This is a genomic window from Streptomyces sp. NBC_00354, from assembly GCF_036106915.1.
Classification (GTDB): Bacteria; Actinomycetota; Actinomycetes; order Streptomycetales; family Streptomycetaceae; genus Streptomyces.
The window spans coordinates 4,708,612-4,763,386 of sequence record NZ_CP107983.1 but is presented as its reverse complement, the minus strand read 5'-3'; the positions used below and the strand labels follow the sequence as shown (position 1 = coordinate 4,763,386).

General features: G+C 72.0%; 57 protein-coding genes, 1 tRNA gene and 1 riboswitch (2 of these 59 running past the window's edge). Of the genes, 25 read left to right on the top strand and 33 right to left on the bottom strand.

Annotated features, from left to right (window positions below):
- Positions 1-778, bottom strand: the 5' portion of a protein-coding gene (gene thrC, locus OHT74_RS21785; protein ID WP_266666028.1) for a threonine synthase. Its footprint begins 497 nt before the window's first position; 778 of the gene's 1,275 nt are visible here — the first part of the coding sequence; its start codon is at positions 776-778; its stop codon lies beyond the left edge, outside the window.
- Positions 779-795: 17 nt separating this feature from the next.
- Positions 796-945: riboswitch (SAM riboswitch) on the bottom strand.
- 197 nt (positions 946-1,142) lie between these two features.
- Here thrC and OHT74_RS21780 point away from each other — a divergent pair.
- Together OHT74_RS21780 and OHT74_RS21775 are read left to right on the top strand one after the other, a co-directional pair.
- Complete coding sequence (locus OHT74_RS21780) at positions 1,143-2,093, top strand: glucosyl-3-phosphoglycerate synthase (RefSeq protein ID WP_266672925.1); 951 nt, start codon at positions 1,143-1,145, stop codon at positions 2,091-2,093.
- A gap of 45 nt (positions 2,094-2,138) precedes the next feature.
- Positions 2,139-3,599 (top strand): alpha,alpha-trehalose-phosphate synthase (UDP-forming), encoded by a 1,461-nt coding sequence (locus tag OHT74_RS21775; protein WP_266666027.1) that lies wholly within the window; start codon positions 2,139-2,141, stop codon positions 3,597-3,599.
- A gap of 48 nt (positions 3,600-3,647) precedes the next feature.
- Here the strand turns inward: OHT74_RS21775 and otsB are convergent, their stop codons facing one another.
- The 3 genes from otsB to OHT74_RS21760 all read right to left on the bottom strand — a co-directional run bounded on the left by otsB (position 3,648) and on the right by OHT74_RS21760 (position 6,249).
- A complete protein-coding gene (gene otsB, locus OHT74_RS21770) occupies positions 3,648-4,511 on the bottom strand; it encodes a trehalose-phosphatase (protein ID WP_266666026.1) in 864 nt (287 codons plus the stop codon).
- A gap of 68 nt (positions 4,512-4,579) precedes the next feature.
- On the bottom strand, positions 4,580-4,864 hold the full coding sequence (locus tag OHT74_RS21765) for a DUF3263 domain-containing protein (RefSeq protein ID WP_266995405.1): 285 nt from the start codon (positions 4,862-4,864) through the stop codon (positions 4,580-4,582).
- Between the two features lie 83 nt (positions 4,865-4,947).
- A complete protein-coding gene (locus OHT74_RS21760) occupies positions 4,948-6,249 on the bottom strand; it encodes an extracellular solute-binding protein (protein ID WP_266666024.1) in 1,302 nt (433 codons plus the stop codon).
- Positions 6,250-6,460: 211 nt separating this feature from the next.
- On the opposite strand from OHT74_RS21760, the gene OHT74_RS21755 reads away from it, so the two are divergent.
- The 3 genes from OHT74_RS21755 (at position 6,461) to OHT74_RS21745 (ending at position 9,616) form a co-directional block, all read left to right on the top strand.
- Positions 6,461-7,393: an ROK family protein gene (locus tag OHT74_RS21755; protein ID WP_328623363.1), complete on the top strand. Its 933-nt coding sequence runs from the start codon at positions 6,461-6,463 to the stop codon at positions 7,391-7,393.
- Positions 7,393-8,544 (top strand): N-acetylglucosamine-6-phosphate deacetylase, encoded by a 1,152-nt coding sequence (gene nagA, locus OHT74_RS21750; RefSeq protein ID WP_328621109.1) that lies wholly within the window; start codon positions 7,393-7,395, stop codon positions 8,542-8,544. Before OHT74_RS21755 ends, nagA begins: the two co-directional genes overlap by 1 nt.
- Positions 8,545-8,638: 94 nt before the next feature.
- On the top strand, positions 8,639-9,616 hold the full coding sequence (locus tag OHT74_RS21745) for a 1-phosphofructokinase family hexose kinase (RefSeq protein WP_328621108.1): 978 nt from the start codon (positions 8,639-8,641) through the stop codon (positions 9,614-9,616).
- Here OHT74_RS21745 and OHT74_RS21740 read toward each other — a convergent pair.
- Together OHT74_RS21740 and cdgB are read right to left on the bottom strand one after the other, a co-directional pair.
- Positions 9,582-10,604 carry a CBM35 domain-containing protein gene (locus OHT74_RS21740; RefSeq protein ID WP_328621107.1) on the bottom strand — a complete coding sequence of 341 codons (1,023 nt, stop codon included), beginning with the start codon at positions 10,602-10,604 and terminating at the stop codon, positions 9,582-9,584. The genes OHT74_RS21745 and OHT74_RS21740 overlap by 35 nt on opposite strands.
- A gap of 68 nt (positions 10,605-10,672) precedes the next feature.
- Complete coding sequence (cdgB, locus tag OHT74_RS21735) at positions 10,673-12,403, bottom strand: diguanylate cyclase CdgB (protein ID WP_328621106.1); 1,731 nt, start codon at positions 12,401-12,403, stop codon at positions 10,673-10,675.
- A gap of 418 nt (positions 12,404-12,821) precedes the next feature.
- Here cdgB and OHT74_RS21730 point away from each other — a divergent pair, with 418 nt between their 5' ends.
- The gene (locus OHT74_RS21730; RefSeq protein WP_328623362.1) at positions 12,822-13,367 is read left to right on the top strand and encodes a flavin reductase family protein; all 546 of its coding nucleotides are present in this window, start codon (positions 12,822-12,824) and stop codon (positions 13,365-13,367) included.
- A gap of 12 nt (positions 13,368-13,379) precedes the next feature.
- Here OHT74_RS21730 and arfB read toward each other — a convergent pair whose 3' ends face one another.
- Complete coding sequence (arfB, locus tag OHT74_RS21725) at positions 13,380-13,805, bottom strand: alternative ribosome rescue aminoacyl-tRNA hydrolase ArfB (protein WP_030156996.1); 426 nt, start codon at positions 13,803-13,805, stop codon at positions 13,380-13,382.
- Positions 13,806-13,985: 180 nt separating this feature from the next.
- Here arfB and OHT74_RS21720 point away from each other — a divergent pair, with 180 nt between their 5' ends.
- Positions 13,986-14,561 carry a TerD family protein gene (locus tag OHT74_RS21720; RefSeq protein ID WP_266995416.1) on the top strand — a complete coding sequence of 192 codons (576 nt, stop codon included), beginning with the start codon at positions 13,986-13,988 and terminating at the stop codon, positions 14,559-14,561.
- Between the two features lie 107 nt (positions 14,562-14,668).
- Here the strand turns inward: OHT74_RS21720 and OHT74_RS21715 are convergent, their stop codons facing one another.
- Both OHT74_RS21715 and OHT74_RS21710 read right to left on the bottom strand, forming a co-directional pair.
- Positions 14,669-16,087 (bottom strand): M1 family metallopeptidase, encoded by a 1,419-nt coding sequence (locus tag OHT74_RS21715; protein ID WP_328621105.1) that lies wholly within the window; start codon positions 16,085-16,087, stop codon positions 14,669-14,671.
- Positions 16,088-16,197: 110 nt separating this feature from the next.
- Entirely contained in the window at positions 16,198-16,755 is a 558-nt protein-coding gene (locus OHT74_RS21710; RefSeq protein WP_266666017.1) for a GlcG/HbpS family heme-binding protein, read from the bottom strand.
- A gap of 238 nt (positions 16,756-16,993) precedes the next feature.
- Between OHT74_RS21710 and OHT74_RS21705 the strand changes: the two genes are divergently transcribed.
- The 4 genes from OHT74_RS21705 to OHT74_RS21690 all read left to right on the top strand — a co-directional run bounded on the left by OHT74_RS21705 (position 16,994) and on the right by OHT74_RS21690 (position 20,737).
- On the top strand, positions 16,994-18,253 hold the full coding sequence (locus OHT74_RS21705; RefSeq protein WP_443047456.1) for a sensor histidine kinase: 1,260 nt from the start codon (positions 16,994-16,996) through the stop codon (positions 18,251-18,253).
- Positions 18,250-18,891, top strand: coding sequence for a response regulator transcription factor (locus OHT74_RS21700; protein ID WP_328621104.1), 642 nt, complete (start codon positions 18,250-18,252; stop codon positions 18,889-18,891). The genes OHT74_RS21705 and OHT74_RS21700 overlap by 4 nt, the downstream gene beginning before the upstream one ends.
- 183 nt (positions 18,892-19,074) lie before the next feature.
- Positions 19,075-20,160 (top strand): M4 family metallopeptidase, encoded by a 1,086-nt coding sequence (locus tag OHT74_RS21695; RefSeq protein WP_443047455.1) that lies wholly within the window; start codon positions 19,075-19,077, stop codon positions 20,158-20,160.
- Between the two features lie 73 nt (positions 20,161-20,233).
- A complete protein-coding gene (locus OHT74_RS21690) occupies positions 20,234-20,737 on the top strand; it encodes a hypothetical protein (protein WP_266666016.1) in 504 nt (167 codons plus the stop codon).
- A gap of 25 nt (positions 20,738-20,762) precedes the next feature.
- Here the strand turns inward: OHT74_RS21690 and OHT74_RS21685 are convergent, their stop codons facing one another.
- Complete coding sequence (locus OHT74_RS21685; protein WP_266666015.1) at positions 20,763-21,437, bottom strand: pentapeptide repeat-containing protein; 675 nt, start codon at positions 21,435-21,437, stop codon at positions 20,763-20,765.
- Positions 21,438-21,552: 115 nt separating this feature from the next.
- Between OHT74_RS21685 and OHT74_RS21680 the strand changes: the two genes are divergently transcribed.
- Complete coding sequence (locus OHT74_RS21680; RefSeq protein ID WP_328623361.1) at positions 21,553-22,545, top strand: zinc-binding dehydrogenase; 993 nt, start codon at positions 21,553-21,555, stop codon at positions 22,543-22,545.
- Positions 22,546-22,613: 68 nt separating this feature from the next.
- A complete protein-coding gene (locus tag OHT74_RS21675; protein ID WP_266666014.1) occupies positions 22,614-23,117 on the top strand; it encodes an FBP domain-containing protein in 504 nt (167 codons plus the stop codon).
- 29 nt (positions 23,118-23,146) lie between these two features.
- On the opposite strand, the gene OHT74_RS21670 is transcribed toward OHT74_RS21675, so the two are convergent.
- A complete protein-coding gene (locus tag OHT74_RS21670) occupies positions 23,147-23,626 on the bottom strand; it encodes a GNAT family N-acetyltransferase (protein WP_266666013.1) in 480 nt (159 codons plus the stop codon).
- A 66-nt stretch (positions 23,627-23,692) separates the two neighbouring features.
- The gene (locus tag OHT74_RS21665) at positions 23,693-24,607 is read right to left on the bottom strand and encodes an aminoglycoside phosphotransferase family protein (RefSeq protein ID WP_328621103.1); all 915 of its coding nucleotides are present in this window, start codon (positions 24,605-24,607) and stop codon (positions 23,693-23,695) included.
- Positions 24,608-24,796: 189 nt separating this feature from the next.
- Between OHT74_RS21665 and OHT74_RS21660 the strand changes: the two genes are divergently transcribed.
- On the top strand, positions 24,797-26,176 hold the full coding sequence (locus OHT74_RS21660) for an NAD(P)/FAD-dependent oxidoreductase (protein ID WP_328621102.1): 1,380 nt from the start codon (positions 24,797-24,799) through the stop codon (positions 26,174-26,176).
- Positions 26,177-26,274: 98 nt separating this feature from the next.
- On the opposite strand, the gene OHT74_RS21655 is transcribed toward OHT74_RS21660, so the two are convergent.
- Both OHT74_RS21655 and OHT74_RS21650 read right to left on the bottom strand, forming a co-directional pair.
- A tRNA-Thr gene (locus tag OHT74_RS21655) sits at positions 26,275-26,349 on the bottom strand.
- Positions 26,350-26,391: 42 nt separating this feature from the next.
- On the bottom strand, positions 26,392-27,087 hold the full coding sequence (locus OHT74_RS21650) for a hypothetical protein (RefSeq protein WP_328621101.1): 696 nt from the start codon (positions 27,085-27,087) through the stop codon (positions 26,392-26,394).
- A gap of 166 nt (positions 27,088-27,253) precedes the next feature.
- On the opposite strand from OHT74_RS21650, the gene OHT74_RS21645 reads away from it, so the two are divergent.
- From OHT74_RS21645 to OHT74_RS21635, 3 genes are all read left to right on the top strand, one after another.
- The gene (locus tag OHT74_RS21645) at positions 27,254-28,342 is read left to right on the top strand and encodes an ABC transporter ATP-binding protein (protein WP_266666009.1); all 1,089 of its coding nucleotides are present in this window, start codon (positions 27,254-27,256) and stop codon (positions 28,340-28,342) included.
- Positions 28,343-28,542: 200 nt separating this feature from the next.
- The gene (locus OHT74_RS21640; protein ID WP_266666008.1) at positions 28,543-28,956 is read left to right on the top strand and encodes a hypothetical protein; all 414 of its coding nucleotides are present in this window, start codon (positions 28,543-28,545) and stop codon (positions 28,954-28,956) included.
- Positions 28,957-29,003: 47 nt separating this feature from the next.
- The gene (locus tag OHT74_RS21635; protein WP_266666007.1) at positions 29,004-29,783 is read left to right on the top strand and encodes a nucleotidyltransferase family protein; all 780 of its coding nucleotides are present in this window, start codon (positions 29,004-29,006) and stop codon (positions 29,781-29,783) included.
- Positions 29,784-29,864: 81 nt separating this feature from the next.
- Here OHT74_RS21635 and OHT74_RS21630 read toward each other — a convergent pair whose 3' ends face one another.
- The 6 genes from OHT74_RS21630 to OHT74_RS21605 form a co-directional block, all read right to left on the bottom strand.
- On the bottom strand, positions 29,865-31,433 hold the full coding sequence (locus tag OHT74_RS21630) for a DoxX family protein (protein ID WP_328621100.1): 1,569 nt from the start codon (positions 31,431-31,433) through the stop codon (positions 29,865-29,867).
- Positions 31,434-31,591: 158 nt separating this feature from the next.
- Positions 31,592-32,563, bottom strand: a complete 972-nt coding sequence (gene rlmB, locus OHT74_RS21625) for a 23S rRNA (guanosine(2251)-2'-O)-methyltransferase RlmB (RefSeq protein WP_266666005.1) — start codon at positions 32,561-32,563, stop codon at positions 31,592-31,594.
- Positions 32,564-32,675: 112 nt separating this feature from the next.
- Positions 32,676-34,076, bottom strand: a complete 1,401-nt coding sequence (gene cysS / locus OHT74_RS21620; RefSeq protein WP_328621099.1) for a cysteine--tRNA ligase — start codon at positions 34,074-34,076, stop codon at positions 32,676-32,678.
- A gap of 112 nt (positions 34,077-34,188) precedes the next feature.
- Positions 34,189-34,725: a 2-C-methyl-D-erythritol 2,4-cyclodiphosphate synthase gene (gene ispF / locus OHT74_RS21615; protein ID WP_328621098.1), complete on the bottom strand. Its 537-nt coding sequence runs from the start codon at positions 34,723-34,725 to the stop codon at positions 34,189-34,191.
- The gene (gene ispD / locus OHT74_RS21610; protein ID WP_328621097.1) at positions 34,715-35,461 is read right to left on the bottom strand and encodes a 2-C-methyl-D-erythritol 4-phosphate cytidylyltransferase; all 747 of its coding nucleotides are present in this window, start codon (positions 35,459-35,461) and stop codon (positions 34,715-34,717) included. Before ispD ends, ispF begins: the two co-directional genes overlap by 11 nt.
- Before the next feature lie 267 nt (positions 35,462-35,728).
- Positions 35,729-36,211, bottom strand: a complete 483-nt coding sequence (locus OHT74_RS21605) for a CarD family transcriptional regulator (protein ID WP_003953493.1) — start codon at positions 36,209-36,211, stop codon at positions 35,729-35,731.
- Positions 36,212-36,872: 661 nt separating this feature from the next.
- Here OHT74_RS21605 and OHT74_RS21600 point away from each other — a divergent pair.
- A complete protein-coding gene (locus OHT74_RS21600) occupies positions 36,873-37,556 on the top strand; it encodes a DUF461 domain-containing protein (RefSeq protein WP_328621096.1) in 684 nt (227 codons plus the stop codon).
- A gap of 127 nt (positions 37,557-37,683) precedes the next feature.
- On the opposite strand, the gene OHT74_RS21595 is transcribed toward OHT74_RS21600, so the two are convergent.
- A complete protein-coding gene (locus OHT74_RS21595) occupies positions 37,684-38,364 on the bottom strand; it encodes a response regulator transcription factor (protein ID WP_007265514.1) in 681 nt (226 codons plus the stop codon).
- Positions 38,365-38,416: 52 nt separating this feature from the next.
- Positions 38,417-39,643 (bottom strand): sensor histidine kinase, encoded by a 1,227-nt coding sequence (locus OHT74_RS21590; RefSeq protein ID WP_266666000.1) that lies wholly within the window; start codon positions 39,641-39,643, stop codon positions 38,417-38,419.
- Between the two features lie 214 nt (positions 39,644-39,857).
- On the opposite strand from OHT74_RS21590, the gene phoU reads away from it, so the two are divergent.
- From phoU to OHT74_RS21575, 3 genes are all read left to right on the top strand, one after another.
- Positions 39,858-40,535 carry a phosphate signaling complex protein PhoU gene (phoU, locus tag OHT74_RS21585; RefSeq protein ID WP_266628059.1) on the top strand — a complete coding sequence of 226 codons (678 nt, stop codon included), beginning with the start codon at positions 39,858-39,860 and terminating at the stop codon, positions 40,533-40,535.
- Positions 40,536-40,653: 118 nt separating this feature from the next.
- Positions 40,654-40,803 carry a hypothetical protein gene (locus tag OHT74_RS21580; RefSeq protein WP_266665998.1) on the top strand — a complete coding sequence of 50 codons (150 nt, stop codon included), beginning with the start codon at positions 40,654-40,656 and terminating at the stop codon, positions 40,801-40,803.
- Between the two features lie 204 nt (positions 40,804-41,007).
- Entirely contained in the window at positions 41,008-42,549 is a 1,542-nt protein-coding gene (locus OHT74_RS21575; protein WP_328621095.1) for a hypothetical protein, read from the top strand.
- A gap of 57 nt (positions 42,550-42,606) precedes the next feature.
- Here the strand turns inward: OHT74_RS21575 and OHT74_RS21570 are convergent, their stop codons facing one another.
- Entirely contained in the window at positions 42,607-43,368 is a 762-nt protein-coding gene (locus OHT74_RS21570; RefSeq protein WP_266665996.1) for a phosphoglyceromutase, read from the bottom strand.
- Between the two features lie 152 nt (positions 43,369-43,520).
- On the opposite strand from OHT74_RS21570, the gene OHT74_RS21565 reads away from it, so the two are divergent.
- Complete coding sequence (locus tag OHT74_RS21565; protein WP_328621094.1) at positions 43,521-44,789, top strand: MDR family MFS transporter; 1,269 nt, start codon at positions 43,521-43,523, stop codon at positions 44,787-44,789.
- A gap of 69 nt (positions 44,790-44,858) precedes the next feature.
- Here OHT74_RS21565 and OHT74_RS21560 read toward each other — a convergent pair whose 3' ends face one another.
- Positions 44,859-45,362, bottom strand: a complete 504-nt coding sequence (locus tag OHT74_RS21560; RefSeq protein ID WP_266665994.1) for a YbjN domain-containing protein — start codon at positions 45,360-45,362, stop codon at positions 44,859-44,861.
- Complete coding sequence (gene mshA, locus OHT74_RS21555; RefSeq protein ID WP_443047453.1) at positions 45,355-46,737, bottom strand: D-inositol-3-phosphate glycosyltransferase; 1,383 nt, start codon at positions 46,735-46,737, stop codon at positions 45,355-45,357. Before mshA ends, OHT74_RS21560 begins: the two co-directional genes overlap by 8 nt.
- A gap of 209 nt (positions 46,738-46,946) precedes the next feature.
- On the opposite strand from mshA, the gene OHT74_RS21550 reads away from it, so the two are divergent.
- The 3 genes from OHT74_RS21550 to OHT74_RS21540 all read left to right on the top strand — a co-directional run bounded on the left by OHT74_RS21550 (position 46,947) and on the right by OHT74_RS21540 (position 50,618).
- The gene (locus OHT74_RS21550; protein WP_266665993.1) at positions 46,947-47,756 is read left to right on the top strand and encodes a class I SAM-dependent methyltransferase; all 810 of its coding nucleotides are present in this window, start codon (positions 46,947-46,949) and stop codon (positions 47,754-47,756) included.
- 225 nt (positions 47,757-47,981) lie between these two features.
- Positions 47,982-49,043, top strand: a complete 1,062-nt coding sequence (locus OHT74_RS21545; RefSeq protein ID WP_328621093.1) for a C40 family peptidase — start codon at positions 47,982-47,984, stop codon at positions 49,041-49,043.
- Between the two features lie 285 nt (positions 49,044-49,328).
- Positions 49,329-50,618, top strand: coding sequence for a PP2C family protein-serine/threonine phosphatase (locus OHT74_RS21540; RefSeq protein WP_266665991.1), 1,290 nt, complete (start codon positions 49,329-49,331; stop codon positions 50,616-50,618).
- Between the two features lie 27 nt (positions 50,619-50,645).
- On the opposite strand, the gene OHT74_RS21535 is transcribed toward OHT74_RS21540, so the two are convergent.
- The 8 genes from OHT74_RS21535 to OHT74_RS21500 all read right to left on the bottom strand — a co-directional run.
- Positions 50,646-50,993, bottom strand: a complete 348-nt coding sequence (locus tag OHT74_RS21535; protein ID WP_328621092.1) for a DUF2516 family protein — start codon at positions 50,991-50,993, stop codon at positions 50,646-50,648.
- 153 nt (positions 50,994-51,146) lie between these two features.
- A complete protein-coding gene (locus tag OHT74_RS21530) occupies positions 51,147-51,722 on the bottom strand; it encodes a hypothetical protein (protein WP_266665989.1) in 576 nt (191 codons plus the stop codon).
- 26 nt (positions 51,723-51,748) lie between these two features.
- Positions 51,749-52,147: a helix-turn-helix domain-containing protein gene (locus OHT74_RS21525; RefSeq protein WP_266665988.1), complete on the bottom strand. Its 399-nt coding sequence runs from the start codon at positions 52,145-52,147 to the stop codon at positions 51,749-51,751.
- A 51-nt stretch (positions 52,148-52,198) separates the two neighbouring features.
- Positions 52,199-52,618, bottom strand: coding sequence for a VOC family protein (locus tag OHT74_RS21520; protein ID WP_328621091.1), 420 nt, complete (start codon positions 52,616-52,618; stop codon positions 52,199-52,201).
- A gap of 10 nt (positions 52,619-52,628) precedes the next feature.
- Positions 52,629-53,072 (bottom strand): helix-turn-helix transcriptional regulator, encoded by a 444-nt coding sequence (locus tag OHT74_RS21515; protein ID WP_328621090.1) that lies wholly within the window; start codon positions 53,070-53,072, stop codon positions 52,629-52,631.
- On the bottom strand, positions 53,069-53,590 hold the full coding sequence (locus tag OHT74_RS21510) for a hypothetical protein (RefSeq protein ID WP_328621089.1): 522 nt from the start codon (positions 53,588-53,590) through the stop codon (positions 53,069-53,071). The genes OHT74_RS21515 and OHT74_RS21510 overlap by 4 nt, the downstream gene beginning before the upstream one ends.
- 106 nt (positions 53,591-53,696) lie before the next feature.
- The gene (locus tag OHT74_RS21505) at positions 53,697-54,473 is read right to left on the bottom strand and encodes a putative protein N(5)-glutamine methyltransferase (RefSeq protein WP_328623360.1); all 777 of its coding nucleotides are present in this window, start codon (positions 54,471-54,473) and stop codon (positions 53,697-53,699) included.
- 62 nt (positions 54,474-54,535) lie between these two features.
- Positions 54,536-54,775: the end of a GNAT family N-acetyltransferase gene (locus OHT74_RS21500; RefSeq protein WP_328621088.1), read on the bottom strand. It continues 1,005 nt past the right edge of the window; 240 of the gene's 1,245 nt are visible here — the last part of the coding sequence; its start codon lies off the right edge, out of view — the gene reads right to left on this strand; its stop codon occupies positions 54,536-54,538.

The following is a 54,775-nucleotide window of genomic DNA, read 5'->3' as shown; positions in this document are numbered from 1 at the left end:
TCGTCAGCTGCGAGCCGGACGCGATCGGGATCACGATCTGGTCGGGCAGCTGCCAGCCGAGCTGCTCGCAGATCTCGTACGCGAGCGTCTTGGAACCCTCGCCGTAGTACGGGCGCAGGTTGACGTTGACGAAGCCCCAGCCCTCGCCCAGCGGGTCGCCGATGAGCTCGGAGCAGAAACGGTTGACGTCGTCGTAGTTGCCCTCGATGCCGACCAGGTCGCCGCCGTACACACCGGCCATGACGACCTTGCCCTGCTCGAGGTCGTGCGGGATGAACACGCAGGAGCGGAAGCCGGCCCGGGCGGCCGCGGCGCCGACGGCGCCGGCCAGGTTGCCGGTGGAGGAGCAGGACAGGGTGGTGAAGCCGAAGGCGCGGGCGGCCTCGACGGCGATGGCCACGACGCGGTCCTTGAAGGAGTGCGTCGGGTTGCCGGAGTCGTCCTTGACGTACAGCTTGCCGGTGACGCCGAGCTCCTTGGCCAGGTTGGCCGCGTCCACGAGCTTGGTGAAGCCCGGGTTCAGGCTGGGCTTGGAGGCCACGTCCGCGGGGACGGGCAGCAGCGGGGCGTAGCGCCAGATGTTGTTCGGGCCGGCCTCGATCGCGGCGCGCAGGGCTTCCGGGTCCCCGGTGGGAAGGTCGTAGGCGACTTCCAGAGGTCCGAAGCATTCGACGCAGGCGAAGATGGGTCCGAGCTCGAAGCGGGTACCGCACTCACGACACGAGAGGCCGGTGGCAGGTCCGAGATCGACAGAGGTGGCAACAGTCTGTGCAGCCATGATGGCGAGGCCCTTTCTCCTCATCTTCCCCATGGCGCACTTCGCCATGAGACGGAATTGGCACCTTCCCTAGCCGGGGACCTCGCTGCTGCAAGCTGGCGCGAGAACCGACTGGAGGGTTGCCGGGGCTTCAACGGGCCGTGTCCCTCTGCCCCTCTGGATGAGCGGTATGGCACCGGGTCGCGCACTCCATGGCGCGTCCGGGCGTTTGTACGCGGGGACCCCCGGCATGCGGTGGTCCTTCGCGTTGTTCAAGACTGTAACGGAAGGTCCGGGTGGTTGAGACAGCCGTCCGAACCGCGAGATGGATCACTTTTCGGCTGAAACCCGCCGAGGACGAATGAGGAAACAGGGAGTGCCGAACGTGCTGGAAGAGGTGGAGCGCTGGTTTGCGGACCGCTCCTGGTCCGCGGCCGACCGACCGCTCGACCAGCTGCTTTCCGCCAAGCGGGCGGCAGGCACCACGGTCAGCGTCGTCCTGCCCGCGCTCGACGAGGAGGAGACGGTCGGCGCCATCGTCGAGGTGATCCGTCGCGATCTGATCGACGGGCTGCCGGTGCCGCTGGTCGACGAACTGGTGGTGGTCGACTCAGGCTCCACCGACCGGACGGCCGAGGTGGCCGCGAAGGCGGGTGCCCGTGTGGTGCACCGCGACGACATCCTGCCGCGGATCCCGGCCGTGCACGGCAAGGGTGAGGTGCTGTGGCGCTCGCTGCTGGTGACCACCGGCGACATCGTCTGCTTCGTGGACGCCGACCTGCGGGACTTCTCCTCCGCCTTCGTGTCCGGGATCGTCGGCCCGCTGCTGACTGAGCCGGACGTGCAGTTCGTCAAGGCGATGTACGACCGCCCTCTGGGGGGCTCCCCCGGTCAGGGGGGCCGGGTCACCGAGCTCGTCGCCCGGCCGCTCCTCAATCTCCACTGGCCGCAGCTGGCCGGCTTCGTCCAGCCGCTGGGCGGCGAGTACGCCGTGCGCCGCTCCCTGCTGGAACGTTTGCCCTTCCCCGTCGGGTACGGCGTCGAGCTGGGCCTGCTGGTGGACGCGCTGCACACCGTCGGGCTGGACGCGCTGGCCCAGGTGGACGTCGGCGTACGGCTCCACCGCCATCAGGACGGCCAGGCACTGGGCCGGATGGCCGCGGCGATCTACCGCACGGCGCAGCTGCGGCTCTCGCGCGGGCATCTCGTACGGCCGGAGCTGACGCAGTTCGAGCGCGGGCCGAACGGGTTCGTACCGCGGACGTACGCCGTGGACACCGAGGAGCGGCCGCCGATGGCCGAGGTCAAGGAGTACTCCGGCCGCAGGGTGGCGTGAGGGAACTGACGTTTGAGCGGGCAGGCCCCGGGCTAGGTTCGCCGCATGGCTTCCCAGGTACTCGTTGCAGCGAACCGCGGCCCGCTCTCCTACCTTCTCTCCGACGACGGCACCCTCACGGCCCGGCGCGGCGGGGGCGGGCTCGTGTCCGGCCTCTCCGCCGCCCTCGCCCGGCAGCCGGAGGCGCTGTGGATCTGCGCGGCGCTGTCGGAGGCGGACCGGGAGGCGGTCCGCCGCGGTGTCTCCGAACCCGGTGTCCGGATGCTGGACATCGATCCCACCACGTACGACGACGCGTACAACGGCATCGCGAACTCGGTGCTGTGGTTCACGCACCACCACCTCTACGACATCCCGCGCGAGCCGGTCTTCGACGCGCAGTTCCGGCGGCAGTGGGAGTCGTACGTCGCCTACAACCACGCCTTCGCAATGGCGCTGGCACAGGAGGCCGGCGAGGGCGCGGCGGTGCTCGTGCAGGACTACCACCTGGCGCTGGTCCCGGGTGAGCTGCGGGAACTGCGGCCGGACCTGAAGATCAGCCACTTCACGCACACCCCGTGGGCCTCGCGCGAGTTCCTGGACATGCTCCCCGACGACGTCCGGGCGCAGCTGATGTGGGGCATGCTCGGGGCGGACGTGGTGGGCTTCCACACGTGGGCGTGGGCGCACAGCTTCATGACCGCGGCGCAGCTGGACGACGAGCGGGGCATCGCGGAGCCGAAGACGGCGGCCGGGGTGGACCCGAGGGACGCGCCGTACATCGAGAAGATGACGAGGGGCCCGGTACGGCACCGGCGGACGACCGTGGCCGTGTACCCGCTGGGCGTGGACGGCGACGAACTGCGGGCGCTGGCGCACCGGCCGGAGGTGAACGACAAGCTGGCGGCGCTGCGGGCGGAGACCGGGGACCGCAGGACGATCGTCCGGGTGGACCGGACCGAGCTGTCGAAGAACATCGTGCGGGGGCTGCTGGCGTACCGGGAGCTGCTCACCGAGCACCCCGAATGGCGGGGCCGGGTGGTCCACCTGGCCTCGGCCTACCCGTCCCGGCAGGACCTGGCGGTGTACCGGTCGTACACGGAGGCGGTGCGGGAACTGGCGGAGCGGATCAACGAGGAGTTCGGCACGGAGGACTGGCAGCCGGTGCTGGTGTCGGTGAAGGACGACTTCGCGCGCTCCCTGGCGGCGTACCGGCTGGCGGACGTGGCGCTGGTGAACCCGGTGCGGGACGGGATGAACCTGGTGGCGAAGGAGATCCCGGTGGTCTCGGACGCGGGGTGCGTGCTGGTGCTGTCGACCGGGGCGGGGGCGTACCTGGAGCTCCGTGAGGACGCGCTGACCGTGAACCCGTACGACGTGTCGGAGACGGCCGATGCGCTGCACGCCGCCCTGGCCATGCCGGCCGAGGAGCGTGCCGAGCGCACGAAACGCCTGGCCCTGGCGGCCACGGCCCTCCCCCCGACGGCCTGGTTCACGGCCCAACTGGACGCCCTCCGCGAGGCGTGACGGCAACCGCTGCGCGGGGCGGGGCCTTCTCCCCGCCCCGCGCAGCGGTTACGGCGTCGGGCTCGCGGAGCGGATGGCTTCGGCCAGGGTGGCCAGGAAGGCGACGACCTCCTGCGGGCCGTTCAGGACGAGGTCGGCCCGGGAGGCGAGCTCGGGAACCTCGGCCGAGCCACTGGCCACCAGCAGCCCCGGCATGCCGTCGGTCCGCAGTTTCTCCACGGCGGCGTACGCGGCGAGGTCGCCCAGGTCGTCCCCCGCGTACAGCACGGCCTCGGCACCCGTCTCCGCCAGGTACTCGGTCAGGGCCACGCCCTTGTCCATCCCCGGCGGCCGCAACTCCAGCACCGCCCGCCCCGGCTCCACCATCAGCCCGTGCCGCGCCGCCAGCTCGGCCAGCGGCTCGCGCAGCGCGGCGAAGGCCGCTTCCGGGTCCTCGGCGCGCCGGGTGTGCACGGCCAGCGCCCGGCCCTTCTCCTCGATCCACGTACCGCGCCAGGCTCCGATGGAGTCCAGGAATCCGGGCAGCTCCGCCCGTACGGCGGCGACTCCCGGGTGCTCGGCCGGGGTGTGCACGATGCCGCTCACCGCGTCCCACCGCTCGGCCCCGTAGTGGCCGAGGACCACCAGGTGTTCCAGGCCGGCAGCCCCGGCGAAGCCCCCGTAGCGCACCGCGACCCCCGCCGGGCGGCCGGTGATCACGGCCACCGAAGACACCTCCGGGGCCAGCGCGGCCAGCGCCCCGACGGCTCCCGGGTGGGCCCGCGCCTGGTCCGGGTCCGGGACGATCTCGGCGAGGGTGCCGTCGAAGTCGAGCGCGACCACGGAACGGCGGGGTGCGCGGAGGAGGGCTTCGAGTCCCTCGCGTCCGGCGGTGGTGACGGGCATCGGCAGGCTGTGCGGATGGCTCCCCATACGGACGACCCTAACGGCCCTGCCGGGCCACGGCTACGGCGCGCGGCGGGCCCGTGGGCGCCGATGCGTCAGCGCCGGGCCCGCTGGGCTTCGCGGATGCGGCGGAGCCGGTTGACGGTGCCGGGCGCGTGGGCCAGCGCCCGCGGGTCGTCCATCAGCACGTTGAGCAGCTGGTAGTAGCGGACCGGGGTCATCCCCAGCCCTTCCCGTATGGCCCGTTCCTTGGCCCCGGGCCCGGGCCAGGTGCGTCCCTCGTACGCGAGAACCGCGGCCTCGGCGGCCGTCAGCCCCTCGTCCGGCCCCTCGTCCAGCCCCTCGTCCGGCCTCCCGTCCGGGCTCCCGTCGTCCGTCATACCGCCAGATTAACGCCGCCCTCCGACAGCCACCGGGCGCCCTCCGCCGAGCGGCGGGCGCCCGCGGCCGGCCGGCCCGCGGGTCAGTGGGCGTCGGCCTTGCGCGCCGCCTCCGCGATGTCCTCGAGGACCTTCGCGGGCTGCCCGCCCGGCTGCACGCTCTTGCCGATGTTCTGCTTGACGTCCTCGCTCACCCCGGCCCAGGACTTCTTGCCGACGGGGTAGAGCCGGGCGTTCGGCAGCGCCTGCAGGAACGTCTTCAGCTGCGGGGCGGCACCCCCCGTACCGGCGTCCGTCGCCCGGTAGCCGCTCGTCGTGACCGGCAGCAGGTCGTACTTGTTGGTGAAGGCCGTCACGTTCTTCGCCTGGTACAGGTAGTCCAGGAACTTCCCGGACTCCTTGCGGTGGCCGTTCTTGAAGGCCATCACCCAGTCCGCGACGCCCATCGTCGGGTGCTCGGTCCCGTCGGCGGTCGGCATGGCCACCATGCCGAACTTCACGCCCTTCTCCCCCGCCTGCTTGATCAGCGTGGGGTGGCCGTTGAGCATGCCGACCTCGCCCCGCGCGAACGCGTCGAACGCGGCCCGGCGGTCCGTCTTCGCCGGTTCCGTCGGCCCGGTCAGCCCCTGGCCGACCATCTTGTCGCGCAGGAACTCGAAGGTCTTGACGTTCTCCGGGGAGTCGATCGAGTACGCCTCCTCGTTGTCGGTGTAGCCGCCACCGCCGGAGAGCATCCACATCATCGATTCGGCCTGCGCCTCCTCGCGGCCCAGCGGCAGCGCGAAGGGGGTCGCCACGCCCGCGGCCTTGAGCTTCTTCGCGGCGGCCTCCAGGTCGGCCCAGCTCTTCGGCTGCCAGCCGCCCTTGGCGTCCTTCGGGATGACCCCGGCGTCCGTCAGCAGCTTCTCGTTGTAGAAGAGCAGGCGGGTGCTGGCCACGAACGGCATGCCGTACTGGACCCGCCTGACCTTGCCCGCGTCCGCGAGCGGCGCCAGGAAGTCGGCCTCGGTGGTGACGGAGAGCAGCTCGTCCGCCGTGTACAGCTTGCCGGCGGCCGCGTAGTCGGCGTAGGCGCCGATCTGGGCGACGTCGGGGGCCTTGCCGGCCTTGACCATCGCCGCGACCTTGGCGTCGACCTCGGACCAGGAGTAGACGCTGACCTCGACCTTGACGCCGGGGTGGTCCTTCTCGAAGCCTGCGGCGAGGTCCTTCCAGTACCCCGACGAGGAGTTCTGCGGATTGTCCCCGTAGTCGGCCGCCACGACCCGCAGGGTCACCTCGTTGTTCCCGGTGAGACTCCCCACGGCTCCACAGCCGGTCAGCGCCACGGCGGTCAGGCCCAGCGCGGCTCCGGTCGCGGCCAGGCTCAGGTAACGGCCCTTCACAGTTCTCGATCCACCCCTTGTTGTACGTACGATCCACGTAAGGTCTACACCACTTTGGCGGCTCGTCCACATCGGGAAACGCACCGTGCCCGGTTCGTGTCCCGTCCGAGGTCGCGAATTTGTATGGCAGCTCAACAATCCCTTCCAATGGACTAGACCTTTCCCCGCCGAGCACGCGAGACTGTCACCTGTGAAACCCGTGAAACACGCCGTGAAGCACGTCATCGCCCTCGATGTGGGCGGCACCGGGATGAAGGCCGCCCTCATCGCCGACGACGGCACCCTGCTCCACGAAGCGCGCCGCGCCACCGGCCGCGACCGGGGCCCCGACGCCGTCGTCGAGACGATCCTGGAGTTCGCCGCCGAGCTGTCGGACCTCGGCCGCGAGCGCTTCGGCATGCCCGCTTCCGCGGCCGGCGTCGCCGTCCCCGGCATCGTCGACGCCGAGAACGGGATCGCCGTCTACGCGGCGAACCTGGGCTGGCGCGACGTACCGATGCGCGAGCTGCTCAGCAGACGGCTCGGCTCCCTCCCGGTGGCCCTGGGCCACGACGTCCGCACGGGCGGACTCGCCGAAGGCCGCATCGGCGCCGGCCGCGGCGCCGACCGCTTCCTGTTCGTCCCCCTCGGCACCGGCATCGCCGGCGCCATCGGCATCGCCGGCCGCATCGAGGCCGGCGCACACGGCTACGCGGGCGAGATCGGCCACATCGTGGTCCGCCCCGGCGGCCCCGCCTGCGGCTGCGGCCAGTACGGCTGCCTGGAGACCCTCGCCTCGGCGTCCGCCGTGAGCCGCGCCTGGGCGAGCGCCTCCGGCGACCCCGCCGCGGACGCCGCCGACTGCGCCAAGGCCGTCGAGTCCGGCGACGCGCGCGCCCGCGAGGTGTGGCAGGCCGCCGTCTGCGCCCTCGCCGACGGCCTGGTCACCGCGATCACCCTGCTGGACCCGCGCACTCTGATCATCGGTGGCGGGCTCGCCGAGGCAGGGGAAACCTTGTTCACACCACTACGGAAGGCCGTCGAGGAGCGCGTGACGTTCCAGCGGCTGCCCGACATCGTTCCGGCGGCCCTCGGGGACACCGCCGGATGCCTGGGCGCAGGGCTGCTCGCCTGGGACCTACTCGCCACGGAGGTACCTGCCTGATGTCCGGAAGCGCACACAGCACCGTTCTCTCCGGCGCCAGGGTGGTGCTGCCCACCGGGACCGTGGCGGGCGGCCGCGTCATCGTCGACGGCGCGCGCATCGCCGGCAGCGCCGGCGAGGGCGCGAGCACCGTCGACCTGTCCGGGCACTGGATCGTCCCCGGCTTCGTGGACATGCACAACCACGGCGGAGGCGGCGCCTCCTTCACCTCCGGCACCGCCGAGGAGGTCCTGAAGGGCGTACGGACCCACCGCGAGCACGGCACCACCACGCTCGTCGCCTCCACCGTCACCGGCGACCTCGACGAACTGGCCCGCCGCGCCGGGCTGCTCGCCGAGCTGACCCAGCAGGGCGAGATCGCGGGCATCCACTTCGAGGGCCCGTTCATCAACGCCTGCCGCAAGGGCGCGCACAAGGAGGAGCTGCTGCGCGACCCCGACCCGGCCGAGGTCCGCAAACTGATCGACGCCGCGCGCGGCGCCGCCCGCATGGTCACCCTCGCCACCGAACTCCCGGGCGGGCTGGAGTCCGTACGGCTGCTGGCCGAGCACGGGGTCATCGCCGCGATCGGCCACACCGACTCCACGTACGACCAGACGCGCCAGGCCATCGAAGCGGGCGCGACCGTGGCCACCCACCTGTACAACGCGATGCCCGGCATGGAGCACCGCGCCCCCGGCCCGATCGCCGCGCTGCTCGAGGACGAGCGGGTCACCGTCGAGCTGATCAACGACGGCACCCACCTGCACCCGGCGATGCTGGAGCTGGCCTTCCACCACGCGGGCGCGCACCGCGTGGCGCTGATCACCGACGCGATGGACGCGGCGGGCTTCGGCGACGGGATCTACCACCTCGGGCCGCTGGAGGTCGAGGTCAAGGAGGGCGTGGCCCGCCTCGTCGAGGGCGGTTCGATCGCCGGCTCCACGCTGACCCTGGACACCGCGTTCAAGCGGTCGGTGACGCTGGACAAGCTGCCCGTCGAGTCCGTGGTCCAGGCGATCTCCGTGAACCCCGCCAAGCTGATCGGCCTGTACGACGAGGTCGGCTCGCTGGAGCCGGGCAAGTACGCCGACCTGGTCGTCCTGGACGCGGAGTTCGACGTCAAGGGCGTCATGCGGCGCGGCGAATGGATCGTGGATCCGCTGGTCTGAGCGGGTATGGGAGGCAGGCGGGCGGCCCGCGGGACTGGGCCGCCCGTACTGCTGTTTGGCATGATCCCGGCACACACCGAGACCGGGGCCTGCCATGATCCTGACCGTGACGCTCAACACCGCACTCGACGTCACCCACCACGTGCCGAAGCTGATCGCGCACACCACGCACCGGGTCACAGCCGTGACCGAGAGACCCGGCGGCAAGGGCCTCAACGTCGCCCGCGTGCTGGCCGCCCTCGGCCACGAGGTCACCGCGACCGGCTTCGCGGGCGGCCGCACCGGGGCCGTCGTACGCGAACTGCTCGCCGACTCCCCGCAGGTGACGGACGCTCTGGTGCCCTGCGCGGGCACCACCCGGCGCACCCTGGCCGTCGTCGACGAAGCCTCGGGCGACACCACGCAGTTCAACGAGCCCGGCCCGCAGATCAGTTCCGCGGAGTGGGCGGAGTTCCTCGCCCGCTACGAGGCCCTGCTGGCCGGCGCCGGTGCGGTCGCCCTGTGCGGCAGCCTCCCGCCGGGCGTGCCGGTGGGCGCGTACGCGGTGCTCGTACGGGCCGCCCGCGCGGCCGGGGTCCCGGCCCTCCTGGACACCAGCGGCGAGGCCCTGCGCCGCGGGGTGGCCGCCCGCCCGGAGATGATCAAGCCGAACGCCGCCGAGCTCGCCGAGCTGACCGGCTCCCGCGAGCCGCTGCAGGCCACCCGCGACGCCCGCCGCCGCGGCGCGCACGCCGTGGTCACCTCGCTCGGCCCGGGCGGGCTGCTGGCGGCCACCGCCCAGGGCACCTGGCAGGCGGCCCCGCCGCGCGCCCTGACGGGCAACCCGACCGGAGCCGGGGACTCCGCGGTGGCGGGCCTGCTGTCGGCCCTCACGGAGGGCCTGGACTGGCCGGCCCGCCTGACCCGCGCGGTAGCCCTCTCGGCGGCCACGGTCCACGCCCCGACGGCAGGAGACTTCGACCCCCGCACCTACGAACAGGTACGGGGGTCGGTGACACTGACGGTGCATGAGGGCGCTGGAGCGGCGCGCCCCCTCATCAGCCCTTCTCGAGCCAGAGCTGGTCGAGATTGACCTCGCACTGGTTCCCGGCCTCGCACGAGATCTTGATCGTGTTCGTGCCCTGCTTGAGCGTCACGAGCGACCAGGTGTTGGTCCAGCCCTTGTCCCACTCACCCGGCTTGGCCTGGGAGAAGTTCTTCATGTTGACCGGCCGGGACTGCGCCTCGCCGTTGATGGTCAGCGTGGTGCTGGCGTCCTTGCCCGGCACCCCGTAGACCATCTTCAGCTTGTACTGGCCCGCCTTGGCCACGTCCACGGTCCACGTCGCCGCCGCACCGGCGGCGTTCAGGCCGCCCACGTACTGGCCGCCCGCGCTCTTCGCGCCCGGGACCGTGCCTTCGAGGTGTGCGCCGCCGGTCAGGGACATGCCCGCACCCGAGGCGTCCGCCTTGGGCAGCGGGGCCTCCGGGGACGTCGAGGGGCTCGGCTGCGCGGAGGACGAGTTCTGCGGCTGCGCGGACTGCTGCCCGCCCGCCGCGTTGCCCTTGTCGTTCTTGTCCTTGTCCTTGTCGCCGAAGGTCACGGCCGCACCGATGCCGATCGCGACCGCGGCGACGACCGCGACCGCCGCGATGAGCATGCCCTTACGGCTGGAACCGCCGCCTCCGCCGTGGCCTCCGTGGCCGCCCGGCGCGGGGATCGACGCCGTGGTCTGCCCCTGCTGCGGCGGAACCCCGTAGCCGCCCGCCTGGAGGGCTTCAGGGGCCTGGTACTGCGCCTGGTAGGCCGGCGGCTGCTGCTGCGGCGGGACCTGGGCGCCGCGCTGGCCGCCGTACGTCCGCTCACCGACCGTGCGCACCTGGTTGTACGAGGTACGGGGGACACCGGGCTGCGCGCCTGGCTGACCACCGGCCGTCGGGCCGGGGTAGCCGTATCCACCGCCCTGTGCGGGCGGGGTGGCTCCGGCGGCCTGGCCGTCCGCGTAGAGGTAGCCGAACGGGTCGTCGTCCTCGGGCTGGTTCGCCCCACTGTTCGAGCCGTGGTTCGCGGGCGTCGTCATCGCAGGTCACTCCTTTCAACCCACGGGAGCCTACCCCGAACACGTGGACCCACGGGCGGCCGATCGCCTCATCCGGCCCGGCGGTGCGCCTTGGAACGGGACCTTTTCTCGATGTACATCCGCTGGTCGGCCGAGCGCAGCACCTCGTCCGCCGACATGCCGCAGCTGGCCCATCCGATGCCGAAACTCGCGCCCACACGGACCGCGCGGCCGTCCACCCGGATCGGCGGGATGATCGCGTTGCGCAGCCGGACGGCCAGGTCTGCGGCGTCGGCGGCGCCCAGTCCGTCCGCGAGGACGACGAATTCGTCACCACCCAGCCGAGCGACGGTGTCACCGTCCCTGACGCCCGTCGTCAACCGCCGGGCCACCTCGATCAGGACCGCGTCACCCGTGTGGTGCCCGAACCGGTCGTTGATCGACTTGAACCCGTCGAGGTCGCAGAAGAGCACCGCGAGCCCCTTCGTCCCGTCGTCGATGTCCGTCGCGGGCGCCACCATGTGCACGTGGTGGTCGTACGGGCCCGCCCCCGCGCCGGGGGTACCGGGGGCGCCGGGGGCCCCGGGCACCGCGGGCGCGCCGGGGAACTCGAAGGGCTCGGGGAAGGCGTCGGGCCGAAAGCCGTGCTCACCGCCACCACCACCTGCCGGGAGCCCCCCGCCGACACCGTGCCCCTCGTAGGCCGCGTCGAGCGCCTCCACGGCGGTGGCGCGGACCGACTGCGGCCTGCGGCACAGCCGCGCGCCGAGGCGGGCGCGCAGCTCGGCGCTGTTCGGGAGGCCCGTCAGCGAGTCGTGGCTGGCCCGGTGGGCGAGCTGGAGCTCGTGGCGCTTGCGCTCCTCGATGTCCTCGACGTGCGTGAGCAGGAAGCGCGGCCCGTCGGCGGCGTCCGCGACGACGGAGTTGCGCAGCGACACCCATACGTACGTGCCGTCGCGCCGCCCTAGCCGCAGCTCGGCCCGGCCGCCCTCGGCGGAGGTGCGCAGCAGGGTCCCGATGTCCTCGGGGTGGACCAGGTCGGAGAAGGAGTACCGGCGCAGTACGGAGGCGGGCCGGCCCAGCAGCCGGCACAGCGCGTCGTTGGTCCGCAGCAGCCGCCCGTGCTGGTCCCCGCCCATCTCGGCGATCGCCATGCCGCTGGGCGCGTACTCGAAGGCCTGCCGGAACGACTCCTCGCTCGCGCGCAGCGCCTGCTGTTCACGCTCCAGCCGGACCAGGGCCCGCTGCATGTTCGCGCGCAGCCGTGCGTTGCTGATCGCAATCGCGGCTTGGAAGGCGTACATCTGGAGCGCTTCGCGCCCCCACGCGCCGGGGCGCCGCCCATTGCGCGGCCTGTCCACCGAAATGACACCCAGAAGTTCCCCGCCGGACGCATGCATGGGGGCGTAGAGCCGGTCCTCGGGGTGCCACTCGTCCTCGAAGCGCGGATCGGGGCCGTCCGTGTGCCACTGGGGCACGTCGTCCTCGAGGAGGATCCAGCCCTCGGTGTGCGGGATGAAGCGGAGCCCGTCCCAGCTCTCCCCCATCGTCAGACGGCGCTCCCAGGAGGCTCGGGAGCCGACGCGGCCGGTGATGAGGGCTTCTGCGGCGGGGTCGCCGGCGAACGCGGCGACGACGAGATCCCCGTCAGGGCGTACGAGGTTGACACAGGCGAGCTGGTAGCCGAGGCCCACGACAATGCCGTCCACGACGGTCTGCAGAGTGTCCGCCAGGCTCCTGGCCGTATTGAGCTCGGCCACCACCTGGTGAAGCTGCCGCAGGGTCGCAAGACGGACGTACGGCTCCGACTCGGTCTCCATTGCTCGCTCTCCCCGAGACCTCGACAGCAACTCCAGGTTTGTCATCGGCGTTTCGTTGCGGTGTCCCGTCCACTGAATCACAGTGAGCTGTGCGCCCGGTACACAGGGTCAACAAATCTTGCTCTCTGTGACTCAAGTCACATGAGATGAATAAAGGTGAGCGGTGGGGGTGGCGGCGCCTGGGAGCGCTCCCCTGCATTCCTCTCTGTGACTCAAGTCACATGAGATGAATAAAGGTGAGCGGTGGGGGTGGCGGCGCCTGGGAGCGCTCCCCTGCATTCCCGGGAGCAAACGATACGCCCGGGGCCTGGGGCGGCCTAGGTCGACGGGCCGGGACGCGGCTCGGACTCGGGCCCGATGTGCGGAGCGGGAGGGCGAGACTAGCGTTCCCAACGTGCCGAAGACGACCCCTGTACCCATGCCGATCGCCTCCACCCTTCATCCTGAGGGCGTGAGCAACGACGAGTTCCGGGCCGCGATGTCCCGCCTGGCGGCGGGCGTGTGCCTGATCACCGCACACGAGAACGCGCTGACGCCGGACGGTCCGGGCGGCGAGGACGTCGGCATGACGGCCACCGCCTTCATGTCCGTGTCCCTGGACCCGCCGCTGGTCCTGGTGAGCCTGCGCGAGGGCTCCCGGATGGACGACCTGCTGGCGGAGCAGCCCCTGTGGGCGGTCTCGGTCCTCGCCGACCACCAGGTGCAGGTGGCGGGCCGCTTCTCGATGAAGAACCGCATCAGCGACCGGCTGCTCTTCGCGGACCTGCCCTACGTACGCGGCGAGGTCTCGGGGGCCCCGCTGCTGACGGGCGCCCTGGCCACCCTCGAATGCCGTACGGAGAACCGCGTCGAGGCGGGCGACCACACCCTGGTCGTCGGCCGCGTCCTCACCTCGGCGATCCCGTCCCCCGACTCCCCGCCGCTGGCCTACTTCCGCGGCCGCTACCGCCACCTGGCGCTCTGAGCGCCCGCGCTGCTACCAGTCGCGGCCGGTGCGGCCGCGCTTGGTCTCCGCCCGGGCCTTCTTCTCCCGGAGGCGGCGTTCGTTGATCCCCCGCGGGATCTTCGTGGCGCGGCGCGCCTTGGGCGGCGGGGCGGTGGCCTCCGCGAGCACGGACGCCATCCGGACCAGCGCCATCTCCCGGTTGCGGAACTGCGACCGGTGCTCCGAGGCCCGTACGGTCAGCACCCCGTCCACCAGCCGTGCGGCGAGCCGCTCCAGCGCCCGCTCCTTCCACACGTCCGGCAGCGCCTTCGTCGCCGCCACGTCGAACAGCAGCTCCACGCGCGAGTCCGAGGTGTTCACGTGCTGCCCACCCGGCCCGGAGGATCGCGAAAAGCGCCAGGCGAGCTCCGCCTCGGGGAGCACGACCGAACCGCGAATGACATGGGGACCAGGCATGCCCCCTATGATCCCGCCCGGCGCGATCCCCGTCACCCGTATTTCCAGGGCTGAATGGTGGGGGAATCCGCGGAGAAATCCCGGAGTGGAACCTACTGCCCCCCTCCCCGCGTTATGAAGGTCAGCGGTACCTTGGCCACAATCTCGCGGCCATGCGACGAGGAAGGGACACCAGTCAAAATGGCAGTAAGCCTGTCCAAGGGCGGCAACGTCTCGCTCACGAAGGAGGCCCCCGGCCTCAGCGCCGTCACGGTCGGCCTCGGCTGGGACGTCCGTACGACGACCGGTGTCGACTTCGACCTGGACGCCTCCGCCATCGCGGTCAACGCAATGGGCAAGGTCGTCTCCGACGGTCACTTCGTCTTCTTCAACAACAAGTCCACCCCGGACCAGAGCATCGTCCACACCGGTGACAACCGCACCGGTGAGGGCTCCGGCGACGACGAGTCCATCAACGTCAACCTCGCCACGCTCGCGGCCGACGTGGACAAGATCGTCTTCCCGGTCTCGATCTACGACGCCGACACCCGCAGCCAGAACTTCGGCCAGGTCCGCAACGCGTACATCCGCGTCGTGAACCAGGCCGGCGGCGCCGAGATCGCCCGCTACGACCTCTCCGAGGACGCGGCCACCGAGACCGCCATGGTCTTCGGCGAGCTCTACCGCAGCGGCGCCGAGTGGAAGTTCCGCGCGGTCGGCCAGGGTTACGCCTCCGGCCTGACCGGCATCGCCCAGGACTTCGGCGTCAACGTCTGAGCCGACACGTCGCAGCCGAAGCCCCCTCCCGGCCGTCCGGGGAGGGGGCTTCGCTACGGTTCGGCGGGTGATCCTCCAACCGCTCGTCCCGTGTCGCGACGGGCGGCCTACTTCGGCCGGCCCTCCCCGTACAGCCAGACGTCCCAGACCTTCTTCAGGTCGTGCCCCGTCGTCCGCTCCGCGTACGCGGTGAACTCGGCCGTACTCGCGTTCCCGTACCGGTGGTCCTGGGCCCAGCCGCGCAGCAGGGCGAAGAACTTCTCGTCGCCCACCTCCTGGCGGATCCGCTGCAGGACCATCGCGCCCCGGTAGTACACCGGAGTCTCGGAGATGTCCTTGGCGCTGGGCGGGTCCGCGGGCGGGAAGGCGTCCCAGTCGGAGTCGGCGTCCTTGTCCACCGCGGTGTCGCCCGCGAGGAACGCGTCGAAGTACTGCTGCGCGGTCGTCCCGCCGTGGTCCTCGGACCACAGCCACTCGGCGTAGGTCGCGAAGCCCTCGTTGAGCCACATGTCCTTCCAGGACTTCGGCGACACCGAGTCGCCGAACCACTGGTGGGCCGTCTCGTGCAGGACCAGCTTCTCGTCGGGTGCGCCGGAGAAGACGGGTTTGGTCTGCGTCTCCAGCGCATACGTGAGGGTCTCGGCCGGCAGCACGATCGCCCCCGCGGTGCCGAAGGGGTACGGGCCGAACCTGCGGCTCCCCCACTCCACGATCTCCGGCAGCCGCGCCAGCGCCGGTGCACTGGCGGCCGCCTCCGCGGGCGTGACGGCCTCGTAGAGGGCGACCCCGGACGGGGTCCGGCCGGTGGTCACCTTGAACTTGCCGATCGCGGCGGTGGCGAGGTAGCTCGCCATCGGCTCCGGGCTGTGCCACGCGAACTCGGTCTGCCCGCCGGCGGTGTCGGTGCGGGATTTCAACTCGCCGTTCGCCACCGCCTCGTAGCCCTTGGGGACGGTGAGGGTGATGTCGTACGTGGCCTTGTCGCTGGGGTGGTGGTTCCCGGGGAACCACGCCATCGACCCGACCGGCTCGCCGACCCCGACGGCGCCGTGCGCGGTGGTGATCCAGCCTTCCTTGGCGCCGTCCGCATCCGTGATGGGCTTCGGCTTGCCGCGGTAGTCGATCTCCGTACGGAAGACCTCGCCCTTCTTGAGGTCCTTGGCCGGACGCACCGTCAGCTCCCGCCCGGTCCGGTTGAACCGCGCGCCCTCGCCGTGCACGGTGACGCCCTCGACGTCCAGGCCGCTCAGGTCGAGGTTGAAGGAGCTGAGCCCCTGCTCCGCGCGGGCGGTGATGACGGCGGTGGCGTTCAACTCCCCGTCGGCGGGGTCGTAGTCGAGGTCCAGGTCGTAGTGCTCGACCTGGTAGCCGCCGTTGCCGGCCTTGGGGAAGTACGGGTCGCGCAGCCCGGACGCACCCGGCCGCCCCTGCACCGTGCCGGCCGTACACGCCGTGGTGAGGGCGAGCAGGGCGGCAGCGGCGGCCGCAGGGGCGGCGAAGCGGGAGAGCGCGCGGCGGTGTTCCACGCGCCCGATCCTATGTGGGCCCGATGTCGTACTTCGGGTCGTTTCCCGCGAGGGCCGGATTTCGCAGGGGGCCGGATCGCGCGGGTCGCGCCGAGGAGTACGTGCCGGGACTACTTGTCCAGGGAGTCGGCGCCGGCCTTGGCGTACTTTTCGTCCAGGTCGCCGCTCGGGGCGCCGGCCACGCCGATGCCCGCGACCGGGGCGCCGTTGGCCTGCACCGGGGTGCCGCCGCCGAGGAAGAGGGTGCCGGGGATGTCCTTCAGGTTCGGGGCCTGGGCAAGGCGGCCCGCGAGCACCGAGGTCGGGGCGTTCCAGGACACGGCGGTGTAGGCCTTGCGCTGCGCCGACTCGTAGGACTGCGGGCCCGCGCCGTCGCCGCGCAGGGTGACGATGGTGTTGCCGTTGCGGTCCACGACCGCGACCGTCACCTTCTGGTTCTCCTTCTGCGCGGCCTCGAGCGCGGCCTGGGCGGCGCGGGTGGCGGCGTCGACGGTGAGGTGGGTCGTGGTGGTGAAGTTCTTCTCGTTCGGCTGGCCGTCCTTCTTGGCGGCGGCGACGGCCGGGACGGTCTCGGGCTGCGCGGCACTGGCGCTGACCGCGCCGAAGGTCCCGGCGCCGAGCGCGACGGCGAGGGCGGTACCGGTGAGAACGCGGGTGCGGGTGTTCATGTCTGCTGCTCCTGAGTGCATCGGCTGGGTGCGTCGGCTCGTTCTGCTGCTCCAAGCCTGGGCCCGCAGCCGGCGCCCACCGGTCCCCGTACCGGCTCGCGACGGCTGCCGCACCGGTTGACCCCGGGGTCAACCGATCGGTCGATGCGGACCGGGTACGGGTACGGATTGGCTGGTCGGCGCCATCGCGTACGACCAGGCACGATGGAGGAGCCAGACACCGACCCGGGAGCCCGCCGTGAGCCACGTGAGCCGCACCCCGCCACAGGCGCCGGGGACGCCGGGCCCGCCCGGCACACCGCGGACGCCCAGCGGGCCCGGCACACCCGGCACGCCGGGGAAGGCCGACACACGCACCCTGGCGACCGTCATGCACACGGCGTTCTTCCTGCTCCTCGGCGCCTCGGTGGCCCGCTTCCTGCTGCGCCACCCCGGCTCGCCCAGCACCCCCTGGATCATCGCCCTCAGCATCGTGCTGGCCCTGCTGTACGTGCTCGGCCCCGCGCTCGGGGCCGCGCCCACCGTGCGTCGGATGCTCTGGCTCGGGCTGGTGGTGGCGACCTGGGTGGTCCTGGTCGTCCTCGCGCCCAGCTTCGCCTGGTGCGCCGTCCCCCTCTTCTTCACCGCCCTGCGCACCCTGCCGCCCCGCGCGGCGATCGTCCTCGTGGCCCTGCTGACCGTGTTCGTGGTGGCGGCCCAGCTGAAGCTCTCGAAGGAGTTCGACCCGAACCTCCTGCTGGCCCCGCCCGCGATCGCCGCTCTCGCCACCGCCGTCTTCGTCCACATGGAGCGCCAGGCCGAGTCCCAGCGCGCGCTGATCGACGACCTGATCCGCACCCGCCGCGAGCTGGCCGCCACCGAGCGCCGCGAGGGCACGCTCGCCGAGCGGCAGCGGCTGTCGATGGAGATCCACGACACGCTCGCCCAGCACCTGTCCAGCCAGCAGATGCTGCTCCAGGCCGCGGACCGCACCTGGGACAGCGACCCGGCCACCGCCCGTGCGCACGTCCGTACCGCCACCGGCATCGCGGCGCGCGGGCTGGCGGAGGCGCGGCGGCTGGTCCACGACCTGGCCCCGCCGGAGCTCGAAGGGGGCGGCGGCCTCGCGGACGCGCTGCGCGCGCTCGACGCGGGCCCGGAGATCGAGGTCCGCTTCCACCTGGAGGGCACCCCGGCCCCGCTCCCGGACCGGGTCCAGTCGGCACTGCTGAGGATCGCGCAGGGCGCGCTGGCCAACGTACGGGAGCACGCGCACGCCCGGACCGCGGCCCTGACCCTGAGCTTCCTGGGCGACCAGGTGGTCCTCGACGTCGCGGACGACGGCGAGGGCTTCACCGAGCCGCGGGCGGGTACGCGCGGGGCAGCCGGTGACCGCGGGCACGGGCTCCCGGCGATGCGCGCCCGCGTCCGCCAGCTCGGCGGCACCCTGACCCTCGAATCCGCCCCCGGCGAGGGCACGGTCCTCTCCGCGGCCATCCCCCTGGAGCCCACCGGATGACGACTGGAACCGGCCCGATGACGACGATCCTCCTCTGCGACGACCACGCGGTGGTCCGCGCCGGCCTGCTGGCGCTGCTGGGCAGCGCGCCGGACATCGAGGTCGTGGGCGAGGCCGGCAGCGGCGAGGAGGCGGTGGCCCTGGCGGCGATGCTCCGCCCGGACGTGGTGCTGATGGACCTCCAGCTGGGCGAGGGCATCGACGGGGTCGAAGCCACCCGCCGCATCACGGCGGTGACCGACCCCCCGCACGTCCTGGTCCTCACGACGTACGACACGGACGCGGACGTCACCCGCGCCATCGCGGCGGGCGCCACGGGCTACCTGCTGAAGGCGGAGCGCCCGGAGGAGCTGTTCTCCGCGATCCACTCGGCGGCAGCGGGCCGTACGACGCTCTCGCCGCCGGTGGCCAGCCGCGTGATGGCCCACATGCGGGGCTCGCGCCCGACGCTGACGGACCGCGAGCTAGACATCCTGGGCCAGCTGGCGCGGGGGCTGGGCAACCGGGACATCGCCCGGGCCCTGTTCATCAGCGAGGCCACGGTGAAGACCCACCTGGGCCGCATCTACGACAAGCTCGGCGTGGACACCCGCGCGGGAGCGGTCTCGGTGGCCAAGGAACAGCGCCTGCTGCTCTGACGGGGCTCGCGCCCTGACGGGGCTCGTGCCCTGACGGCAGCGTCGGGTTCCGGACACCGAGCGGGGGCTGTTCGGACAACCCTGCCGGGATCCCCGAATTACTTGTCGCAGACCTGCCAAAACTTGGGGCCGCCCTGTCACGCTCACTCGCGCCGCCACCCCGGCCACCGCGAAGGAGCCCGAGTGACCCACCCGACGTCCTCTCCCCGCACCCGCCTCGCCGTCCTCCTCGCCGCCGCCGCCGTCATGACGGTCACCGCCGCCACGGCCACGGCTGCGACTGCGGCCCCCCGCAGCACCGGTACCGGCCACAGCCAGCACGCCGGCACCGTCCCCCTCACCACCTACTCCACCGGCAGCGCGTACCAGCTCCGCGACACCACCCGCGGCAACCAGCGCACCGTCGACGCCATGAACCAGACCGGCGGCGGCACCCTCTTCACCGACCCCGACAACGACTGGGGCGGCACCGGCACCCCCGCCGACCGCCAGTCCGCCGGCGTCGACGCCCACTACGCCACCGCCGTCACCTGGGACTTCTACAAGGGCGTCCTCGGCCGCAACGGCATCCGCGGCGACGGCACCGGCGTCACCTCCCGCGTGCACTACGGCAGCAACTACCCCAACGCCTTCTGGGACCCGTCCTGCTTCTGCGCCAACTACGGCGACGACCCCGCCACCGGCCGGACGCTCGCCACCCTCGACATCGTCGGCCACGAGCTCACGCACGGCGTGGTCGCCGCCACCGCCGGACTCGGATACTCCGGCGAACCCGGCGCCCTCAACGAGGGCACCGCCGACATCCTCGGCACCTCGATCGAGTTCTTCGCCGACAACACCACCGACGTCGGCGACTACTTCATCGGCGAACGCGTCTTCGCCGACGGCTCCCTGCGCCGCATGGACCACCCCAGCCTCGACGGCCACTCCCGCGACTACTGGTCACGTGACATCGGCACCCTCGACCCGTACGCCGCCTCCGGCCCCGCCCGGCATTTCTTCTACCTCCTCGCCGAAGGCAGCGGCCCCAAGGAGATCAACAAGATCTCCTACGACTCCCCCACCTACGACGGCTCCAAGCTGCTCGGCATCGGCCGGGACAAGGCCGTCCGCATCTGGTACCGGGCTCTGAGCACCTATATGACCTCCACCACCAACTACGCCCGCGCCCGCACCGCCACCCTCATGGCCGCCGCCGACCTCTACGGCCCGGGCAGCGTCGAGTACGGGCGCGTCGCCGCCGCCTGGACCGCCGTCAACGTCCGCTGACGGCGGCTGACGGCGGCGGCGCCGCCGACCGCCGGGGTGGGGACGGCCGCGCACCCGTGACACCATCGGGTACGTGCTCGACATCGGCTACTCCCTCTCCCGGCGCTTCCCGGACTCCCCGCAGACCGACTACCGCTCGGCGGACGTCCACTCCCTGCGCCACGACCTGTTCTGCGGGGACGTCTACCTCGCCGACACCGCCAAGGACCGGGAAGTGTCCACAGCCTGGGGATGGGTGCCCGTACTGGACTTCGCCTGGGCGCTCTGCGACATCGTCGAGCAGCTCGATCAGGACCCCCGCGGCAGCCGCTCCGCCAACCGCCAGTACGCCGAGCTCGACTTCACCGAGTCCAGCGACCGGATGCTGTTCGAGCGCCGCTTCGGCTGGGTCGACATCGAGGCCGACTGGATGCCGCCGGAGGAGGAACCGCTGACCTTCAGCCACCGCCTGCTGCGCCGCGAAGCCCGCGACTTCCTGCACGACCTGATCGCGGACCTGACCGACATGCACGACACCCTGGCCGACAACCCCACCATCTGGACCCTCCAGTCCCGCTTCCCCCGCGTCCCGGCGTAGCGCCGGGACGCGGCCCCCGCGGGGGCTACGACAGGACTCGGAGGCCCAGCTGCGCCGCCAGGGCCGGGGCCAGGTCGAAGAGCTGGGACGGGCTGATCACCGCCCCCGACAGCGCGTCCACCCCCCGCGCGATGTCCAGCTCCGCGGCCCCCCGCAGATCCACGTCCGTCATCCGCGCCCCCGTGAAATCCGCCCCCCGCAGCGCGCACCCGCGGAACTCCACCCGCTCCAGCACCGCGCCCGCGAAGTCCGCCTCCACCAGCACGCACCCGTCGAACACCACGTCCTTGAGCCGCGCCTTCCGCAGGTTCAGGTAGTCGATCTTGCCCCCGCGGACCACCACCCGCTCCAGCACCGCCCCGTGCAGCTGTACGCCGCCCAGGCGCGCCTCCACCAGCTCCACGTCCCGCAGCGAAGCCCCCGACAGGTCCGTCCCCACCCCCCGGACCCCCTCCAGCACCGAGTCCAGGATCCGCGCCTTCGCCAGCCCCGTCTCGTCCAGCGCGCACCGCCGCAGCGCGCAGTCCATGAACCGGGCCCCGATGCCCTCCTGCCCCACCAGGTCCAGGTCCGCGAACTCCAGCCCGTCGTAGTCCCCGTCCGGCTCCAGCTCACCACCCTCCCACGCACTCAGCTCCGGCAGCCGCACCTCCGGTCGCCGCGCCGCCTTCACCGTCTCCTGCTGCCCCTTGCGCGCCATGCCCCCATCGTCCCCCGCCCCACTGACAACGGCAGTCGGCAGTCGGCAGTCGGCAGAGCCTTGACCTCAACCGCGCTTCAGGTCCGAGCCTGTCCGCATGGACACCCTGCACACCATGCACGCCATCCGCCTCCACGCCTTCGGCCCCGCCGAGAACCTCGTGCACGAGCGCACCGAAGCGCCCGTACCCGCCCCCGGCCAGGTCCGCATCGCCGTCGCCGCCACCGGAGTCCACCTCCTCGACACCGCCCTCCGCCAGGGCGTCCAGGGCCCCGCCCCCGCCCTCCCCGAGCTGCCCACCATCCCCGGCCGCGAGGTCGCCGGCACCGTCGACGCCCTCGGCCCCGGCACCGACCCCGGCTGGCTGGGCCGCCAGGTCGTCGTCCACCTCGGGTTCGCGCCCGGAGGTTATGCCGAGTACGCCGTCGCCGACGCCGACCGCCTGCACCCCGTACCGCCCGGCCTCGGCCCCGCCGAGGCCGTCGCCATGATCGGCACCGGCCGCACCACCCTCGGGATCCTCCAGTTCGCCGACCTCGGCCCGGACTCCGTCGCCCTCGTCCCGGCCGCCGCCGGCGGCATCGGCACGCTGCTCGTCCAGTACGCCCGGGGCGCCGGCGCCACCGTCATCGCCCTCGCCGGCGGCCCCGCCAAAACGGCTCTCGCCGCCGCCAACGGTGCCGACCTCGCCCTCGACTACACCGCCCCCGGCTGGACCGACGCCGTACGCGAACGCCACCCGGCCGGCGCCACCGTCCTCTTCGACTCCGTCGGCGGCCCCACCGCCCGCGCCGCCCTCGGCCTCCTCGCCCCCGGGGCCCGTCACCTCGTCTTCGGCCGGTCCGCCGGCCCCATCCCCCTCACCGACACCGACCGCGCCGACCTCACCGCCCGCGCCGTCACCACCCACAACGTCCTCGGCCCCGCCATGCTCCGGCGGGCCGGCGGCGACGACCCCCTGCGCCTCCTGGAAACCCGCGCCCTCGCCGAAGCCGCCGCCGGCCGGCTCCGGCCCGCCCTCCAGCGCTACCCGCTCGCCGAAGCGGCCGCCGCCCACCACGCCCTGGAAACCCGCGCCACCACCGGCAAAGTCGTCCTCGAGCCCTGAGGGGAGCCCCCGCACCGCCGGTAATATCGGATGACAGCAGCCCGTACCCCCACGTACCGTCCCCCGACGTGGACCCGCTCACCGAAAAACAGATCCGTTCGTCCTTCGTGAACTGCACGAAGGGCGAGGCGGCACGCCTCAAGCTCCCGCTGGACTTCGGCGAACTCCCCTGGGAAGACCTCGACTTCCTCGGCTGGGTGGACCCCGGAGCCCCGCTCCGCGCCCACCTCGTACGCCAGGACGCCGACGGCACCCCCGTCGGCATCACCCTGCGCGTCCCCGGCACCAGCCGCACGAGCGCCCTCAAATCCAGCGTCTGCCAGATCTGCCTCACCGGCCACGCCGCCTCCGGCGTCTCCCTCCTCGTCGCCCCCCTCGCCGGGGCCCGCGGCCGCGAGGGCAACACCGTCGGCATCTACGTCTGCGCCGACCTCGCCTGCTCCCTCTACATCCGGGGCAAGCGGCAGCCCAAGCTGCGCGCCGGCCGCTACGAGGAGACCCTCACCCTCCCCGAGAAGATCGACCGCGCCCGCACCAACCTCGCCGCCTTCACCGGCAAGATCACCGGCTGACGGCGCACCCGGAGCCCGGCGCAGCGGCCTCAGCCCTGCGCCGCGCCCAGCTTCCTCAGCGGCTCGTCCGTCAGCCGGTACACCGACCACTCGTCCTGCGGCCGCGCGCCCAAGGCCTCGTAGAACGCGATCGTCGGCTCGTTCCACTTCAGCACCGCCCACTCGAGCCGCTCGTAGCCGCGCTCCACACAGATCCGCGCCAGCTCCGCCAGCAGCGCCTTCCCGTGCCCGCCGCCGCGCACGCCCGGCCGCACGTACAGGTCCTCCAGGTAGATCCCGTGCACCCCGCGCCACGTCGAGAAGTTCAGGAACCACACCGCGAACCCGACGGCCTCCCCGTCCTGCGCCTCCGCGATGTGCGCGAACGCCGCGGGCCGCGCCCCGAACAGCGCCTCCCGCAACTGCTCCTGCGTGGCCCGCGCCTCGTGCGGCACCTTCTCGTACTCCGCCAGCTCGCGGATCATGGCGTGGATGACGGGGACGTCTTCGACAACAGCGCTACGGATCATCCCGGCAGCCTAAGGGCCGCCCCGTAATCCCCGGCGGGCGCACGACGCCGGGAACGCAGCCGCGCGTCACCGCCCCAGCAGTACCTCCGCCACCGCCAGCTGCTCCTCCTCCAACTCCACCCCGCCGCCCGCGGCTTCCCTGCCCTCGGCGTCCTCCACGTCCCACAGGCAGTTCTGCAGGACCCGCCCCAGCGTCCACGCCCGGGCCCGCTCCCGGTCCAGCCCCAGCGCCTCCGTCAGCAGATCGAACCGCCACCGCACCTCCCCCACCGCGAAGTTGTTCCGGATCGCCGGCAGCAGCTCGAACCCCGGATCACCTGCCAGCGGCTTCGGATCGATCGCCAGCCACGGCTCCCGGCCGCCCGCCAGCACGTTGCCGTAGTGCAGATCCCAGTGCAGCAACCGGTCCCCGGGCTCCCCCGCCACCTCCGCCAGCGCCGCCGCGCAATCCGCCACCAGCCCCCGCGCCCGCCCGTCCGCCACCCGCCCCAGTGCCTCCGGTACGGCCTCCAGGATCCCCGCCGCCACTCCCCCGAGCCCCCGCAGTCCGGCCGGAGCCCGCACCGCCGTCAACCGCGCCAGCAACTCCCCCACCACCCGCACCGCCTGCCGCGCATCCCGCTCCGCCGACACCGACAGCGGCCGCCGCTCGTCCAGCCGCTCCAGCAGCAGCGCCCCGGTCTGCGCATCGTGCTCCAGCAGCCGTACGCAGCCCCGCCCGTCCCACGCGCGCAGCGCGAGCGGCTCCCCCGCACTCTCCTCGTCCACCCTCGACAGCTTCAGCACCGCCGCCGAGCCGTCCGCCCGCTCCACCGGCAGCACCAAGGCCGTCACCCCGTGCATCCCGGGCCCGGTGCGCCGCAGCTCCCACCGCTCCAGGAACTCCGCCGCCCGCGCGGGCAGCCCGGCGACGAACTCCCGCCCCGCGTCACCGTGGTACGCGATCTGCGCCCGGACCAGCCCCTCCGGAATCTCCACCATGCCGCCGACCCTACGACCGCCCGACCACCCCCTCAGACGCAAACCCCTCAGAACCGGGACGAAACCCCCAGCCGTCACCCTAAGGACCCCACCGCCCCGCCACATCAGCCAAAAGGCCACCCGTCCCGCCCCAAAACCCGGCACCCGGTACCTGGACACCCCTCCGGAACCCCGTGTACCAACTCCCCCATGACGATCAACGGCGGCATCTCCTTCTGGTACGCGACGGACCACACTCCCGCCCAGCCACCCCGCGCCCCCCTCACCGGCCACGCCACGGCCGACGTCGTCATCGTCGGCGGCGGCTACACCGGCCTGTGGACCGCCTACTACCTCAAGACCGCCGCCCCCGACCTCCGCGTCACCGTCCTCGAGCAGAAGTTCTGCGGCTACGGAGCCTCCGGCCGCAACGGCGGCTGGCTCTACAGCGGCATCGCCGGCCGCGACCGCTACGCCGAACTCCACGGCCACCAGGCCGCGCTCCGCCTCCAGCAGGCCATGAACGACACCGTCACCGAAGTCATCGGCGTCGCGGCCAAGGAGGACATCGACGCCGACATCCACCGCGGCGGCGTCCTCGAAGTCGCCCGCACCCCCGCCCAGCTCAGCCGCCTCAAGGCCTTCCACACCGCCGAACTCGCCTTCGGCGAGAGCGACCGCGAGCTCTACGACGCCACCGACACCCGCGCCCGCATCGACATCGCGGACGCCGTCGGCTCCAGCTGGACCCCGCACGGCGCCCGCATCCACCCCCTCAAGCTCGTCAAGGGCCTGGCGGCCGCCTGCGAACGCCTCGGCGTGGTCATCCACGAATCCACCCCCGTCACCGAGCTCGCCCCCCGCCGGGCCGTCACCCCGTACGGCACGGTCCGCGCCCCCTACGTCCTGCGCTGCACGGAGGGCTTCACCGCGGCCCTCAAGGGCCAGAAGCGCTCCTGGCTCCCGATGAACTCGTCGATGATCGCGACGGCCCCGCTGCCGCCCGAGGTCTGGTCCCGCATCGGCTGGTCGGACGCCTGCACCCTCGGCGACATGGCCCACGCCTACATGTACGCCCAGCGCACCGCGGACGACCGCATCGCGATCGGCGGCCGCGGCGTCCCGTACCGCTTCGGCTCCCGCACGGACACCGACGGCACGACGCAGCAGTCGACGATCACGTCACTCACGCAGCTCCTGACGTCCTTCTTCCCGATCCTCACGGGAGTGGAGATCACCCACGCCTGGTCGGGCGTCCTCGGCGTCCCCCGCGACTGGTGCGCCACGGTGACCCTGGACCGCACGACGGGCCTCGGCTGGGCCGGCGGCTACGTCGGCTCGGGCGTCGCCACGTCCAACCTGGCGGCCCGCACGCTGCGCGACCTGGTCCTGGGGGACTCCACGGACCTGACCACCCTCCCGTGGGTCAACCACCGCGTCCGCCGCTGGGAGCCGGAACCCTTCCGCTGGCTCGGCGTCCAGGCCCTCTACGCGGCCTACCGCGAGGCGGACCGCCACGAATCCGCGACCCACACCCCGACGACAACCCCCCTGGCCCGCCTGGCGAACCGCATCTCTGGCCGCCACTGACGCCCGCCGCACACGCAGAAGACCCCGGACCACAAGGGCCCGGGGCCTTCCACTTCCGTACGAGTCCCCTCGGCCGACAACCATCTGACCTGGGACGGAGCCCCCTGTCGGATTCGAACCGACGACCTACGCATTACAAGTGCGTTGCTCTGGCCGGACTGAGCTAAGGAGGCGTAACCGCCCTCACTTTACACAGCGGCCCATCCCCCCGGCCATCACGTTGTCACGCCCACGGGGTACCCGATGCGGGCCAGCACCGAGGCCGCCCGGGCCAGGGGGAGATGCGGGTTGAGGGTCTTCAGGATGTCTTCCGTCAGGGGGCGGAGGTCCCAGACGTGCCGGATCGCCGCCAGGTCGAGGGGCGTTTCGTAGTAGCCCTCGGCGAAGGCGCGGTAGGCCTCCGGGGTGCCGGCCGCCAGGACGCGGAAGAGGTGGCCCGTGCCGTCGTCCCCGTCCGCGGGGATCTCCACCGGCCCCGCCCGCCAGGCGGAGTCGGAGGTCTCCCGCCAGAACACCACGGTGGCGACCTGCACGTCGTCGTCACAGAAGGCCGGCTCCGCGAGCAGCGGCCGGAACACCTCCGGCAGGGTGTCCACGAGCCCGGGCCACAGGGCCATGTCCTCGTTCGTGTAAGGGCTCATCCACGACTCGTGGTCGAAGCCGCGGCCGAAGACTCCGTCGGGCGTGAAGAGGATCGCGTACTCGTCGCCCGCGCCGTTGTTCATCAGCGCGGCCTCGACGCCCGGACCCCACGTGGGGTCGTAGTCGAAGTAGCGTCCGCCCCGGCCGTCCATGAGTACGTCCAGGGCCGCCAGCGCCCGGCAGCGGTCGCGCAGGACCGGGACGTGGGGGAGGACGCGGATCAGCTCGTGGACGTCGCGGGGACTCTGGATGCCGTTCATGCGCGTCATCCAAGCATCCGGGTCCGACAGATCGCACAGAGTTCGAAGTCACGGCCTCGGGGGTGCTGACAGGAGGAGGGGCGCCGGGTAGCGTCGGGCGGAGTCCTGCTTACTGGACTAGACCTTCCACTCGGATCGTCCGGCACGTTCCTGCCGGTAGAAGGGATTCATCACCATGGCTTCTGTCACCTTCGACAAGGCGACCCGGCTGTACCCCGGCGGCGACAAGCCCGCCGTCGACGAGCTCGAGCTGCACATCGAGGACGGCGAGTTCCTCGTCCTCGTCGGCCCCTCGGGCTGCGGCAAGTCCACCTCGCTGCGCATGCTGGCCGGCCTCGAGGACGTCAACGGCGGCGCCATCCGCATCGGCGACCGCGACGTCACGCACCTGCCGCCCAAGGACCGGGACATCGCGATGGTGTTCCAGAACTACGCGCTGTACCCGCACATGACCGTCGCCGACAACATGGGCTTCGCGCTCAAGATCGCCGGCGAGGACAAGGCGACCATCCGCAGGAAGGTCGAGGACGCGGCGAAGATGCTCGACCTCACCCAGTACCTCGACCGCAAGCCGAAGGCGCTCTCCGGCGGCCAGCGCCAGCGTGTCGCCATGGGCCGTGCCATCGTGCGCAAGCCGCAGGTGTTCCTCATGGACGAGCCGCTGTCGAACCTCGACGCCAAGCTCCGCGTGTCCACCCGTACCCAGATCGCCGCGCTCCAGCGCGACCTCGGGATCACCACCGTCTACGTCACCCACGACCAGGTCGAGGCCATGACGATGGGCGACCGCGTGGCGGTCCTCAAGGACGGTCTGCTGCAGCAGGTCGACACCCCGCGCAACATGTACGACCGTCCGGCGAACCTGTTCGTCGCCGGCTTCATCGGTTCCCCGGCCATGAACCTGGTCGAGGTCCCGATCGCCGACGGCGGCGTGAAGTTCGGCGAGACCGTGGTCCCGGTGTCGCGCGAGGCGCTGTCCGCCGCCGCGGACGCGGGCGACCGCACCGTCACGGTCGGCGTGCGCCCGGAGCACTTCGACGTCGGCAGCGAGGGCGGTCTGACGATCATCGTCAACGTCGTCGAGGAGCTCGGCGCCGACGGCTACGTCTACGGCCGCACCACCGAGGCCGAGGGCGGTCAGGACATCGTGGTGCGCGTGGGCGGCCGCCAGGTGCCCGAGAAGGGCTCGACGCTGCGCGTGGTGCCGCGGGCCGACGAGATCCACGTGTTCTCGACGTCTTCGGGTGAGCGGCTCTCCGGCTGATCCCGAGCACGGGCATGACGAAACAGGGGCGTCCCGGTCGGGGGCGCCCCTGTTTCGTCATCCCGGGCAGGCCGGATCCAGGGCAGACCGGCCCATTCAGCCCCACTCGTCAACCCATAATTCGAAAAGCCACGTCGAACCATCCCCCGACCGGGTGACTGAATGTCGCCAAATCTTCACCGAGCGCTACTCTCGCCCTCGTGACCCACACTGCCCGCCGTATCGGCCGTTCCCTCGCCCTGGTCCTGCCCGTCGTCCTGGTCCTGTCCGGGACCCTCGCGGTCACCATGGTCCCCTGGGCGGACAACACCCCTTCCCAGATCCTGACCGCCTCCGCCGAGGACGTGTCCGTCCCCGCGAAGCCGCGCGCCGCACAGGACGTGCTGCGCGACAAGCTGCTGGGCGAGCTCCAGCAGGGCGAGGCGCCGGGTGACGTCCTGACGCACCTCCAGCGGGAGGTGGACCGGCGGCCGTCGCTGGCCGAGCACTGCGTGGGGATCGCGCGGGCGCTCGGGCGGGCTGCGGTCGATGCGTACGGCCCGACGAAGGCGCAGTCCTTCGCGCGTCCCGTGTGCGACACCTCGTACGCGACCGGTGTTGCCTCGATGGGCTGACGGGCGTCGCCGTACTCCTCCGGGTCGGGGCCTCTACGCTGACGCCCATGACCGACGTACCTCCCGTGTCCCGCTCCTCCGTTTCCGCGGCCGCGCACCCGGCCTCCCTCGCTCAGGCACCTGCTCAGGCAGTCGTGTTGGCGGGTGGCCAGGGTTCGCGGCTGCGTCCGTATACGGACGACCGGCCGAAGCCGATGGTGGAGATCCCGGGGACCGGGGTGCCGATCATCGGGCACCAGCTGGCGTGGCTGGCGGCGGAGGGGGTGACGGATGCCGTGGTGTCGTGCGGGCATCTCGCGGAGGTGCTCCAGGACTGGCTGGCCAAGGCGGACCTGCCGCTCAGGGTGACGACGGTGGTGGAGGAGGAACCGCTGGGGCGGGGCGGCGGCCTCAAGTACGCGGCCCGGCACCTGCCGCATCCGGACCGGGCCTGGTACGCGACGAACGGGGACATCTGGACGCGGTTCTCGCTGCGCGAGATGGCGGCGTTCCACGCGGAGCGGGGGGCGACGGCGACACTGGCGCTGGCGCGGCCGCGGATTCCGTGGGGGGCGGTGGAGACCAATGAGTTCGGGCAGGTGCTGGACTTCATCGAGTCGCCGCCGTCGCCGTATCTGATCAATGCGGGCGTGTACGTCTTCGGTCCCGAATTCGCGGCGCTGCTGCCGGACTTGGGTGATCACGAGCGTACGACGTTCCCGCGGCTGGCGCGTGAGCGGCGGTTGGCGGGCTTTCCGCTGCCACAGGGGGCCTACTGGCGGGCGATCGACACGGCGAAGGATCTGACCGAGGCGGCAAGGGAGTTGGCCGCACAGAGCGGCTCCTGAGGCCCTGCGCGTACCGTACGAAGCCGGGGCCGGCGCGCTGTGTGCGCGCCAGCCCCGGCTTCGTTTCGTCCCGCTGCGTCGTCAGCCGAGGAGGCCGCCGACGAGGCCGGGCTTCTTGGACGGCGCGTCGCCGCCAGTGCCGCCACTGCTGCCCGAGCTGGAGGACGGCGGCTTCGGGGTGGACTGCTTGGGCGTGCTGCCCGAGTTCTGGCCGCTGCCGGAGCCGCGGGTCGCGGTGGGCGACTGCGAGCCGGTGCCGGCGGTCTCCTTGGCGGTGGAACCGGTGCTGCCCCGCCCGGACTTGGCGGCGGGCGCCGAGGCGCTGGCGGTGGGTTCGGCCGGCTTGGAGGGCTGCGGGGCGGTGGGCGTCTGCTGCTGTTGCTGCTGCTTGGCGGGGGCCTTCGGGAGCGGGGAGCCGGGCAGGTAGTTGCTGGGGGCCTGGCCGGGTCCGGGCACGGTGACCACGGTGGTGGAGCGGACGGCGCCGCCGAGGAGCGAGCCGATGAGCAGGGTGAGTCCGCAGACGATGGTGGCCATGATGGTTCCGCGGCGCAGGACGCGCCGGCGCAGCCGCCAGATCTCGGAGCGGGGTCCTAGGGTGCGCCAGGCCTCGCCGGCGAGACGGCCGTCGAGGGAGTAGACCGGGGCGCCGGCGATGATCAGCGGGCTCCAGGCGGCGAGGTAGATGATGTCGGGGGCGTCGTAGGCGGGGACGGTCTTCCAGCTCACCGTCATGAGGAGTGCGGCGGACAGCAGGGCGCCGATGCAGGCGGCGAACCGCTGCCACAGGCCGAGGACGGTCAGGACGCCGACGATGACCTGGAGGAAGGCGACGCTGAGCCCGGCCCCGACGGGGTGGGCGAGGGCGAAGTCGCGCAGGGGTTCGGCGAGTGCCCAGGGCTGAAGGGTGCGGAGCCAGGTGACCATGGAGCCGCGTTCGCCGCCGTCGAAGTAGACGGGGTCGCACAGCTTGCCCATGCCGGCGTAGATGCAGATGAAGCCGAGGAAGACCCGCAGCGGGAGGAGCACGACGCCGAGGTTCATGCGGCGGCCGGGGTAGTACGAGGCCTGCCCGCGGGTGTCGGAGGAGGCCCGGCGGGAGTCGGTGCCGGGTCCGCCGTCGAGGCTGCCGTAACTGTCGTAGGGGCCGCCGCCCGCGTACCGGGCGTCGTACGGGAGGTCGCGCACGGGGGCCGGCGGGCGGATCTCGTCCGGGTCCCCGTAGGTGCGCTGGCCGATGACGGTCGGCGTGGCGAGGGTGTCCTCGGCCAGGTCGCGGGCGAGGTCGACGCGGGGAATGGTCTGGGTGATGCCCCCGTCGCCGTCGTCGTAGCCGCCGTGGCCGCGCCCGTGTTCGCGTACGGCCTGGATGAGTCCGCCCATTGCGGCGGTGTCGCCGGGGGCGGACCTGCCGCTCCAGACGACGGGGGCCCGGCGGCGGCCGACACCGGCTGCGGCGACCACGGCGCCGCCGAGGACGGGCACGCGGCCGGGGGCGTTCGCGGGCTTGGAACGCGCGCTCGGGCTCGGTGCGAGCCGCACGCGGAAGCTGGCGTGGTTGACGATGACCTGTGCGGGATCGCACGGCACCTTGACCATGCTCAGCGCGGGCTGGTCGTCGAACCCTGACGTTCTGGTGTCCACACTCATCTAACCGAGTGATCAGTGTTTAGGACACTGCCTTGACAGGAGGGATGTGTCCGAGACCCGTCAAGATCAAGCCACCCCGCCCGAAAGGGGCGGGGTGACACGCTCACGGGTCACTTTCCGTGAGCCAAGTGGATCAAGGCGGCGGGGCCGCCCGGGGGTCAGACGCGGCCGCGGGTGGCCCGGCGGCGGGCCGCCTCGTAGAGCACGACGCCCGCGGCGACACCGGCGTTCAGCGACTCGGCGCCACCCGGCATCGGGATGCGGACGAGGTAGTCGCAGTTCTCGCCCACGAGGCGGCCGAGGCCCTTGCCCTCGGAGCCGACGACGATGACGACGGGACCGCCGAGCGCCTCCAGGTCCTGCACCTCGTGCGTGCCCTCGGCGGCGAGGCCGACGATGGTGATGCCGGCCTTCTTGAAGTCCTGGAGGGCGCGGGTCAGGTTGGTGACGCGGGAGACCGGGGTGCGGGCGGCGGTGCCGGCCGAGCTCTTCCAGGCACCGGCGGTCATACCGGCCGCGCGGCGCTCGGGGATGACCACGCCGTGGCCGCCGAAGGCGGAGACGGAGCGGACGATCGCGCCGAGGTTGCGGGGGTCGGTGACCCCGTCGAGGGCGACGATCAGCGGGTCGTCGCCCTCGTCGTACGCGGCGGCGGTGAGGTCCTCCGGGTGTGCGTACTCGTAGGGCGGGACCTGGAGGACCAGGCCCTGGTGGTTGAGCCCGTTGGTCATGCGGTCGAGCTCGGGGCGCGGGGCTTCCATCAGATTGATGTTGCCGCGCTCGCCGGCGAGCTGGAGGGCCTCGCGGACGCGCTCGTCGTTGTCGATGAACTGCTGGACGTAGAGGGTGGTGGCGGGGACGCCGTCGCGCAGCGCCTCGAAGACCGGGTTGCGGCCGACGACCATCTCGCTGGTGCCCTTGGGGCCGCCGCGGCGCGGGGCCGGACGGCGCTTGGCGGCCTGCCGGGCCATGGCGTTGCTGATGCGGTTGGCTTTGTGCTTCTTGCGGTCCTCGGCCTTGGGCGTGGGGCCCTTGCCTTCCAGGCCCTTGCGCCGCTGGCCACCGCTGCCGACCGTCGCGCCCTTCTTGTTGGACGTGCGGCGGTTCCTGCGCTGGCTGTTCCCGGCCATGACCTCTACCTGTTTTCGTTGATGCTGCGATATGTACGTATGAAGAGTGTGCCGCCCGGAACGCCGGGCGGCCACCAAACTCGGCTGCCCGGGCTCGGCGCGGGCCGAGCACTCAGCGCGGGCCGAGCGTCCAGCGCGGACCTGCCGGGCTGTCCTCGATGACGAGGCCGGACTGCTGGAGCTGGTCGCGGATGGCATCGGCGGTCGCCCAGTCCTTGCGGGCCCGGGCGGACTCGCGCTGTTCCAGGACGAGGCGTACGAGGGTGTCGACCGCGCCGTGGAGGTCCTCGCCGCGGTCGCTCTCCTCGGCCCAGTGCGGGTCGAGCGGGTCGAGGCCGAGGACGCCGAGCATGGCCCGTACCTCGGACAGCCGCGCGATCGCGGCGTCCTTGTCGTCGGCGGCGAGGGCGCTGTTGCCCTGACGGACCGTGGTGTGGACGATGGCGAGCGCCTGCGGGACGCCCAGGTCGTCGTCCATGGCCTCGGCGAAGGCGGGCGGGACCTCGGGGGCGGGGTCGACGATCTTGCCGGCCTTCTCGATGACGCGCTGGTAGAAGCCCTCGATGCGCGCGAACGCGGACTCGGCCTCGCGCAGCGCCTCCTCGCTGTACTCGATCATCGAGCGGTAGTGCGGGGTGCCGAGGTAGTAGCGCAGGACGATCGGGCGCCAGTTCTTGACCATCTCGGAGACGAGCACCGAGTTGCCGAGGGACTTGGACATCTTCTCGCCGGACATGGTGACCCAGGCGTTGTGCACCCAGTACTTCGCGAACTCGTCGCCGAAGGCCTTGGCCTGGGCGATCTCGTTCTCGTGGTGCGGGAAGATCAGGTCCAGGCCGCCGCCGTGGATGTCGAAGGCCTCGCCGAGGTACTTGTGCGCCATGGCGGAGCACTCGAGGTGCCAGCCGGGGCGGCCGCGGCCCCACGGGGTCTCCCAGTCGGGCTCGCCGGGCTTGCTGGCCTTCCACATGGCGAAGTCGCGGGGGTCGCGCTTGCCGGTGATGCCTTCCTCGGCGGGCTGGCGCAGGTCGTCGATGCTCTGGTTCGACAGCTCCAGGTAGCCGGGGAAGGAGCGCACGTCGAAGTAGACGCTGCCGTCCGCCTCGTAGGCGTGGCCGCGCTCGATGAGCGTGCGCATCATCTCGATCATCTCGGGCACGTGGCCGGTTGCGCGCGGCTCGTACGTGGGCGGGAGGCAGCCCAGCGCGTCGTAGCCGTCGTTGAAGGCGCGCTCGTTCTCGTAGCCGATGGACCACCAGGGGCGGCCCTGCGCCTCCCCCTTGGAGATGATCTTGTCGTCGATGTCGGTGACGTTGCGGATGAAGGTGACGTCGAGGCCGCGGTAGGTGAACCAGCGGCGCATGACGTCGAAGTTGAGGTACGACCGGATGTGCCCGATGTGCGGGGCCGCCTGGACGGTGGCGCCACAGAGGTAGATCGAGACGCAGCCCGGGACGAGCGGGGTGAAGTCACGGATCTGCCGGGCGCTGGTGTCGTACAGGCGAATAGTCACGGCATCCAGGGTAGTGCGCCTGCGGCAGTGCCCCGCGACCCTTTAAGGGCGCGGGGGCGCTTTGTTGCCGAAGCGGTGTCGTCGGGGACCCGTACGGACGGGGCTGGACGGCCTAGGCGGGGTTCGTCCGGTACACCAGTGCGGTGGCGATGGCGGCGAGGCCTTCGGCGCGGCCGGTGAGGCCGAGGCCGTCGGTGGTCGTGCCGGAGACGGAGACGGGGGCGCCGGCGGCCGCCGCGAGCGCCTTCTGCGCTTCTTCGCGCCGTTTGCCGATCTTCGGGCGTACGCCGATCACCTGGATGGCGATGTTGCCGATCTCGAAGCCCTCGGCGCGGACGATGCGGGCGGCTTCCGCCAGGAGGGTGACGCCGGCGGCGCCGGACCACTCGGGGCGCGAGGTGCCGAAGTGCGCGCCGAGGTCGCCGACGCCGGCCGCGGAGAAAAGGGCGTCGCAGGCGGCGTGCGCGGCGACGTCGCCGTCGGAGTGGCCGGCGAGGCCGTCCTCGCCCTCCCAGAGCAGGCCGGCGCACCACAGCTCGCGCCCGGCCTCGAAGGCGTGCACGTCGGTGCCGATTCCCACGAGCGGGATGACGGGGCCGGCGGCGCCCGCCGTGGCGGTCTCCTCGGAACCTGTGGGGCTAGTACGCATCGGTGGCCCTCCTGCGGGCGAGTACGGCCTCGGCGAGGACCAGGTCGAGCGGACGGGTGACCTTGAAGGCCTCTTCGTGGCCGGGGACCACCATGACGGTGATGCCGAGCTGTTCCACCATTCCGGCGTCGTCGGTGGCGCCCTCGCCGTTGACGGCGATGGTCTCGTGCGCGCGGACGAGGGTGGCGAGGTCGAAGCCCTGCGGGGTCTGCACGGCGCGCAGCCGGGCCCGCTCGGGGGTGGCGACGACCGGCTCGGGCTCGCCGGGCTTGCCGGGCTCGACCTCCTTGACGGTGTCGGCCAGCGGCAGGGCCGGCACCACGGCGGGCGAGCCGTCGCGTACGGCCTCGACGACGGAGTCGACGGTGTCCACGGGGACGAGCGGGCGGGCCGCGTCGTGGATGAGGACGGAGGTGACGTCCGCGGGGAGCGCGGCGAGGCCGGCGCGTACGGATTCCTGGCGGGTTTCGCCGCCGGGGACGACCAGGATCTCGGTCCGATCGGGCAGGGCGTGCTCGTCGACGAGCCGGCGCACCTCGGCGGCGCCGTCGGACGGGGCGACGACGACCACGAGGGAGACGGCCCGGGAGCGGGCCATCGCGCGGACGGCGTGGATGAGCATGGGGGTGCCGCCGAGGGCCCGCAGGGCCTTGGGGGCGCCGGGACCGAGGCGTACCCCGCGGCCGGCGGCCGGGATCACCGCGGCGGTGCGGTGGGGGTGCGTTTCGTCAGACATCAGTAGCTCCGAGCCAGGTTTGTGACTTCGGCCGACATGGGTATGGCCTGAAGCGTGCCGGGTGCGACGCCCTCGCCCCTTCCGTGACGACCGGTCGAGCAGGCTGTCCGGACCCGGCACGCCGGTGGAAAAAAGACCGGTGGAAAAAAGATGTGGGTGCAGACATGCCGCAGCGCCCGGCAACAGCCCTCTCGTGGAGGAGAGGGCGTGTCATCGGGCACCGCGGCACAACCGTGTGAACGCTGTTTTCCTGGGCGGCACGCCGCGTCAGGACGCGAGAACCTCGTCGAGGAGGGCTTCCGCCTTGTCCTCGTTGGTGTTCTCGGCGAGCGCGAGCTCGCTCACCAGGATCTGGCGCGCCTTCGCGAGCATGCGCTTCTCGCCCGCGGACAGCCCGCGCTCACGCTCACGACGCCACAGGTCACGCACCACTTCGGCGACCTTGATGACATCGCCAGAAGCGAGCTTCTCCAGATTTGCCTTGTAGCGCCGGGACCAGTTCGTCGGCTCTTCGGCATACGGTGCACGCAGCACCTCGAAGACCCGGTCCAGCCCGTCCTGGCCGACTACGTCGCGAACGCCGACGAACTCCGCATTGTCCGCAGGCACACGAACCGTCAGGTCGCCCTGGGCGACCTTGAGCACCAAGTAGGTCTTGTCCACGCCTTTGATCTGGCGAGTTTCGATGGCCTCGATCAGCGCGGCCCCGTGATGGGGATAGACCACGGTGTCGCCAACCTTGAACGTCATGTGACAGGTACCCCTTCCGTGGCTATCCAGGGTAACACGAGAACTGACTGTTATGAATGGCGTTTTCGCAGGTCAGGGCACATCTCGGGGCTTGACAACAGCGACACGAACGTGCTGCGAAGGGGTTCCGGAGGGGGGTATTCGCAGGTCGGAGCCGCTGTGCGGACCGGGTGAAACGGCCACGCTACACCCAGGTGGGGGACCCGCCCTTGCGACGTACGTCCCGTTTTGCCGGTTTCGAAGCCGGGAAACCGAACTACTCCGTTCGACTGGCGACCACCCGTACGGAGCGGTTCCGGCCCAATCCGGAATTGATCACCGAGGGCCGTTCGAAGGAATCCCGGAATTGATCACGGCAGGTCCGGCGGGAGATATGCGGGCGGCACATGATCGGCAGATGAACGGCGCGGGAAGTATCCGGCAGAAGGACGGCCGGAAGGACCGCCGGAAGGGCGCAGGGAAGAGCGGACGGAAGAGCGGACGGAAAGGAAGATCGCGGGGCCGGTGCAGGGCGGCCCGTGCCCTGCGGAGGGTCGGGTGCGGGGGCGGGGCGGCGGCTCGGTAACCTAAGCGCGCTGACACACCCTTAGGACGGCTTTACCTCGGCCGCCCTGGGACTGCCCACCCTTCCGTTCCGTACGTCCAAGGAGTTGCCGCCGCCGTGAGCCGCAGCCTTCGACGCGGCGCCCTCGCCGCCACCGCCGTCGTGTTCTCGATCGCCTCGCTGGCCGCTTGCGGTGCAGGCAACAACGCGGAGACGCTCCAGATCAAGCCGGACAACGCCGCCGTCACCAAGGGCGACATCAAGATCCAGAACGCGCTGGTGATCACCAAGGGCGAGAAGGAGAAGAAGGGCCCGGCCGCGGTCTCCGCGACGGTCTTCAACACCGGCGACCTGCCGCAGACCCTCGACGCCATCACCCTCCCGGGTGGCAAGTCCAAGGTCGTCCTGAAGGGCGCCGAGGGCGCGGCCGGCAAGGTCACCGTGCCGGCCGGCGGCTCCGTGGTCATCGGCGGCAAGGGCAACCCCTCCGCCGTGATCGAGGGCGGCGAGCCCGTGCAGAACGGCAACGCGCAAGCGGTCGTCTTCCAGCTGAGCAAGGCGGGCGACGTCGCGCTCGAGGCGTTCGTCGTCCCGGGCACCGGCATGTACGCGGGCTTCGGCCCGACCGAGGCCCCGGCCGCGGCCCCCGGCGCCGCCCCGTCGGGCAGCCCCTCGGGCACGCCGTCGGGCAGCCCGTCCGGCTCCCCGGCCACGACCCCGTCGGGCGCCGCTTCGGGCACCCCGTCGGGCGCGGCCTCGGGTTCGCCGTCGGGTTCCCCCTCGCACAGCGCCGGCCACTGATCCGGTAGCACCACGTACGAAAGGGCCCCCCTCCGCTCCGGCGGAGGGGGGCCCTTTCGTATACGACTGCGATGCGATCCGACGGCCACGGGCTACGGCTCGGGGCGCAACCGCCGGAGGCTACGGCCTACGGCTCGAACTTGTAGCCCAGACCACGGACCGTGACCAGGTAGCGCGGCGCGCCCGGGTCCGGCTCGATCTTGGCGCGGAGGCGCTTCACGTGGACGTCCAGGGTCTTGGTGTCACCGACGTAGTCCGCGCCCCAGACCCGGTCGATCAGCTGCATGCGGGTCAGTACGCGGCCCGCGTTGCGCAGCAGCATCTCGAGCAGGTCGAACTCCTTCAGGGGGAGGTCCACCTTGGCTCCGGCGACGGTGACCACGTGGCGGTCGACGTCCATCCGTACGGGGCCGGCCTCCAGCGCGGCCGGGGTGACCTCCTCCGGCTCGCCGCGGCGGCGCAGGACCGCGCGGATGCGGGCGACCAGCTCCCGCGAGGAGAAGGGCTTGGTGACGTAGTCGTCGGCTCCTATCTCCAGCCCGACGACCTTGTCGATCTCGCTGTCCTTGGCCGTCACCATGATGACGGGGACGTTGGAGCGGCCGCGCAGCTGCCGGCAGACCTCCGTTCCGGGCAGGCCGGGGAGCATCAGGTCGAGGAGGACGAGGTCGGCGCCGTTGCGCTCGAACTCGTCGAGCCCGTCGGGCCCGGTCGCGGCGATGGCGACCTCGAAGCCCTCCTTGCGGAGCATGTAGGACAGGGCGTCGCTGAAGGATTCCTCATCCTCGACGACGAGCACTCGGGTCACGGAAGGACCTCCGGGGCAGGGATGGCTGGCGTGGTTCTTTGGGGAGCGTGGCTCAGGCAGGGGTGGGGTGGCTGGGTGCGGGGGCGGGCTCCGCGGCCGGTCCGGCCGTGGATGCCGAAGCCGGAGCGGCTGCTTCCGGCAGGCGCAGGGTAAACGTGGAGCCCTGACCCTCCGAGCTCCATACGGACACCTCCCCGCCGTGCGAGGCCGCTACGTGTTTCACGATCGCAAGGCCGAGGCCGGTTCCTCCCGTGGCGCGGGAGCGGGCCGGGTCCACGCGGTAGAAGCGCTCGAAGATGCGCTCGCGGTCCTTTTCCGGGATGCCGATGCCCTGGTCGGTCACGGCGATCTCGATCAAGTCTCCCCCAGGTGCCGCGACCCTGCGTCCGGCTATGCCGACCCGGGTGCGGGCGGGGCTGTAGTTGACGGCGTTCTCGACCAGGTTCCCGAGGGCTGCCGCGAGCTGGCCGCGGTGGCCCCAGACGCGCAGGTCGGCGGTGCCGCCCGAGGCCATGGTGATCTGCTTGGAGGACGCCGTGTGGCGGCAGCGGTCGATGGCCTCGGCCACCAGGGTGTCCACTCGTACGGGCTCCGCGTCCTCGAGCGGGTCGTCGTTCTGTACCCGGGAGAGGTCGATGAGCTCCTGCACGAGGTTGATCAGGCGGGTGGCCTCGATCTGCATGCGGCCGGCGAAGCGGCTGACCGCCTCGGGGTCGTCCGAGGCGTCCATGACGGCCTCGGACAGCAGGGAGATGGCCCCGACCGGCGTCTTCAGCTCGTGCGACACGTTCGCGACGAAGTCGCGCCGTACGGCCTCGATGCGGCGGGCCTCGGTGAGGTCCTCGACCAGGAGCAGGACGAGCCGGGAGCCGAGGGGGGCGACGCGCGCCGAGACCGCGAGGGCCTCGCCGCGGCCGGTGCCGCGCCGGGGCAGGTCGAGCTCGACCTGGCGTATCTCCCCGTCGCGGCGGGTGTCGCGGGCCATGTGGAGCATGGGCTCGACGGCCAGTTTGCCGCCGCGTACGAGCCCGAGGGCGTAGGCGGCGGACGAGGCCTTGACGACGGCGTCCCCCTCGTCGAGTACGACGGCGGAGGAGCGGAGCACGGAGAGGACGGTGTCCACGCCGGGCGGGAGCACCGCGTTGATGTCGGGGCGCATGGAGCTCCGGGTGGGGCGGGCTTGGTCGCGCTCGCTCCAGCGGAACGCCAGCATCGCGATCACACCGGTGCAAAGACCGGCGATCGCTGCAGCTGCGGCGACCGCCGCGTTCACGTCCATGCATCCAGGTTAAGCAGGCACGACGGCACTTCCACAGCCGTTCGGGGGGCACCTCGAACAGTCGTCGCCCAGAGTTCACCGTGGCGACGGGGTTGATTCACTTGTGATGCCGGAGTCGGACGCGTTTGCGGCCCACCGTGTCAACGTGGGGCTTGAAGGCCGCCCCGGCCCGGCCCACGGGCAGCAGAGGCAGTAGGCAAGAGAGGGACAACCCATGCGTGACGCGTACCACGAGGAACTGGACTCGATCGGAGAAGGCCTGGTCGAGATGGCACGGCTCGTCGGTTCCGCGATCGGGCGGGCCACGACGTCCATGCTCGACGCCGATCTGAAGCTCGCCGAGAGTGTCATCGCCGCCGACCAGAAGGTCGACGACCTCCAGCACGACCTGGAGGCCCGTGCGATCGCGCTGCTCGCGCGCCAGCAGCCCGTCGCCACCGACCTGCGCATCGTGGTGACCTCGCTGCGCATGTCCGCCGACCTGGAGCGCTCGGGCGACCTGGCCCAGCACGTGGCGAAGCTGGCCCGGCTGCGCTTCCCCGACACGGCGGTGCCGCGCGACCTGCACGCGACCATGCTGGAGATGGGGCAGCTGGCTCAGCGCCTGATGGCGAAGGCGGCCGAGGTCATCATCACGAAGGACGTCGACCTGGCGCTCCAGCTGGAGCAGGACGACGACGAGATGGACCAGCTGCACCGCACGCTGTTCCAGCACCTGATGGACGACCGCTGGAAGCACGGCATCGAGACCGCGGTGGACGTGACCCTGCTGGGCCGCTACTACGAGCGCTTCGCGGACCACGCGGTGTCGGTGGCCAAGCGCGTGGTCTACCTGGTGACGGGCGAGCACGCGGACGAGCTGCAGGCTCCGACGCAGGTCGACGGCGTCTGAGCCGTTCTGCCCCTGTGCGCCGTTGACGCGCCGGTGCGGCTGGGCATGAATGAGGGCGAAGGCAGCAAGAGGCACGGAAAGCAGAAGACGCCACGCACTCCGCCTGCGAGGAGGATCCATGCCCGATTCCCCCGTCCCCATCACCCCGGACCACGAGCAGCAGCCCCGGCCCGAACCCCTGCGGCTCCCGCTGCTCGCGGCCTGCGGCTGCGGCTCGGGCTGCGGCTGCGGCTGCCAGTCCGGCGCGCCCTGCCAGTGCGGCGGCTGACCCCGCCCGCCCGGCATCCCGTACGTGAAGGGCCCCGACCGCATCCGCCGGCCGGGGCCCTTCGCGTGCCCGGCATTCCGCTGCGCCGGCGTGACGCAGCGGGCTATGTAGGCTGTGCGCGAGCTCACTCTGAGCGCGTTCAAAAGCTGAAAAACGGGGGGTTCGGTGCGCAATCGCCGACTCGTAATGTCCGCTGCCGCCATCGTGGCGGCAAGCATCGGTTTCATACCCGGCGCGGCTCAGGCCGCTGATCCGGTCAAGCCCGCCGCGCAGGCGGCGGGAGCACCTGCCGCCGGCCCGGCAGCGGGCGTCGCGGCAGGGTTCGGGACCTTCACCAGCGCCGCCACCGGCAGCGCGCAGCTGATTCTCTTCCTGAGCGCCCGTATGTCGTCGGCGCACGGCTTCGAGCTGACGACCTCGCTCAACAGGGCTGCCCCGCCGCTGGACACCACCATCGACTGGGGTGACGGGACCACGGACACGGTGACGGCCTCCGGCGCCTGGGAGACGCGGACCAACCACGTCTACAAGGAGCTCGGCGAGTACACGATCAAGGCCACTGTCGTCGATCCGGCACTCGGGACGCGCGACACCAAGGAGGTCCGGGTCAAGACGGCGGGCTCGGAGTTCACCCCGTACGGTCCCACCCGCCTGCTGGACACCCGCAGCGGCACGGGCGCCGTCACGGGCAAGGTCAAGGGGTACTCCTCGACCCGCCTGAAGGTCGCGGGGAACGGCAGCATCCCCACCGGGGTCACCGCCGTCGCCCTCAACGTGACCGCCACCAACACCACCAGCGGCGGGCACGTCAGCGTCTTCGCCTCCGGCAACACGCGGCCGATCGCATCGAACATCAACTTCGAGGCCGGTCAGACCGTCCCGAACCTGGTGATCGCGCAGGTCGGCGAGGACGGCTACGTCGAGCTGTACAACGGCGGCTGGGAGCCGGTCGATCTGATCGCGGACGTCACCGGCTACTTCGTCCAGCAGGAAGCCGGCGGGTACGCCCCGCAGGCGCCGGCCCGGGTCGTCGACACCCGCTACGGGACCGGCACGCAGCGCGGTCCGGTCGCCGGCCAGGGGTCCTTCACCGTCAAGGTGGCCGAACCGGGCGCCACCGCCGTCGCGCTGAACGTGACGGTCACCAACCCGCAGGAGGCCGGTCACCTGACCGTCCACCCGGCCGGGCAGGCGGCGCCGACCACGTCCAACGTGAACTTCACCGCCGGGCAGACGGTCGCCAACTCGGTGATCGTGCCGGTCGGCAAGGACGGCGAGATCACCGTCCGCAACGGCTCCTGGGCCCCGTCCGACGTCATCGTGGAGCTGGTCGGCACGTACAGCACCGCGGGCGCCTGTGCCTACGTGCCGGTCACGCCCCACCGGCAGATCGACACGCGCGAGACCTACTGGTCCAAGGGGCCGTGGCCCACGCGCGGGTACCTCTGGCAGGCCTTCTCCCTGAACCAGGAGGCCTGGGTGCTGAACACCACGGTCACCAACACGCGCGGCGCGGGCTTCCTGTCGGTCGCACCGGACCCCAACTCCACCGGCAACTACGCCGACAGGACCGCCGTCACCCCGGAGCGTCCGGTGTCCTCCACCCTGAACTGGACGGCGGGCAGGACCGCCGCCAACCTGGTGCAGGCGAGCGCCGGTGACAACGGCATCGTCGACTTCTGGAACCAGGGCTGGGACCGCGCCGACCTGGTCGTCGACGTCTTCGGCTACTACGACAACCGGTAGCAGACGAAAGCCCCTGGCCTGCACTGAAAGTGCAGGCCAGGGGCTTGATCGTTTTTCTTACTTCTTCTTGCCCTGGTTCTTGACGGCCTCGATGGCGGCCGCGGCGGCGGCCGGGTCGAGGTAGGTGCCGCCCGGGTTGAGGGGCTTGAACTCGGCGTCCAGCTCGTAGGCGAGCGGGATGCCGGTCGGGATGTTCAGGCCTGCGATGTCGGCGTCGGAGATGCCGTCCAGGTGCTTGACCAGCGCGCGCAGGGAGTTGCCGTGCGCGGCCACGAGGACCGTGCGGCCCGCGAGGAGGTCCGGGACGATGCCGTCGTACCAGTACGGCAGCATGCGGACGACGACGTCCTTGAGGCACTCGGTGCGCGGGCGCAGCTCCGGGGGGATGGTCGCGTAGCGCGGGTCCTCGGACTGTGAGAACTCCGTACCGTCCTCGAGGGCTGGCGGCGGGGTGTCGTACGAGCGACGCCACAGCATGAACTGCTCCTCGCCGAACTCGGCGAGGGTCTGGGCCTTGTCCTTGCCCTGGAGCGCACCGTAGTGGCGCTCGTTCAGGCGCCACGAGCGGTGGACCGGGATCCAGTGGCGGTCGGCGGACTCCAGGGCGAGCTGCGCGGTGCGGATCGCGCGCTTCTGGAGGGACGTGTGGACCACGTCGGGGAGCAGGCCGGCGTCCTTGAGCAGCTCACCGCCGCGGACCGCCTCCTTCTCGCCCTTCTCGTTGAGATTGACGTCCACCCAGCCGGTGAACAGGTTCTTCGCGTTCCACTCGCTCTCGCCGTGGCGGAGGAGGATCAGCTTGTACGGTGCGTCGGCCATGCGTACGAGCCTAATGGACGCGCGGGGGCGCTCGCGCGCGGTGTCCACGGCCGTGGATTGACGGTGCGCGTCAATCCGATGGCCTTCGCAGACCCTCCACCCGTAGGGTGCGGTGATCAGGAGAGCCACTTACATCGCCGGGGGGATTCCGTATGTCCGTTGCCAGTCTCAGACGGGCGGCGCGCGAGAGCGTGTCGGGGCTGCCGCGGGAGTTCTGGTGGCTGTGGACCAGCACGCTGGTCAACCGGCTCGGGGCCTTCGTCGCCACGTTCATCACCTTGTACCTGACCGTGGACCGGGGCTATTCGGCCTCCTTCGCGGGACTCGTGGTGGCGTTGCACGGGCTCGGCGGGGTGATCTCCTCGCTCGTCGCGGGCGTGATGACCGACCGGCTGGGCCGGCGCCCGACGCTGATGGCGGCTCAGGCCTCGACGGCGTTCTCGGTGGCGCTGCTCGGCTTCATGGAGCACCCGGCGGCCATCGCGGCGGTGGCGCTGCTGGTCGGCATGACCTCGAACGCCTCGCGCCCGGCGGTGCAGGCGATGATGGCGGACATCGTCCGGCCGGAGGACCAGGTCCGGGCCTTCGCGCTGAACTACTGGGCGATCAACCTCGGCTTCGCCGTCTCGGCGACGGCGGCGGGCTTCGTCGCCGAGTACAGCTACCTCGCCGGGTTCCTCGGCGAGGCGGCGCTGACGCTGGTCTGCGCGGTGCTGGTGTACGTGAAGCTGCCGGAGTCGCGGCCGGAGCGGACCGCCGCGCAGAAGGCCGCCGCCGAACCGGAGATCGGGCTCGGGACCGTACTGCGGGACGGGCGCTTCATGGGCGTGGTCGGCCTGTCGTTCCTGATCTCGCTGATCTTCATGCAGGGGTCGTTCGGACTGCCGCTGGCCATGGGCACGGGCGGCTTCTCCGCCGGTGACTACGGGCTGGTCATCGCCGCCAACGGGGTGCTGATCGTGCTGCTGCAGATCCCGGTCACCCGGTTCATCGAGCAGGGCGACCCGCAGAAACTGCTGGTGGTCTCGGCGCTGCTGGCCGGGTACGGGTTCGGGCTGACGGCCTTCGCCGGGTCGGTGTGGAGCCTGGGACTGACCGTCTGCGTGTGGACGCTGGCCGAGATCATCAACTCCCCGACCCAGATGGGCCTGGTCGCCCGGCTCTCCCCGCTGCACGGGCGCGGCCGCTACCAGGGCATGTACACGATGTCCTGGGCGGTGGCCTCGCTGCTGGCTCCGCTGATGGCCGGGTTCCTGATCGACCAGTGGGGCGCGGGCTGGCTCTGGGCGTCCGTGGCGCTGCTGGGCACGGTGGCGGCGCTGGGCTACTGGCTGCTGATGCGGAACCTGGGCGAGAACGAGCCCGGGTCTGTGGTCTCGGCATCGGCTGCGGCCCCGGCCCCAGCAGCCGTCGAGGCCTAGAGCGGGTGCTGCCCTGCCGTACGAGGCCTGCGCGCGCGCGGAGGCTTCGTACGGCGGGGCGCGCTGCGCTCAGGACGACGGCTGTGTCAGGTGCTTGAAGGCGTCCAGGTTGTACGTCGGCTCGCCGCGCGAGACGCGCCATTCGTACTCGCGGCGGATCGCGCTCGCGAAGCCCAGCTCCAGCAGGGTGTTGAAGGCTCCGTCCGCCGCCTCCAGGACCGTGCCGAGCAGCCGGTCCAGGTCCTCCGGGGTGACCACGGACAGCGGGAGCCGGGCCGTCAGGTAGACGTCGCCGAGGGCGTCGACCGCGTAGGCCATCCCGTACAGCTTGAGGTTGCGCTCCAGCAGCCAGCGGTGGACGCCCGCCTCGTTCTCGTCGGGGTGCCTGATGACGAAGGCGTTCACCGAGAGGGAGTGCCGGCCGACCCGGACCGAGCAGGTGGTGCTCAGTTTGCGGGTGCCGGGGAGCTGGACCACGTACGAGCCCGGCTCCGGGCTCTCCCAGGCGAGTCCGGCCTCGGCGAGGGTGCTCTCGATGATCGCGGTGGTGTCGGCGGTGTCAGCGTCAGCCATGGTGGGAGCGTACGCGACGGCGGTGATCATGCATGGCTGCGGTGTAGACGTCGGCCGTGCCGCTCGCCGCCGTGTCCCAGCCGAAGAACTGCGCGTGCCGCGCGGCCTCGGCGCCCATCCGGCCCGCGAGCCCCGGGTCGTCCACGAAGCGCCGCAGCTCCCGTGCGTAGTCCACCGGGTCGTGCCCGGGTACGAGGATCCCCGTCACCCCGTCGTTGACGGCGACCGGCAGCCCGCCGACCTCGGCGGCCAGCACCGGCGTGCCGGTGGCCTGGGCCTCGATCGCGACGAGCCCGAAGGACTCGCTGTACGAGGGCATGACCAGCACGGACGCCGCCCGGAACCAGTCGGCGAGCGCGTCCTGGCGGACCGGCGGGTGGAAGTGGACGAGGTCGGCGATGCCGAGCTTCGCCGCGAGCTTCTGCAGCCCCTCCGGCTTGGCCAGGCCGCTGCCGCTGGGGCCGCCGACGACGGGGACGAAGAGGTGGCGGCGCAGCGAGGGGTCCCGGTCGACGAGCTCGGCGACCGCGCGCAGCAGGATGTCGGGGGCCTTGAGCGGCTGGATCCGGCCGGCGAAGAGCGGGATGACGGCGTCCTGCGGCAGGCCGAGGCGGGCGCGGGCGGCGGCCCGGCCGTCGGCGACGGTGAAGCGGTCGAGGTTCACGCCGGGGTGGACGACGGCGACCTTGCCGGGGTCGGCGTCGTAGTGCCGGACCAGCTCGTCGGCCTCTTCGGTGGTGTTCGCGATGAGCCGGTCGGCGGCGGCCACGATCTGGGTCTCGCCGATGACGCGGGCGGCGGGTTCGGGCGTGTCGCCCTCGGCCAGTGCGGCGTTCTTGACCTTGGCCATGGTGTGCATGGCGTGGACGAGGGGGACGCCCCAGCGCTCGGCGGCGAGCCAGCCCACGTGGCCGGAGAGCCAGTAATGGGAGTGGACGAGGTCGTAGTAGCCGGGCCGGTGGCCGGCCCAGGCCTGCATGACGCCGTGGGTGAAGGCGCACAGCTGGGCCGGGAGCTCCTCCTTGGCGAGGCCTTCGTACGGGCCCGCGTCCACGTGCCGTACGAGGACCCCGGGGGCCAGCTCGACCGCGGACGGGAGGCCGCCCTCGGTGGCGCGGGTGAAGATCTCGACCTCGATGTTGATCGCGGCGAGGCGCTTGGCCAGCTCCACGATGTACACGTTCATACCGCCGGCGTCGCCGGTGCCGGGCTGGTGCAGCGGTGAGGTGTGCACGCTGAGCATGGCGACGCGGCGCGGCTTGCGGTGGTGGCCGACGGCCGGCAGGCGCAGGCGGGGCGGGTCGTGGCGGGTGCCGCGGGCGGCGGCGATCCGGCCGCTGAGGCTGCCGCCGAGGCGGGACACGTACTGGCTCAAGAGAGCAGTTCCTCTCGCTCGGACGGCGGCGTGCTGGACGGTACGGGCAGGGGCAGGGCACGGCTGACGGAGCGCGCGGGGCGCCCTCCAAGGAGTGCAACCCGGACGGCCGTGTCCCGCATTCCGGGAGCCGGTGTTTTTTCCTCGGTGTTTGCCGCGCGGTCTGCCCTCTTTTCATCCGGCGGGGGCCCTCCGCTTACGCTCGGCGCATGTCCTCCCGCTCCGCCCCGCCCCCGCGCCGCCCTGTGGGCACGGTGACCCGCGGGACGACGAACCCGAACCGGCTGCGCCGGATGGACCGCTGGATCGCGGCCACGCACGGGGCGGTGCTGCGGCGCTCGCAGGCGCCGGTCGCGGTGGACCTCGGCTACGGGGCCGCGCCGTGGACGGCGGTGGAGCTGCTGGCCCGGCTGCGGGAGGCGGCGCCGCGGGTGCGGGTGGTCGGCATCGAGATCGAGCCGGCGCGGGTCGCGGCGGCGAAGCCGTACGAGCGCGAGGGGCTCAGCTTCCGGCACGGCGGCTTCGAGGTGCCGCTGGAGGGCGGGGCCCGGCCGGCGCTGATCCGTGCGGCGAACGTACTGCGCCAGTACGACGAGGAGCAGGTGGCGGCGGTGTGGGAGCGGCTGTGCGCGCGCCTGGCCCCGGACGGGCTGCTCGTCGAGGGGACCTGTGACGAGATCGGGCGGCGTCATGTGTGGGTTGCGCTGGGGCCCGAGGGGGCGCGCACGGTGACGTTCGCGACCCGGCTGGGTTCCCTCGAGCGCCCTTCGGACCTGGCGGAGCGGCTGCCGAAGGCGCTCATCCACCGCAACGTGCCGGGCGAGCCGGTGCATGCGTTCCTGCGCGACTTCGACCGGGCGTGGGCGGCGGCGGCCCCGTACGCCTCGTACGGGGCGCGTCAGCGCTGGATCCGGACGGCGCGGGCCCTGGCCGCGGACTGGCCGCTGGCGGACGGGCCGGGGCGGTGGCGGCAGGGGGAACTGACGGTGCGTTGGGAGGCGTTGCGCCCGGCGGGGTGAATGTGGCCGGTGCGGGGAACCGGTTGCCGGGGTGGCCCGTTGAGCCGTCGGGATGCGTGTGGGGGACTGGGGAAGATCGGGATGACACCTGTGAGGGTGTTGGAATTCACCGACTCGTGGCACCATCCCGAAGGCAGCGCAAAGTTACTGACGAATAGTCAGATGTGATGCCGGATCCGGTGCGGATCCGGCGTCGGGTCGGACTCGGGGCACCTTGGGGGGACCATGGGGACCGTGGAGCGTAGGCGGCGCAGCGGTGCGTCCGCTCTCACGCTGCTGTGTGCGACGGCGCTGCTCGCCGTGGCGGGCATGAGCGGTGTGGCGCAGGCGGCGCCACTGCCGGAGCCGGGCGCCAAGTCCCTTGAGCAGGTGCGCAAGGAGATCGACGAGCTGTACCGCCGGGCGGGCACGGCGACGGACGCGTACAACCTCGCCGAGGGCGAGGCCAAGGCCCAGTCCGCCAAGATCGTCGAGATCGCTAAGCAGGTGGTGGCGGGGCAGGACCGGATCACGGCCCTCAAGAACCGCGCGGGGGCCGCCGCGCGCGCCCAGTACCGCTCGGGCGGGATGCCGGCCGGCGCGCAGCTGGCGCTGAGCAGCAGCCCGAGCCAGTTCCTCGACGGGGCGGACCGGATCCGCCGGGGCGAGAAGGCCGCCACGGACCTGATGTCCGAAATGAACCGCACGCAGAGCGACTTGCAGCAGTACGCGAAGGACGCGAGCGCGCAGTGGGAGAAGCTCGAAGCCAACCGGATCAAGCAGGAGACCTCGAAGAAGCAGATCGAGCAGAAGATCAAGGCGGCGGAGGCGCTGGAGAGCAAGCTGCAGGCCGAGGAGAAGGCCCGGCTGATCCAGCTCGAGCAGGAGGCGCAGTACAAGGCGCAGTCGGCATGGCTGTCGACGGGCGTGCTGAAGGAGATCAACAGCTCGGCGTCGGAGTCGGGGAAGAAGGCGATCCAGTACGCCACGGCGCAGATGGGCAAGCCGTACGTGTGGGGCGCCGAGGGCCCGGACTCGTTCGACTGCTCCGGCCTCACCTCGCAGGCCTGGCGGGCGGCGGGCAAGGGCATCCCGCGCACCTCGCAGGAGCAGCTGCGGCTGCTGCCGAAGGTCGCGATCAAGGACATGCGGCCGGGTGACCTGATCATCTACTTCGACGACGCCAGCCATGTCGGGATGTACGTGGGCGACGGTGCGATCGTCCACGCCCCCCGCCCGGGCCGCAACGTCACCCTGACGGGCGCGGGCTCGATGCCGATCAAGGCAGTGGTCCGCCCGGACGCATGACCGCAGCCGGCGGGCTGCGGCCACCGGCCGTGAGGGATGCGCGACGCGGAGTGGGAAAGGCCGTGGCGGAGGGAACCCGCGGGGGGTTCCGGACGTCTCGCTAGGCGGGACGGCTACGGCCTCCGTCGTGACGTTGGTCATTCAGTGGTCTGTCAGTGAGGCGCATTCCCCCGCGATAACGGCATATGACGGCGGCCTTGTCCCGGAACACCATTCCGTTCTGCGGCCACCGACCGCTAGGGTCTGCCGGACGCACCCTCGGGGGGAGGGAAGGAACCGGAGACGATGGCCGTACCCGTACCGCGGCAGAGGGAGACCCCCGCCACGGAGAGCGCCCAGGCCGCTCAGCTGCCCGCAGCCCCGCACGCCACCGCACCCCAGGCGTCCCTGACCCTGCTGGTGATCGAGGACGACCCCGCAGGCGGGCTCACCGTGCCCGAGATCCTCGACGCCGACCGGCACCGCATCCGGCTCCGCACCGCCCGCAACCTCACCGAGGCCGCGCGCCTGCTCACCCAGGACGTGCACTGCATCCTGCTGGACCTCTCCCTCTCCGGACCGGGGTCCACCGCCGGCGGCGGCTCGCGTACCGCGGTCGTCGACCAGCTGGACACCCTCCGCGAGGTGCTCCGGATCGCGCCCCGCCACGCCGTCCTCGTGCTCACCGCCGAGGCCGACGCCGAGCGCGCCGCCGAGGCCGTCCGGGTCGGCGCGCAGGACTTCCTCTTCCGGGACGAGCTGGACGGCCGCCTCCTCAGCCGGGCGATCCGCTACGCCGTGGAGAGAAAGCGGGCGGACATCGCCCAGTACAAGCTCGCAGAATCGAAACTTCGGGCCCAGGAGAACGCCCGCCTCGAGCGCGGCCTGCTCCCCAACCCCCTCCTCGAGGGGTCGGACCTCCGCTTCGCCGCCCGCTACCGCCCCGGCCGCAGCCGCGCCCTCCTCGGCGGGGACTTCTACGACACGGTCCGCACCCCCGACGGCACCGTCCACGCGATGATCGGCGACGTCTGCGGCCACGGCCCCGACGAGGCCGCCCTCGGCGTCGAGCTCCGCATCGCCTGGCGCGCCCTGACCCTGGCCGGCCTGTGCGGGGACGACCTGCTGGCCACCCTCCAGGAGGTCCTGGAGGTGGAGCGCCCCTGCGAGGAGATCTTCGCGACCCTGTGCACGGTGGACATCTCCCCCGACGGCCGCCGCGCGGGCCTGTGCCTGGCCGGCCATCCGGCGCCGCTGATATCCCGGCCGGGCCGCCGCGCGCAGCTGCTCCCGTACGAGAACAGCGGGCCGGCGCTCGGCCTGCTGCCCAAGGCCCGCTGGCCCCGCCGCCAGGTCGAGCTGGGCGGCACCTGGAGCCTGATGCTCTACACCGACGGCCTGATCGAGGGCCGTATCGGCGAGGGCAAGGAGCGGCTCGGGCAGGACGGCATGGTCGAGATGATCAACCGGCACCTCGGCGACGGCCTGAGCGGCGAGGGGCTGCTGGAGGCCTCCGTCACCGAGGCCCGGCGCCTCAACGGCGGCGAGCTCACCGACGACGTGGCGGTGGTCCTGCTCTCCCGCGCGGAGGGTTAGCCCAAGCCGAGGGTCATCCGGGGGGGCTCAGCGCCCGCCGTTGTACGGGCCGTACGGGCCGTCGCTGCTGCTGCCGCCCTTGCGCCGGCCGCCACCGCCGCCGCCCGAGACCTGCTTGAGGGCCGGGCGTACGTCGACGAAGAACACGATGGTGGCCACGAGGCCGGCGATCTCCAGGAACAGCATCCCCAGGAAGAAGTCCACCACCACGGTGACCCCGAGGATGACCAGCCAGAACGTCTTGGTCTGCTTGTCGGCGGCGCGGTACGCGTCCTCCCGCGCCAGCAGCGCGAGGACGAAGGCCACGACAGCGAGTGCCAGCATGGCGAACCCGAGCAACGGGAGCACTCCGTTATCGAACCCGTTCATCAACATCGCCTCGACCGCCTTCTCACGCTTCTCACGCTTCGCACGCCGGATGCCGCCTGCCTCCACGCTACCGGCAGAGCGGCCCTCGCAGACAACAACGGGCCGGACACCCCGCTGGTGCCCGGCCCGCCGTCACGGAAACCGTTTCCGGTCCGCGATTCAGCTCTCGTCGCCCGCCATTGCGGCGGCCTTCTTCGTGTTGTTCCTGCGTACCGCGGCCTTGCGGGCGGCGGGCTTCTCCTCGTCGGAGCCCGCGGCCCCGGCCGAGGCGTCGGCGGCGGGCGCTTCCGCCGGCTCCTGCTTCGGCTCCACGGCGACCGCGATGTCGACGATCTCCTCGGAGACCTCGCCCCGCCAGGTCCGTACGGCCTGCTCGCCATGCTCGGCGACCTTGTCGTAGGTCTCCTTGGCACGCACGGCGTACTCGGCGGCCACGCCGACCCCGCGCAGCGCCAGGTCCTGCGCGGTCTCCCCGAGCTTCTTCGGGTCGATCGCGGTCAGCACCTCGGCGAACTTGGCGGTGACCGCCTCCTGCGCCTCCCTGGCCTTCTCCTGCACGATCTTCGGGTCGGTGTTCTTCACGGCCTCGATGCGTGCGGGTGCCTCGGCGCGCAGCTGCTCGATGAGCCCGGGCACCTTCTTCGCCTGCTGCACCGCGAGATCGGCGGTGCCGGCGGCGAAGTAGAGCGGAGTCGGGTCGGTGAGGGTCTTCTTCAGGTCATCGGCGATGGCCATGTGGCTGGTCCTCCCGGATCAACAGTTCAGTTCGTAGGGTGCATGTCGGTGTCGTCGTCCGCGCCGGCCAGGTCGGCCTCGGTCGCGTTCTCCTTGCGGAACGAGTCGTAGATCTGGAGCAGCACCTGCTTCTGCCGCTCGTTGATGGACGGGTCGCCGAGTATCGCGGCCCGCGTCTCCACCTCGTCGCGATCCCGCTCGTCGAGGATCCCGGCCTGGACGTACAGCGTCTCCGCGGAGATCCGCAGCGCCTTGGCGAGCTGCTGCAGGATGTCCGCGCTCGGCTTGCGCAGCCCGCGCTCGATCTGGCTCAGGTACGGATTCGACACCCCCGCCGCGTCGGCCAGCTGCCGCAGCGAGAGCTGAGCCTGCCGCCGCTGCTCACGGAGGTACTCGCCGAGATTTCCGACGTTGAGCGATGCCATGCCTCGATCCTGCCGGACTCTGCTAACTATTGCAAGCGCATGCTTGCAAAATCACCCACCGGCACGCGGCTGGTTGAAGCGCAGCATGTTGCCGGCCGGGTCGCGGAAGGCGCAGTCGCGGACCCCGTACGGCTGGTCGATCGGCTCTTGGAGCACTTCGCCGCCGGCGGCCCGGATCCGCTCGAAGGCGGCATCGACGTCGTCGGTGGAGAAGATCACGCCGCGCAGCATGCCCTTGGCCAGCAGCTCGGCCATCGCCTGCTTGTCGGCCGGCGAGGCGTTCGGGTTCGCGGCCGGCGGTTCGAGGACGATCTCCACGTCCGGCTGTGCGGGTGAGCCGATGGTCACCCAGCGCATCCCCTCGAACGCCACGTCGTTGCGGACCTCCATGCCGAGGGCGTCGCGGTAGAAGGCGAGCGCCCTGTCGTGGTCGTCGACGGCGATGAAGCACTGGGACAGCTTGATCTCCATGCCATCGACGCTACGGGCGGGCGCCGGTTTCCGCTTCTCCGCCCGCGGCCGGTCCGCCGGGTCCGTTTCTGACCGGCCGGGTGTGGATCTTGGCGATGCATGCCGGGATGGCCGCGCCGGGGTCGTGGCGGCGGGCCCGGTAGGCGCTCGGGGTCTCGCCGACCAGCTCGGTGAAACGGGAGCTGAACGACCCCAGCGAGGTACAGCCGACCGCGAAGCAGACCTCCGTCACGCTGAGGTCGCCCCGCCGCAGCAGCGCCTTGGCCCGCTCGACGCGCCGGGTCATCAGGTAGCTGTACGGGCTCTCCCCGAAGGCGGCCCGGAAGCTGCGGGAGAAGTGCCCCGGCGACATGAGGGCGACGCGCGCCAGCACCGGGACGTCGAGCGGCTGCGCGTAATCCCGGTCCATCGCGTCCCGTGCCCTGCGCAGCCGTACGAGGTCCTCGAGGTTCACCCTGCCAGCCTAAGGCGGCGGTGGCGGGAGACCGTGACCGCCGCCAGAAGGGGACCCCAGGCGACGAGGGGGAGGTAGAGGAAGCCCGCGACCGTGGCGCCCGCGGCCGTCATGTCCGGGTGCGGGAGGTTCCACCACAGGACGAACGGGGTCCACAGGCAGATCAGCCCCACGGCTCCGGCGCCCGCCACCACCGTGACGGGCCGCTGCGGGATCCCGCGGCCGCCGAGCAGCGGGACCCAGGACGGGAGCACCTCGCCCCACGGCCGGACCAGGCCGAGCGTGAGCATCGCCAGCAGCTCGGTGGCCACGCTGAGGCCGATCACGTACACCCGGCCCCAGCCGGGCAGGCCCGCGGCCACGTACCCGGCCTCGGTGTACCCGGCGAGGAAGCCGGCGCCCAGCAGGAGGCGCCAGATGCCCGCCGGCAGGGCGAGGAGCGCGGTGACGTGCGCGGCCCGGACCGCCCAGCGGGGCGCGGCCGGAGCGGCGGGGCGGAGCTGCTGCGTGTGCGCCATGCAGACCATCGTCCCGACCGCCCCGCACCCCCGCATCACCCCCGTGAACGGTCCCCGCCCGGCCGCCTCCCCCGCCCGGGGGAGACCCCGCCCCCGGGTCCTCCGGCTAGGCCGCGCGGGTGCCGATCACCACCGTGGCGTACAGCTCCTCCGAGGTGGTCGCGCGGACCGCCAGGCCCGCCGCCGACAGGGCCGAGGCCGTCTGCGGGGACTGGCGGGCGCTCGTCTCGATCAGCAGCCGGCCGCCCGGCGCCAGCCAGGGCAGGGCCCCCGCCGCGACCCGGCGGTGGATGTCCAGGCCGTCCGCGCCGCCGTCCAGGGAGGTCAGGGGCTCGTGGTCGCGGGCCTCCGAGGGGAGCAGCCCGATCTCCTCCGTCGGCACGTACGGGGCGTTGACCACCAGCAGGTCCACCCGGCCGCGCAGCGAATCGGGGAGCGCGGCGTACAGGTCGCCCTCGTGGACCCGCCCGCCGTACGGGGCCACGTTGAGCCGCGCGTACGCGAGCGCCGCCGGGTCGATGTCCGCCACGTGCAGTTCCGCCCCGGAGCCCAGCTGCGCCGCCACCGCCGCGCCCAGCGCGCCGACCCCGCAGCACAGGTCGAGCACCACCGCGTCCGGCCGGGCCAGGGCCACGGCCTCCTGCACCAGGAACTCGGTGCGCCGGCGCGGTACGAACGCCCCCTCGCCCACGCGCATGCGCAGTCCGCAGAACTGCGCCCAGCCGACGACGTGTTCCAGGGGTTCGCCGCCGGCCCGGCGGGCCACCAGCTCCGCCAGCTGGCCGCCGTCCTCGGCGGCAGCCGTCAGCAGCTCCGCCTCCTCCTCCGCGAAGACGCATCCCGCCGCGCGCAGGGTTTCCACAATCGAAGCCACGTAGTTCAGCTCACTTCTCGGTCGTGCATCAACAGTGCCATGCCGTGTGGTGCCGTCTCGCGCCCGGGGGATCAGAACATCGTCGGGCACCACGGGCGGCGGGCCGTGCGGAACACCGCGTCCGCGAGCGCCAGAGCCCCCGGCCGCTGCTCCGCGATCCGCCCCAGCGCCCCGAGGCGCACCGCCGACTCGTCACCGAGGTACAGCGAGCCCAGCTCCGACACGTCGAGGCGCAGGTCCGCCGGCTCCTCGGTGACCGTGCACTCTCCCGTGCCCGCGTCGAGCCGGTAGCGGCCGGCGGCCGGCCCCGC

Excerpts from the sequence above, each read along its gene's own strand:
- OHT74_RS21775 (WP_266666027.1), top strand. The coding sequence starts at position 2,139 with ATGGCTTCCCAGGTACTCGTTGCAGCGAACCGCGGCCCGCTCTCCTAC.
- otsB (WP_266666026.1), bottom strand. The coding sequence starts at position 4,511 with ATGGGGAGCCATCCGCACAGCCTGCCGATGCCCGTCACCACCGCCGGA.
- OHT74_RS21765 (WP_266995405.1), bottom strand. The coding sequence starts at position 4,864 with ATGACGGACGACGGGAGCCCGGACGGGAGGCCGGACGAGGGGCTGGAC.
- nagA (WP_328621109.1), top strand. The coding sequence starts at position 7,393 with ATGTCCGGAAGCGCACACAGCACCGTTCTCTCCGGCGCCAGGGTGGTG.
- OHT74_RS21745 (WP_328621108.1), top strand. The coding sequence starts at position 8,639 with ATGATCCTGACCGTGACGCTCAACACCGCACTCGACGTCACCCACCAC.
- OHT74_RS21740 (WP_328621107.1), bottom strand. The coding sequence starts at position 10,604 with ATGACGACGCCCGCGAACCACGGCTCGAACAGTGGGGCGAACCAGCCC.
- cdgB (WP_328621106.1), bottom strand. The coding sequence starts at position 12,403 with ATGGAGACCGAGTCGGAGCCGTACGTCCGTCTTGCGACCCTGCGGCAG.
- OHT74_RS21730 (WP_328623362.1), top strand. The coding sequence starts at position 12,822 with ATGCCGATCGCCTCCACCCTTCATCCTGAGGGCGTGAGCAACGACGAG.
- arfB (WP_030156996.1), bottom strand. The coding sequence starts at position 13,805 with ATGCCTGGTCCCCATGTCATTCGCGGTTCGGTCGTGCTCCCCGAGGCG.
- OHT74_RS21720 (WP_266995416.1), top strand. The coding sequence starts at position 13,986 with ATGGCAGTAAGCCTGTCCAAGGGCGGCAACGTCTCGCTCACGAAGGAG.
- OHT74_RS21710 (WP_266666017.1), bottom strand. The coding sequence starts at position 16,755 with ATGAACACCCGCACCCGCGTTCTCACCGGTACCGCCCTCGCCGTCGCG.
- OHT74_RS21700 (WP_328621104.1), top strand. The coding sequence starts at position 18,250 with ATGACGACTGGAACCGGCCCGATGACGACGATCCTCCTCTGCGACGAC.
- OHT74_RS21685 (WP_266666015.1), bottom strand. The coding sequence starts at position 21,437 with ATGGCGCGCAAGGGGCAGCAGGAGACGGTGAAGGCGGCGCGGCGACCG.
- OHT74_RS21680 (WP_328623361.1), top strand. The coding sequence starts at position 21,553 with ATGCACGCCATCCGCCTCCACGCCTTCGGCCCCGCCGAGAACCTCGTG.
- OHT74_RS21670 (WP_266666013.1), bottom strand. The coding sequence starts at position 23,626 with ATGATCCGTAGCGCTGTTGTCGAAGACGTCCCCGTCATCCACGCCATG.
- OHT74_RS21665 (WP_328621103.1), bottom strand. The coding sequence starts at position 24,607 with ATGGTGGAGATTCCGGAGGGGCTGGTCCGGGCGCAGATCGCGTACCAC.
- OHT74_RS21660 (WP_328621102.1), top strand. The coding sequence starts at position 24,797 with ATGACGATCAACGGCGGCATCTCCTTCTGGTACGCGACGGACCACACT.
- OHT74_RS21650 (WP_328621101.1), bottom strand. The coding sequence starts at position 27,087 with ATGACGCGCATGAACGGCATCCAGAGTCCCCGCGACGTCCACGAGCTG.
- OHT74_RS21645 (WP_266666009.1), top strand. The coding sequence starts at position 27,254 with ATGGCTTCTGTCACCTTCGACAAGGCGACCCGGCTGTACCCCGGCGGC.
- OHT74_RS21635 (WP_266666007.1), top strand. The coding sequence starts at position 29,004 with ATGACCGACGTACCTCCCGTGTCCCGCTCCTCCGTTTCCGCGGCCGCG.
- OHT74_RS21630 (WP_328621100.1), bottom strand. The coding sequence starts at position 31,433 with ATGAGTGTGGACACCAGAACGTCAGGGTTCGACGACCAGCCCGCGCTG.
- rlmB (WP_266666005.1), bottom strand. The coding sequence starts at position 32,563 with ATGGCCGGGAACAGCCAGCGCAGGAACCGCCGCACGTCCAACAAGAAG.
- ispF (WP_328621098.1), bottom strand. The coding sequence starts at position 34,725 with ATGCGTACTAGCCCCACAGGTTCCGAGGAGACCGCCACGGCGGGCGCC.
- ispD (WP_328621097.1), bottom strand. The coding sequence starts at position 35,461 with ATGTCTGACGAAACGCACCCCCACCGCACCGCCGCGGTGATCCCGGCC.
- OHT74_RS21605 (WP_003953493.1), bottom strand. The coding sequence starts at position 36,211 with ATGACGTTCAAGGTTGGCGACACCGTGGTCTATCCCCATCACGGGGCC.
- OHT74_RS21590 (WP_266666000.1), bottom strand. The coding sequence starts at position 39,643 with ATGGACGTGAACGCGGCGGTCGCCGCAGCTGCAGCGATCGCCGGTCTT.
- phoU (WP_266628059.1), top strand. The coding sequence starts at position 39,858 with ATGCGTGACGCGTACCACGAGGAACTGGACTCGATCGGAGAAGGCCTG.
- OHT74_RS21580 (WP_266665998.1), top strand. The coding sequence starts at position 40,654 with ATGCCCGATTCCCCCGTCCCCATCACCCCGGACCACGAGCAGCAGCCC.
- OHT74_RS21570 (WP_266665996.1), bottom strand. The coding sequence starts at position 43,368 with ATGGCCGACGCACCGTACAAGCTGATCCTCCTCCGCCACGGCGAGAGC.
- OHT74_RS21565 (WP_328621094.1), top strand. The coding sequence starts at position 43,521 with ATGTCCGTTGCCAGTCTCAGACGGGCGGCGCGCGAGAGCGTGTCGGGG.
- OHT74_RS21560 (WP_266665994.1), bottom strand. The coding sequence starts at position 45,362 with ATGGCTGACGCTGACACCGCCGACACCACCGCGATCATCGAGAGCACC.
- OHT74_RS21550 (WP_266665993.1), top strand. The coding sequence starts at position 46,947 with ATGTCCTCCCGCTCCGCCCCGCCCCCGCGCCGCCCTGTGGGCACGGTG.
- OHT74_RS21545 (WP_328621093.1), top strand. The coding sequence starts at position 47,982 with ATGGGGACCGTGGAGCGTAGGCGGCGCAGCGGTGCGTCCGCTCTCACG.
- OHT74_RS21540 (WP_266665991.1), top strand. The coding sequence starts at position 49,329 with ATGGCCGTACCCGTACCGCGGCAGAGGGAGACCCCCGCCACGGAGAGC.
- OHT74_RS21535 (WP_328621092.1), bottom strand. The coding sequence starts at position 50,993 with ATGTTGATGAACGGGTTCGATAACGGAGTGCTCCCGTTGCTCGGGTTC.
- OHT74_RS21530 (WP_266665989.1), bottom strand. The coding sequence starts at position 51,722 with ATGGCCATCGCCGATGACCTGAAGAAGACCCTCACCGACCCGACTCCG.
- OHT74_RS21525 (WP_266665988.1), bottom strand. The coding sequence starts at position 52,147 with ATGGCATCGCTCAACGTCGGAAATCTCGGCGAGTACCTCCGTGAGCAG.
- OHT74_RS21520 (WP_328621091.1), bottom strand. The coding sequence starts at position 52,618 with ATGGAGATCAAGCTGTCCCAGTGCTTCATCGCCGTCGACGACCACGAC.
- OHT74_RS21510 (WP_328621089.1), bottom strand. The coding sequence starts at position 53,590 with ATGGCGCACACGCAGCAGCTCCGCCCCGCCGCTCCGGCCGCGCCCCGC.